This window comes from Paenibacillus provencensis (assembly GCF_042678545.1).
Lineage (GTDB): Bacteria > Bacillota > Bacilli > Paenibacillales > Paenibacillaceae > Paenibacillus > Paenibacillus provencensis.
The window spans coordinates 2882204-2939874 of sequence record NZ_JBHTKX010000001.1; the positions used below are offsets into that span (position 1 = coordinate 2882204).

Consider the following 57671-nt stretch of genomic DNA (forward strand, 5'->3'; position numbering starts at 1 on the left):
CTTCATTTCTGTTTGTCAATGCGTGGAATGAATGGGCAGAGGGGACTTATCTAGAGCCGGACAAAGACCATGGCTTTGCCTATTTGGAGGCTGTCAGAACAGCGCTTCTTAATTACGCGCCATGAATGGCAAGTGTAGGGAGACCGCTGCTGGTATCCACAATGATCATATAATTCAAGCCATCTGTTCCCTTAAGCATGAGTCCAGGCTGCGTCGGTAAGGTGGCCGGATAAAATCGGTGCGAAACAGTGGTTGGCGTTACCGGCGGAACGATTGGTGTTCCCATGGACATGAGCCGGGATCCAGCCACCACATTCTGGCCTGCGCTGATATTTAGACCTGCACCCAGATTTCCTTGGATCGTTGCACTATCATCCACAAAGATGCCGCCGCCCCATACACTCATACTGCCCGCGATATCTAAATTTCCGATGGTTGAATTTCCGTTTACCTGAAGCTGACCAAGAATCGTTTGATTACCGGTCACAAGAACCTGATCAAAAGTCGGCATAATTCTATCACTCCTTCCTTCTTACTATACATTCTATGTAAATGGACGTCTTTTGCTATATAGCAAAAGTACAATTAAATGTACATTTACATAGAATTAGGATTTATGCAAAACTGTCAGAATGATAAATTGTCTAAAATGTCAATCTTGCCTATCAGTTCTCAGGAGAGCAGCATAGCTTCCGCCAGCAATTGATATGAAACCAGTCTCTGCTCGTAACTGGCAGCTCGTGTTGCAATCAGCAGACTGCTGGATTGCGTACGCTCACTCAGCTTGATCAGCTTATCTCTTACCTCCTTCGGGTTCCCAACAATGACCGGAAATTCAGCAGCAGGAAGGCTGCGAGATGACTTCTCCTGATGGACTGAAGCCTCTTCCTTCCAGGAATGGGCTTCTTCCGTCGTAGGGGCACATATGACACTGACTGCGATAAATGCCTGGGGGCTGTTCATGCTTTTTGAAGGAACAAAATTCGCTGTATATCTCTCGATCATCTCTACCCCGTCGTGCTCACTCATAAATTGTCCAAATACATAGCCTGTTCCTATACTTGCTGCATATTCTGCGCTTTTTACATTCGTGCCGAGCATCCAGAGACTGGGACGATTGACCGGGACTGGCTTTGCAGCAATTGCTTCCCCCTCATAGGTATACTCCCCTTGAAGAAGCTGCTGCAGATCCTTGACTCGATCGGGATATTCCACAACCTTCTGCAGAAAATTACCTGCTAGAGCCATGGATAGATGTGCAGATCCGCCGGGAGCACGGCCAATGCCAAGCTCAATGCGCCCAGGGTACAGGGTAGAGAGCATATTATATTTTTCTGCCACTAGGATCGGATGATGATAGGGCAGCAATACCGCTCCTGAACCGAGCTTTATATGACGGGTACGAGCCCCGATATGGGATAGCAGCACTTCCGGACTTGCCGATTCAATCCCTGGCAGATTATGATGCTCAGAAGTCCAGTACCTCGAATATCCGAGACGTTCCCCTTCGATAGCCAGCTGAGCCGATCGGCGGATTGCCTCTTCCGCTGAGCTGTCCATGAGGCTTGGCACAAGATCGAGTATGCCGAGTTCAATTCGCTTCGCTTCCATCATGATGTTATCTCCTTATCTATTTAATCCAGGTCATAAATGGAGCCGACCTTCAATCCATAGAGCTCATTATAAATCTTCTCGGCAAAAGCATCCGTCATCCCAGCAATATAATCGATAATCATATGTTCCCAGGTCCATATGGGATTGGGACGAGCTTGATCCTTCTCATACCGCTGCAGCCAATCTGTTGGAATAATAGCCTTCGAAGTAACCGGATCATTGAAGGCGTGCCAGAGCCTGCGGATAATCCACTCGCTTCTTTTTTGCAGACGCTGTACCCTTAGATCCTTGATCATCGTCACCCATGCAAAGCTCTTCAGCACGCTCACTGTACGAAGCATGTCCAGGTCTTCCTTCCCTTCCTTCATGAAGGTCACCTTCTTCCAGTCCCCTGTATCGATTATTCCGAGAGCGGCTACGAATGCGCTGACCCAATACGCTTTGACCTCCCGCCGAGTTCGTGAGTAGTCATGATCACAGCCAGGAAGCTTCTCATTCCAGATTCTCAAGAATTCGTTCAGCACTTCATCTACTTTGGGTTCTATTTTCTCAGGCATCCACCCCAACCAGAATGGATCATCCAATGTCATAATCTTGTCCACAATAAGCCGTTTGACGTAAGGATCATGCAGGAAGTGTTCATGCACCTCGATCTTCCCAGCTTTGATTCCGTCTTCCAGATCATGCGCGGAATACGCAATGTCATCACATAGATCCATCAGCTGGGCTTCCAAGGTCTTCTGACCTGTCGGGATGCCCCATTCGCTGCGTATTTCCTTGATATAGCTCCATTCATGATGGTACATGCCCTTCTTATTCTCCGTGCCGGGATAAGGATATTTATTGATACCCAGAAGCACCGCATCCGAGAGATTAAGCCCATCAATATTCTCACGCTTCTCCAGGAACATAATCAGCCTGAAGTTATGGGCATTCCCTTCAAAATGCTCGTATTTACGGCGCATCGTCTCTTCTATAGTTCGATACTGATGGGTCGAAGACTTCCCTGTTCCACTGGGATCTACGATCGACAAGACCTTATCCTCGATCAGGTCATTCAAAATACTGTCCAGTACTTCCTCACCTTTATGACCGAACGGGGGATGTCCAAAATCATGGGCGATCGAGGCGCATTCGACGACCTCCGGATCAATGACGAGTCCAGGATTATCGGCACGAAGCTCTTCGACATCAGGGTAGCGTCTTAAGAGACTTTTGGCCGCTTCGCGCGCAATCTGGGCGACCTCAAGTGAATGTGTCAGACGTGTCCGATAATAGTCCCCCGTTCCGGCTCCAAACACCTGAGATTTGCCCTGCAATCTTCGAAAGGTTGGTGAATGGATAAGACGGGAATAGTCGCGTTCATACGTCGCCCGTGATCCTTCTGATTTATTAACTTCAGCATATCGTCTATGTTCTCTCAGCTTCTCCATATTACTCCTCCAATTATTTGAACGTTCCACATGTATGAGGATCATGTCTCTGATCTTATTTATTACCCGAATCATTTTCATAATGCCTTTAGCTGCTGTAATCAAGAATATATATAGATCATAACGGTGTAGTTTGTCTATATAGTTTCAAATTAACCTTTTTAATGAGTTATGAAATGGATTCACCATAACTCCAATTCCAAGAATTCTACAATTGTACAATAATGAATGAAGAGAAGATTTTATTTATAAAATTGTTTCAAGTATAACCCCAATGCGTATAGTTTCACTAGCTCCAGCCACAGCTTCTTCCACTATATTTGATGCTTATAGAAAGAAATAAGCCACTTCTCTATACGAGAGGCGGCTTATTTCAAATTGTATTTTAACTTGTATTTCAGATTACTATTTTCATCTGTTACAGAATTAAGAGCTGTAATCCTTATCTGCGCATCTTCGGATCTAGAACATCCCGCATCCCATCTCCCAATAGATTAAACCCAAGCACCGTCAACATGATGGATACGCCTGGAAAAATCAGAGTCCACGGTGCCGTCTGGATAAATTGTCTCGAATCCGACAGCATCTTCCCCCACTCCGGAGAAGGAGGCTGCGCCCCCATTCCCAGAAATCCAAGTGCAGCAGCTTCCAGAATCCCTGTTCCAATTCCGAGCGTGCCTTGCACGATAATGGGGGTAAGACTATTCGGAAGGACATGACTTATGAGGATGCTCCCATTTTTCATGCCAATCGACTTCGCTGCTGTAATGTACTCTTCTTGCTTCAAAGAAAGCACTCTCGCCCTGACAAGTCTTCCATAGGTCGGAATGTTAACGATGGCGATGGCCACCAGCGCATTAAATAAGGAAGGCCCCAGAATGGCAACGATGGCAATCGCGAGCAGTATGCCTGGAAAAGCAAGCAGGATATCAAACAGACGGGAGATCAGCATATCCAGCCATCTTCCATAATATCCTGCAATAATGCCGAGCATGGTCCCTACGACAATGGAACCGATAACCGAGGCAAAGCCCACCCATAGGGAAATCCGCGCCCCAAACACTACACGGGTAAATACGTCACGGCCCAGATCATCGGTACCAAACCAATGCTCAGCAGATGGAGGTTTAAGCCGGTCAGCCAGCACCTGTTCTTTATAATCATAGGGAGTAAGCAGAGGCGCGAATATCGCGACGCCTATAAAAAACACTAGAATGATGAGCCCTGCCACTGCCATTTTGTGATGAAGAATTCCCCGAAGCGCATCACGCCAAGGACCGGATACTTCTTCAGCTGCCTCAACTCCGGCTTTACCGCTGTCTAAACTGACTTGTCCCATATCCGTCCCTCCTATTTGTACTGGATTCGAGGATCAACCGCCGCATACAAGAGGTCAACGATCAGATTGATCAGAATGTAGATAAAAGCAATGATCAGAATCCCGGATTGGATGACAGGATAATCACGGAAGCTGATCGCATCATAGATGTACCTGCCGACACCCGGCCAGGCAAAGATTGTCTCTGTTAGCACAGCTCCGCCAAGCAGCATTCCCATTTGCAGCCCAATGACCGTTAGCACAGGGATAAAAGCATTCTTCAGCGCATGCTTGTATACGACGAAGAACTGTCTCATGCCCTTCGCTCTCGCTGTTCGGATATAGTCGGAGCTCATGACCTCAAGCATGCTGGAGCGTGTCATTCGGGCAATGACGGCCATCGGAATGGTTCCCAGCGCAATGCTCGGCAAGATCAGATGCTTCACTGCAGTCCATACTTGATCAAAACGTCCGGATATCATCGCATCAATGACATATAGACCGGTCACAGACTCGATGGGATCTCGTACATTCATCCGACCGCTTGAAGGCAGCCACTTCAATTCATTAGCAAATAACCACTGCTCCATAAGACCAAGCCAGAAGATCGGCATGGACACCCCTACTAATGCAATGACCATACAAATGTAGTCAAACCAGGAATTGTGCCGCCAAGCACTGATGATCCCTGCATTCAAGCCAATGACGACTGCAAAGATCATACTTGCCAGAGCAAGCTCCAGCGTTGCCATCAGATAAGGGACAATTTCCTGGGCAATAGGAATTTTGGTACGGATGGACTCCCCAAGATCACCGCGTACAAGTTCACTCAAGTAAGCAAAATATTGCTCTAACCATGGTTTGTCGAGCCCGAGTTGATCGCGCAGCGCCTGCTTGGATTGTTCTGTCGCCTTTTCGCCCAAGATAGTCTCCGCAGGGTCTCCGGGGATCGCGTGAATAATCGAGAATACGATAATCGTCATCCCCAGCAGCACAGGAATAAGGACTAAAAGTCTTTTGACAATATATGTACCGATTTCTCTCACCTGCCTGTAGTCAATTTGGATTGTTATATAAAGAGAGAAGAAGAACAAGCCGCAGTAAACTGCGGCCGTGGGCTATGCTATTTTAGCCTTCATCGCTATTCAAACTTCATCATCCTACCCGAGCGATTGAGCTCCTCATTCGAAATAGATCGATTCATACGATTCACTGCCTGTCGGCGCAAGTACAAGTCCCTTGAGATTGGCTGTGGCTGCAAGCAGCGGTGTCGTATGCACGAGAGGTACCCATGGCGCATCCTCTTTTATAATAACCTGGGCCTGCTTATACAGCTCTTCACGCTTAGTCTGATCTGTCTCTTGCTGTGCTTCGACCAGGATGGTATGCAGCTCATCACTTGAATAGTAGGTGTAGTTATTGCTTGGAATGGCATCCTTGTCCAGAAGCGTGTAGATGAAGTTGTCTGGATCACCATTGTCTCCAGTCCATCCCAGCATGAAGATATCCTCCTTCTCACCTGCCTGCAGATCATCGAGATAAGTCGCCCACTCTGGTGACTCAATATTTACCTTTACGCCGATCTGTTCAAAATCCGCCTGGATTACCTCCGCCACTTTTCTTCCATCCGGCATGTACGGACGCGGCACAGGCATCGCATAGAAGGTATATTCTCCTGGAAGACCGTCAGGATAACCGGCTTCAGCAAGCAGCTGCTTTGCTTTTTCCAGATCGTATTCATAGTCCTGAATCTCGTCATTATAGCCCCACAGTGTCGGCGGCATCGGATTCACGGCCGGTACCGCTTGACCGGAGAAGAAGGCATCGATAATTCCCTGCTTATTAACTGCATGGCTCAGCGCTATTCTCACCTTCGGATCATTAAACGGCTCCTTGTTAAAGTTAAAGCCCAGATAGGCTACGTTAAATGGCGGCCGTTCAATCTTCTGCAGCTCACTGTTGCTCTCAAGCGTTGGCAGGTGATCTGGACTCAAATCTTCCATCAGGTCGATTTCACCGTTCTGCAATGCATTAAATCTGGCCGTGTTATCAGGTATGGAGCGAACAATGACTCTCTCAAGCTTAGGGAAGCCTTCCTTCCAATACTCGGCATTCTTCTCAAGGGTAATTGAATCGTTCCGTTTCCACTCCTTGAAGACGAACGGTCCGGTTCCGACCGGCTCGCTCTTGAAGTTCTCCTTCTTCTCCTGAATCGCTGTCGGGCTCGCAATACCGAAGGAAGGCATCGCAATATTTTGCAGGAATGGAGCTTGTGGATTGTTTAATGTAAATTCAACGGTCAGATGATCTATAGCCTTCACTTCCTTGATGATCCGGCTTCCATCCGGGCCAAACATGGAATCGTAGTAATCATACGAATCCCCTTCAAATTTGAACTCACTGTTCGGATCGTTCCAGCGGGTGAAGTTGAAGACAACGGCCTCTGCATTAAACTCTGTACCGTCATGGAATTTGATGTCTGGTCTCAGGTTGAACACATATTTCAACCCATCAGTGGATACTTCCCAGCTATCGGCCAGCTCTCCTTCAACCTCCGTCGTTCCCGGTTTATACCCGAGAAGGGTATCGAATATCTGCTGTGTAATCTTCAGTGATTCTCCATCCGTAACAATTGACGGATCGAGCGCAACGGAATCGCCCCCTCTTCCCATCACAAGCTCCGTCTGTATTTCTGCAGCAGGTGTTCCTTCAGATGCTTCTGGTTCTGTGGAATTCCCTGGGTCAGTGGTACTTCCTCCCCCTCCACTGCAGCCTGTAATCATGATCATGACCGCAAATACAAACCCTAATACTCGCTGATGCTTACGACTTCTCATCTACCATTTCCCCCTATGTTTATGATTCAATTGATTCTGCATATAAGTGGCAGGCCGTAAAATGTCTGCTGTCCGTCTCAAGTAAAGCCGGTCGTTCTTCCCGGCATACGGGCATTACATAAGGACAACGTGTATGAAAAGCGCAGCCTTGAGGCGCATTCGTCGGACTCGGCACTTCGCCGGTGAGTACAATCCGTTCCTTCTTCAAGAAAGGATCGGGTTCTGGAACAGATGATAAGAGCGCCTTCGTATAGGGATGCTGTGGATTGTCAAACAGCTCCTTCTTATCTGCAAGTTCTACAATCCGCCCCAAGTACATCACAGCCACCTTGTCGCAAATATGCTTCACGACACTAAGATCATGGGCTATAAATATATACGTCAGAGCAAACTGCTCCTGAAGATCCTGCAGTAGGTTGACGACCTGCGATTGAATGGAGACATCAAGTGCGGATACGGGTTCATCCAGCAAAATAAGCTTCGGCTGCAAGGCGAGCGCTCTCGCAATACCAATACGCTGCCGCTGGCCGCCTGAGAATTGATGAGGATAGCGCTGCATATGAGACTTGTTCAGCCCCACGACATCAATGAGCTCACGTACGCGTTCTTCGCGCTCTGCAGCTTGTCCAATGCCGTGCACCTTGAGCGGTTCCTCTAGAATTCGGCCAACCGAATGACGAGGATCAAGTGAAGAATACGGATCTTGAAATACGATCTGCATCTCTCTCCTCTTCCGCCGCATGGCTTCCTCATCCAGCTCCGTAAGCTCGACTCCGTCAAAGCGGATGCTGCCTTCGGTAGGTTCAATGAGTCGAAGCAGCGAGCGGCCGGCCGTAGATTTGCCGCAGCCGCTTTCTCCTACAATACCGAAGGTTTCCCCCCGGTTCACTTTAAAGGACAGGCCATCCACCGCCTTCACTAGCTCCTGATGCTTACTGAATCTTCCGAGCACTCCTCTGCGGATGGGATAGTATTTCTTCAGACTGGTGACATTCAGTAAAGGCTCGGTCATATGGCATCCTCCTGTGGAAGCTCCTCCAGCCAGCATCGGCTGGAATGTCCTGTGCTTCGTTCCACAAGCTCAGGCAGCTGCTCTGTACAAATCTCCATTACATGAGGACAGCGGGAAGAGAAACGACACCCCTTCATCTTGTTGCTCATAACAGGCACTTGTCCCGGGATGGAGTAAAGCCGGTCCCGGGAATCGGCAAGCCGCGGAACAGAGCGAATCAAGCCTTGAGTGTACGGGTGCTGAGGCCGGCTAAAAATGTCCCTTACGCTTCCCTGCTCGACAACCTTGCCTGCATACATGACCGCAACCCGATTACACATCTCAGCCACGACGCCCAAATCGTGAGTAATCATCAGCACGGCTGTACCGTGCTTCTTATTCCTTGCACGAATCAAATCGAGAATTTGGGCCTGAATTGTTACATCAAGCGCTGTTGTCGGTTCATCTGCAATCAACACTTCCGGGTTGCAAGAGATGGCCATCGCGATCATGACCCGCTGTCGCATACCGCCAGATAATTCATGCGGATACTGGCTGATCACCTTATCAGGACGAGAGATTCCGACATCGGCAAGCAGACTGACCGCCTTACTCATGGCCTCCTTACGGCTGATGCGCTCATGAAGACGAAGGGTCTCCATCATCTGCTGCCCAATGGTAAAGAGCGGATTCAAGGATGTCATTGGCTCTTGAAAAATCATAGAGATGGTCTTGCCGCGAATTCGGCACATCTCCTTTTCCTTTAGCGGAACAAGATCACGTCCTTTGAGATAGATGGCTCCTTCCACAATTTTTCCTGGAGGGCTTGGCACAAGTCGGAGGACCGATAAGGAGGTCATGCTCTTACCGCAGCCCGACTCTCCGACAAGACCAACAACCTCACCAGGATAGAGAGCAAGATCAACGCCATCCACAGCAGGCACCTCCCCCTTGCTTGTCATAAAGCTTGTCTTCAAATTCTCAATTCGAAGTACAGGTTCACTCATGATGATCCCCTCTTTTTTGAATGAAAGTATAAGTAAGCAGGTTAGATCTATGTGAGCGGCAAGATGCCGTAATCACCTATGCAAGTGTGAATGCTATGAAGCAAGTGTCACCATTGTATGAATTGAGCTTAGGTCAAATAACAATCTGGCAAATCCATTTCCATACCTCAGTAAAGTGAAGGGAGGGTATAGCGACAATGAATTACAGTGTATGCCCATCAGATTAAAACGAAAACGGGAAACAAAAAGCTTAAGTGAGTGAAGTACCGTCATTAAGAATTGTCTAGAATTAAGTGAGAAGTTCTAGATGTTTAGAATCGAAATCGGAGTATGTCTCTTTGTTTGACATAGTGAGGTTTAAATTTAAGAAATATCTTGCGAGCAGGGTAAAGTGTGATAAGTTGTCCATACTTTACAGCAAATATTGGTAAATTTCAATAGGTTTTCTATCATGATTTTCTATAATTTATTTTTAATGTAATGTATTCTGACTTTGATTTAACCTGAATAAGGCGAATGATCCCTCTTAACAGGAAGATTCGCCTCTGTATGTTATTTTATGTCGCCTGCTTCTTTAATAATCCGATCCTGATCCTTACTTCCTTCTGAATAGGCTTGAGATAGCAAGTAACATGCGGGTCTTTTGGGTCTTAGCTGCCGACGGCTTCTCAAACCATTGATTACGTATTGAAGACTGCGGCTCATGTCCTAGAAATTGAATCTTAAGCTCCTCCATACGCACCATGTTCATCATTATTTCGTCTCTCATCAGCGATCCTCTCCCTATCCCTTTATTTGATCTCATTGTACCTGTAATGCAGCTGCTCATCGTCGGTTCAGGGTCTGAACCACAAGCATGAAATGGACCCCGTCCCCAGACGGAGATTAATCCCATACCTGCTTCGTCGTATGAATGCTGAAACACAGAATAGGAAACTAGCTGCAAAGGGATAATATGGTAGAGGTTATGAAGTGAAATGTAGAAAAACACGTCTGAATCACTCAAGGTATGTTGAAATCGGTTCAACTTATGAGCTATTTTGTAACAATTTGCGAAAAAAGACCCTCGCGTCATATTAGCGGCAGATATTTTACATAAATAATGAAGATTATATTTAATTTCTTTGATAGAATGTGCTTAAGTTAAATTTTTGGGAGGGTTGACCATCTATGTTTAAATGGAAAACAGCATTATCTTCAGCTGCAGCTACTGCACTATTATTTAGTTCTTTAGGATTAGCCAGTGCCGCTTCAGAAACAACCGCGGCTGTCTCTACACCAGACAACAGCGGGACACACATCACACTTGTACATACCAATGATTCACACGCCCGTGCGGTAGAGTCTTCACCGAATATGGGCTATGCCAAAGTGGCAGGGATCTTCGACAAATACCGTGCTGAGAACCCAAACACCCTGTTTCTGGATGCAGGTGACGCAGTACATGGGACGACCTTCGCTACTCTGGTCAATGGAGAGAGCATTATCAAAGTCATGAACGAGATGGGCTATGATGCCTTCGTTCCCGGAAATCATGAATTCAATTATGGCTGGGAACATCTTATAACACTGACTGACAAGCTCAATTTTCCAACGATCAGTGCTAACGTGAGACTCAAAAAAGATGGGACAAGCCTTTACGAGCCATACATTATTAAAGAAGTAGATGGAGTGAAGATCGGTATTATTGGATTGACAACTCCAGAGACCGCCTATAAGACAAATCCTAAGAACGTGGAGGAGATCGATTTTACCGATCCTTCCGATGAAGCACAGAAATATGTAGATGAAATTCGTGATGAAGTGGATGTTGTCGTTATGCTTGCACACATCGGTCAGGATGATTCAGATGTGGACAACACCTTTGACATTCTGGACGAAGTCGACGGCATTGATATCTATATCGACGGGCACAGCCACACGGTGCTTGAGGATGGACTTGTTGCAGATAATGGAACACTGGTTGCGAGCGCTGGCGAATATACGAATTATGTCGGCGTCGTTGATCTATGGGTAGACGAAGGCAAAGTCGTCTCCAAGAAAGCAACCTTGATTGATGAAGCGGAAGCCGCTGGTATTGCTCCTAATGAGGAAGTAGCCGCAATTGTTGCTTCTGTTACAGAAGATCAAGCGCCAATTCTGGATGAAGTCGTTGCCACCATTACCACAGATCTGGAAGGCACACGTGAGAAGGTTCGCGCTGGAGAGACGAATCTTGGCGATCTGATCGCGGATGCACTCCTTGAAGTTTCCGGTGCTGATATTGCTCTTACCAACGGCGGTGGAATTCGTGCTTCTATTGAGAAGGGCGAAGTGACCAAAGGCGAGGTTATTACCGTTCTGCCGTTTGGCAATCAGATCGTTACTTTGAATGTTAAAGGCGAAGACGTCATTGCTGCTCTTGAGAATGGGGTAAAAAGCTACCCTGAAGCCAGCGGCGGTTTCCCACAGATATCCGGTTTCAGCTTCAAGATTGATCCATCCAAAGAACCTGGAAACCGTGTGCACTCCGTAATGGTAGGCAACGAGCCTATCGATCCTGAAGCAACTTATATGCTGGCTACGAATGATTTCACTGCAGTCGGCGGTGATGAATACGAAATGTTTACCAAGTACGCTCAAGCCGGTATGTACGGTTCTCTGGACGAAGCATTAATTACACATTTGCAGAAGCTCGGAAATGCAGCGGTAAATACAGACGGACGAATTGCGGAAGCTGCAGCTCCTACAGTAACTACGCCTGTAGAAGAGACACCTGCACCTGAAGCACCCGTTGAAGAGGAACAACCCGATACAACGACCAAGCCGGCAACACCAGTGAAACCAACAACGCCTTCGGTCGAGAAGCCAAAAGTTTATGTCGTTAAATCCGGTGATACGCTCTACTCGATCTCGAAAAAGCACGGTACAACATGGCAGACGATCCAAAAGCTCAACAAGATTAAAAATGCGCACTGGATATATCCTGGCCAGACATTGAAGCTGCCTTCCGCTTCATAAGAAACTTGTCAGATAGATCAATAGTCATGGATTCTATATTAAATCCTAAAAATTCTATAAAAATTCAAAATAACTATTAATATTCTAAATAAAAGTCCGATATTATAGTTATATAGTAATTATTTAGGAGTGAAACCAGTGTGGCATATGTAATTATTTATGTACCGAATAGGTACTAAGTCACACTAAACATTGTATACTCATCTTAGCAAACCCACGAGATAAGTTAGACGAAGAATATCATACGACATTAGTTTCTTATCTAAGCTTGGAGCCATTCATAAAAGTCAGAAAAGTCCTGAACATAAGTTCAGGACTTTTCTCTGACTCTAGCTATTTAATGCTTAGCAACAAAAATAATAGATTCCCTCTATATCAAGTTTAGGATATATGGCAGGGTCAAACTTTGTAGAATCGAATATATTATATTAACCAATTCGACTATCACAAATTAGATATAATATGCTGCTTCGCCAGATCGATAATTTCCGCTTGAGAAAGGCTGGATTCCAGACTTCCTTCAGGATACGTATCGGTATAGAGTTTGCATTCCGCTCGTCCGTTGGCAGCATCTCTTCCTATGATAATTCTTAGCGGTATCCCGAACAAATCGGCATCCTTGAATTTGACTCCTGGCCGTTCATTGCGATCATCGACCAAGATTTCAAGCCCCAGCTGAGACAAGGCGTTCTCCATTTCATCAGCAAGCTCCATCTGGGCCGAATCCTTACTTGATACAGGAATAATATGCACATGATAGGGGGCAATCGCCGCAGGCCAGTGCATGATCCCGTCCTCAGCATATTGCTCTGCCACTGCTCCTACTAGACGCGATACTCCAATTCCATAACACCCCATAACAGGAACCTGCGGCTTCCCTTCTCGATCCAGGACAGAAGCACCCATTGCATCACTATATTTTGTGCCTAATTTGAATATATGACCGACTTCGATCCCTCGCTCGAAGGAAAGTGCTGCTCCGCATGAGGGACAAGTATCACCGTCTGCCGCATTTCGCACATCATGAACTTCATCCCATGTGAAATCCAGGCCGGGAACGGACTGAACATAATGATAGTCCTTCTCGCCAGCACCTGTCACACTTGTTCTCATCTTCGTGACTGTATGGTCTGCAATGACTTTCATGGAAAGGTCATACGGACCCAGATATCCAACAGGCAGACTAAGCTCTCTGCTCATTTCTTCCGGCATGAGTTCAAGGGGCTGTGCTCCAAGGACCTTCTGCAGTTTAATCTCATTGACCTCATGGTCGCCGTGAATAAGCACTGCGACAGGCCTGCCATCAGCAACATATAGCAAGGTCTTGATTACATCCTGAGGTGTGGTTTGCAAAAACTGTGTAATTTCGCCAATGGTCTTCATACCCGGCGTGTGTACCTTCACCTTAGCCGTAGTTCTATGCTGCTTCTCATCTAGAACTTGATTTCCATCGTGAATCGGAGTTATTCCATACCTCGCCTTCTCCAAATTGGCTGCATATTCGCAATGAGTACAGGAGACAATGGTATCTTCGCCTATGTCTGCAAGTGCCATATATTCATGGGTCTCGCCACTGCCTCCAATCGTCCCGGCATCAGCTTCAACTTGCTTGAATCTCAGACCCAAGCGTGTAAATATACGGGAATAAGCTTGAGCCATTGCCGCATATGTCGTATCCAAATCCTCATAATTCGACGAGAACGAATAGGCATCCTTCATCGTAAACTCCCGGCCGCGGAGTACGCCAAATCGTGGTCTCCTTTCATCCCGATATTTCGTACTGATCTGATAGAGCGTAACGGGCAGCTGGCGGTAACTCTGTACATTATCACGTACAAGTGATGTAATTACTTCTTCATGTGTGGGACCCAGTGCGAAAGGACGTTCATGCCTATCATTTAATCTCATCAGCTCTGGTCCATAATCGGCTGATCTCCCGGATTCATCCCATAGCTCAAGCGGCTGCAAGGAGGGCAGCAAGGTCTCTTGTGCACCAATACCGTCCATTTCTTCTCGAATAATTCGCTCGATCTTAAGAAGTACTCTTCTCCCCAGCGGTAAGAAGCTGTACACTCCGGAAGCCGTTTGTCTTATCATTCCTGATCGAAGCAGCAGTTTATGACTTCTGATCTCCGCTTCTGCAGGCGCTTCTCTTAAAGTTGGGGCGAGCAGCTGACTTTGTTTCATACCTATGATCCTCCTTGTGTGTAATAAACGCAAAAAAGACACTCTCGTCAGGGACGAAAGTGTCGTGGTACCACCCTAATTTTAATCTTGCTCGAATAGACAGGGGCAAGCCCTTCCTTCAAGCGAGATCCTCTACTTCGGCTTAACGTGCCGATCACCCGGCAGATGAATACAACAAGCTATCGTATCCACATGCAGCTCCAAGGTAGGAGTATAAGAAGCTGACCTGGAGATCTTTCAGCACTAACGGATCTCTTCTCTGACAGGAGGCTTAAGCATTATACCATGTCCTTATTCATCGCTGTTCACATTTTAAAGAGCAGAATAATAGATTTACTGATTATTGTCAATCCTTTTCCATATATCGTGCTCACTTCTTGCATTCTAATCACAAAGTGGAAAGAAAATACGCTGACAGGCTTGCATCTAAAAGGTAATATAGTAATGGGTACAGGCCTCATCTTGCAGCAGAAAGGAGTTATTGATCATGTTGAATTATATTATTTATGATTTGGAATTTACCGTTAGTCGAAGCACACGCTACACATCTGAAATTATTGATATCGGTGCAGTTAAGGTAGCTCCCGTGGGTGAAGACGGCACACTGGCTGTAATCGATACATTCCATACGTTTGTAAGACCTTCTAATAAATCGGTGCTCTCTACGGACACCATCCAGTTTACAGGCATTACGCAAAAGGATATCGACGCAGCTCCGCTGTTCCCCGAAGCAGTCAAAGAATTCATTAACTGGCTTCCTGAATCCTACTATCTATGCTCATGGGGCCCGGATGATAAGAGCAAGTTCGTATCCCATTGCCGTACGCATCAATTGAAGGTCGACTGGATCATTAATCATAACGATGTACAAAAACAAATCTCCCGCGCCCTCCGTAAAGAAGGCGGCCCACGCCAGCTTGGTCTTAGTCAAGCCCTTATGTTATGCGGTATCGAATTTGACGGAACTCAGCACCGGGCACTGGATGACGCTCTCAATACAGCCAAAGTATTCATCCATCATTTCAATCAACTAGAACTGGAGCTGAATAATGCAGCCGAAGAGGAAGGAACCAAATCCAAGCTCGTATATTCCAGCGGAGATGAAGACAAGCACAATCCATTTGGAGATCTGGCAAAATTGCTGGGATCGTCCGATTCGTAAGATTAAGCCTCTATGCCACCCTCATTCTCATATAACGCCAGCCAAGTCTTGAGCCTCTCTCGCAACTCATTTCGACACTGCGGGGGCTCGAGAATTTCAGCATCTGATCCATATTGGACAAGCCAGTCCATGAACTCCTTGTGATCATTTAAGATAACCTCTAGAAGCAGGCTTCCTTCTGGCTCTTCTATCAACACAGGTTGTACTAACATTTCACTTCTTCTGACCCGATCTGCAGCATGCGGCTTAAATCGAACCTTGTATGTAGTGTGCTCATGACCTCTATGTACAGACCATGTTTCTTTAAAAAACGATTGCAGTTCCGCCGCTTCGCGCCGGAATGTCAGTGTCATTACTTCTGCCTCTCTGATACAGCTCATCCGCAGCGCTTCAACACGATTCGTATGATGACAATGACCGATTACATAAAAATGATGGTCCTTCGGAAGCAGATAATAGGGATCTATTCTTAATCTGTCTCCCGATCCGGCATCTATATACCCCTCTGTATCTTCCGCTGGCGATGAGTAAGTCACTTCCATCGTATTCTGATATACACAAGCTTGAACGATGGACACGAGCACCTTCTCATCCTGCTCGCTGTCATAACCGGCTCCAAGCTTCATAACCGCTACAAATTGCTCGGCCCATTCTACTCGCTCGTTGTTCTTCTTCAGGCTTGCAGCCATCACCTTCTCATAAGCACTTTCAAAAGCGGAGGGCAGGATCGGTTTAATCTGATCCATCTCCTCCGCGACTTTAGCAAAGGCTGCATTTTCTTCCTCCGTCCAATTCAGCGGATAAAGAGCAAATCGGCTAATAAATTGATATCCCCGGCCATGCCCCATATTTACAACCGGAATATGCATCGCACTAAGAGCATCCATATCTCTATAGATTGTGCGCTCGGTCGTCTCACAGCGTTCAGCAAGCTCTCTGGCCAAGATACCAGGCTTCGCTTGTACCAAGGTAATAATGCGCATTAATCGAATAAGTCGCTCTGTCATGCGATATCCTCCTGCAACGATAAATTTAACATTTTAAAATGAACTCATGTGATAAAACCTTTCCTCCATATAGTCCATTCTATCTAGGTAAATCCTTATCGTCATCCTTTCACATAGTACTTTAGACTTATATCGGTTATTACCCTTTATTTCATTATGTATATCTTCATACGATAATAAACGCTGCAGACAACTGAAGGCATCGTTCTATCATTGTTCGTCTTCGGATCTCATTATTTTGCTTGCTTCTCGATAAAATCTTCATCATCTTCTTCAAGATAATAGGTGCCGGATGAGTCTCTGACCGTGTCTATATTTTCATCATTTAACTTCTCGTATGTCATTTCATAATATTCGCCTAATTGAATCAGAATCTGGGCTTCACGATAATATTCTAAATCTCCGGATCTGACGGCCATAATCAGCAGCTCATCCGTATGCCGCTTAATGATCCCGCAGCCGGCTTCGTTTCTTCCTCTTTCAAAAGCACGCAATGCCTGCTTCATGATTCCTGTCGTTTCACTCAGCTTTACATATTTTTGGACTCTCGGATCAGGCTGCTTGTTCATGAGCCCCAAGTGAGCCGAAATTTGCAGATATATTTGTTCCCTGCGCAAGAGAACACGCTGCTCCTGTTTCAACTTGAAGGCACTCCAGTATGCGGAGCATACTGATTTTTTGCCGGCAGACTGTGAAGACACTGCAAGCTCAAGAAGCAATGTTTTGGTTTTCCCTTTATAAGCGCTTCCCATTTGCAATACCCAGCCTGCATCCGTTTCCTTGGCTCTTGCTCCGTGTATCTCTTTAATAGTGACTCCTTCTTCCGGTTTAAGCAGCAGCTCCACATCACGATATAAGAGCTTCGGCATGATCTTGGATTGTCTCTTTGCAGGAGGACCGCTGCGCCACTCAATTAGCAAATACAGTGAATTTTCTCCAGAGACAGAAATTACTTCACGATTCCAGGTACAAAATACGTCCAATATCGAACTCATCATTTCTCCTCCCCTGTAAGGCTTTTCTTAATACTAACAGGACAAATCGACAACAGATTGTAACGGAACATATGTTCGGTATAAAATATTGCAAAAAAATGTGACTTTACGCTTTCCGGCTTTTTTAATTCGACTTGATACGACAAAAACCACTAATCTCTAAGATTAGCGGTTTATAACATGGTATATGTCACTTGTTCGATTCTATAATATGACTTCGCTTGTCTCGAGGAATTTATTCGTGTTCATTACACCGTCAATATATGATCTTCGGTATTCAATTGCTCGTTATCAATCGGAGCAAATGTATAGCCGTCAAATACATATCCGCTTCCTACCGGTTCTCCGTTTACCGTAATCATAATCGTTTTGTGTGCTTCTTTCTCCATCTGATTGTTCATCATTGTTATCGTTCTCCTTCTATTTTCCTTGTGTCCTCATTTGTTATATATGTTGTTTCGCATAAAATCATAGGCAATCATGGAACAGACTATGATGAGCTGAACGTTCGTATCCTTCCTTCTTCTACTTACCCTCTCATTCACCAGACTAAACAAGAACGTTACAAACTTTTCATTAGCAAACTATGGTGAAATATGAAACAATTAATATAATAATCCCGTATAAAATAACAGATTTTGCTACACTCACAGCGGGTAACAACCACTTGTATGTATTCTGAAATTAAGGTGGTGAATTGTATGAGAAACACAGGAATGAAGCTGTCTCTTCTCACGATGGTCCTATACAGTATCACTCTATTCATATCAGACACCCGAACACATGCCGGGTTTTGGGAGAATCTATATAACGGTTACGAGCAGTACTCTAAGCTCCCTGAGGAAGTCAATCAATTACAGCAAAGCTACGAGCAGACAATGAATGAGCTGAACAGCGCCAAGCAGAACATGGAGGCCTTCCAAGAGAGAAACGAAGACCTGATCAAACAGAACGAGGAGCTCATGAAGCAGAATGACAACCTGAATCAGCTGGTTTCACAGATGCAGCAGGCTGAGGCTGACCGTAAGGCTACGCAGCAAAAAGTCATCAATACGGCTATTGCTGCTGTCCTGCTCATCATCGGGTATTTTATCCTCATCAGAGTCATTCGGTTCCGAATGCGCCGAGCTTCAAGACGCTAGATCCTGGCAGGATCACAGCTAACACAATGACTATCAATCGAATAGAGGAGATTATCTCGTCCAATGCAAATTTCACAAAGTATGGATGCCCCGGGCTTAACCGGACAAGCAGCGACTTTTTCGCTGACGGAACATGACAAGCTTCATATCCTCCATCCTCAGCAGATCGTTGCTTATCGGGGGCCGTCAAGCGGTCGGAACGATCGTTTCACGAACATTCAGGGCATGTACCGCAAACGAAAGCTGATTCGCTCTGAAATGACCGGGCCGTGCCAGTTTGTATGTGCCCTTCCTCCGGGTATTACGATGAAAAGAATCGACCTTGATGAGCACAGCGATCTGCTGTATGATTTTCGGCATTTACTATTCTATAGTGATGGGATTGAAATGCAGACCCGGATTCTCAAGCTGAAGAACATGCTCATTACTCGGGATGCGATCAAGATGAAGTTCTCCGGCAAGGGAACGATCGGTATCCTAACCCAAGGCCAGGTATGTGAACAAGAGCTCCATCCAACCGCTCCATTGTATGTCGATGCAGGCAGCATCATTGCCTATCCGGAGAACGCGAAGCTGGAGCTCACAGTGTACGGCAATCATCTTGCCAGTCAGCATATGAATTACCACTGGAAGATGACGGGACATGGCACCGTTCTGTTTCAGGCTGGCCGGGAGAATCAGAAGCTGGAGGATGATATAAACGACGAGGGCTTCTTCAAGCGGCTGATGCGCGAAATGCTGCCCTTTGGCAATGTATGGATCAAATAGTTTGTAAAATGTTGATAATGAAAAATAACTTCTAATGTTTGTTTTTTCTGCTATAATACTTACTGGAGTACTGCTCAATGGGTACTCTTTCGTTATTATGACAACTGAAAATTGAAATCCATGGATGAGATCCATGGGAGAGGTTCGCGAACTCCCTCTATAAAAAACTATACAGATTGTCAAAGATGAACTTTAAATATACTGTCTGGGCCTATAACACTACTGACGGATTGCTGCGATACACCTTGGTTAGAGTTACCCGGATTGTTTGTTTTCTTATGCCTATCATCTTGAATCGTCAATCTATATAAGAGCCCTGCCAGCAGAGCAGAGGCCTGTTTTTTGTTGAACGAGTTAGGGAACCTTTCTTTTCTTCCTTTGAAGCGTACTGTATTTACGGCACGCAAATTCTAGAAGATGGAGAGGTTTTTTTATGTTTAAAAATGAAAAAGCAATCGTCGTATTCAGCGGCGGTCAAGATAGCACCACCTGCCTGTTCTGGGCGAAGCAGCATTTTGCTGAAGTGGAGGTCGTCACCTTTGACTACGGACAGCGGCACAAGCTGGAGATCGAGGTGGCCGCAGATATCGCCCGCGATCTTGGCGTAGAGCAAACCGTGCTAGATATGAGCCTGTTGAACCAGCTCTCCCCGAATGCGCTCACACGCAGTGACATCGAGATTACGCAGGAAGACGGACAGCTTCCGAGTACTTTTGTAGACGGCAGAAATCATCTGTTCCTAAGCTTCGCGGCAGTAATGGCTAAGCAAAAAGGCGCACGTCATATTATTACAGGTGTGTGCGAAACAGATTTCAGCGGCTATCCAGATTGCCGTGATGTGTTCGTCAAATCGCTGAACGTCACGCTTAATCTGGCTATGGACTATGAATTTGTCATTCATACTCCGCTCATGTGGCTAAATAAAGCCGAAACGTGGGCGCTCTCGGATGAGCTGGGTGCGTTTGACTACGTTCGCGAGCGGACATTAACCTGCTACAACGGCATTAAAGGCGATGGCTGTGGAGAATGCCCTGCATGCAAGCTGCGCAAAGCTGGACTTGATGAATATTTGACTAAACGAGGCGGTGTACAGTGATGAAACCAGAACCCGGCACATTTCGGATTGTAGAACGGCTGCAGCGTATAGGTGAGGACATTCAGCAAGAGCAGCTCCGCTACCACCGGAAGCGGGTCCTTGTCAGCAAGGAGTTTACCTTTGACGCGGCGCATCATCTGCACTGCTATGAGGGAAAATGCAAGAACCTGCATGGCCATACCTATAAGGTCGTCTTCGGCATCAGCGGCATTCCTGGTGAAACCGGGATTACCGTGGATTTCGGTGATGTCAAAGAAATTTGGAAGACTCAAATTGAAGGCCATCTCGATCATCAGTATTTGAATGAAACGCTGCCTGCCATGAACACAACAGCGGAAAATATGGTCGTATGGATCTATGAACAAATGGAGGCTGCTCTGCAGAGCGAGCCATACCAATCGCAAATCGAAGGCGGACGGACCGAATTTGTGAGACTGTTCGAGACACCGACCAGTTATGCGGAAGTCAGACGGGAGTGGATGCTTGATGAGTAGCACAGATTTATCGTCAGCACAAACCGAGCGGAAATCTCCCGTGAGTCGTCCGATCCCCGTGTTAGAAATATTTGGGCCTACAATTCAAGGGGAAGGAATGGTCATCGGCCAGAAAACGATGTTCGTCAGAACCGCCGGCTGTGATTACCGCTGCTCCTGGTGCGACTCGGCGTTTACCTGGGATGGGAGTGCCAAGGATCAGATTCGTCAGCTCAGCAGTGAGGACATCTGGAGTGAGCTAACAACTATTGCTGGTAACCGTTTCTCTCACGTGACCATATCCGGAGGGAATCCGGCATTGCTGCCTCAGATTGGAGAGCTGGTGAAGCTGCTTCAAGCTAGAGGCATTCGAACCGCCGTCGAGACCCAAGGCTCCAGATGGCAGGATTGGCTGCTAGATATTAATGAAGTAACGTTATCACCAAAGCCGCCAAGCTCAGGGATGACAACCGACTGGCAGAAGCTTGATGAGATTGTACAGCGTCTTGCAAATCGTACGAGTGACAAGGCCTACAGTCTCAAAGTCGTCATATTTGATGAGAAGGATCTGGAGTATGCGCGTGAGGTGCATAAACGCTACCCGGAAGTATCCATGTACTTGCAAACAGGTAACCCGGATGTCACCGGTGACGTTGACAATCATGTCTCTTCCCTGCTGCATCGTTATGAATGGCTGATTGACCGAACGATGGAGCTGCCTGATATGAATGAGGTGAGAGTACTCCCGCAGCTGCACACGTTGGTGTGGGGTAATAAGCGCGGGGTGTAGCAACGCAACTTATTTCCAGTACAATGGCTAAGATTGAGTGTCACTCAAAACCAAACACTTTTCCATTGGGCTAGCGAGCGTAATTTCAGTGAGCAACGCCCCTGCATATTTAAAATAAGCTGAAGATATTTGGTCCCAGCGAATCGAGTGCTTTTGAATTTACTGAAGTTTGTGTTATGGAAGCTTTGTGGTTTAAAGCGTAGTGAGGTTTTTGGATGAAGAACGACTTTTGACGTAGTCAACCGGAGTGATTCAGCCAAAAACCGAACGCCTTTGTGCACCTGCAAATCTTTAAGGCAGAATTTCTTGAACTCAACGTTTCAGTAAACTTCCTCGATCAACTTAGCGTAACCAATCAGATTCAGCCACACAAGGAGAATGATACCCATGGCCGGACGCCAATCCGATGAACTGCAGGATATTACCCTGCTTGGCAATCAAGGAACGAAATACAATTTTGAGTATGATCCTGATATTCTGGAGACCTTCGATAACAAGCATCCTTACAGGGATTACTTCGTGAAATTCAACAGCCCGGAGTTCACCAGCCTGTGCCCAATTACAGGCCAGCCTGACTTCGCGACCATCTACATCAGCTACATTCCAGACATTAAAATGGTCGAGAGCAAATCACTGAAGCTGTATCTGTTCAGCTTCCGCAATCACGGAGATTTTCATGAGGATGTAGTCAACATCATTATGAACGACCTCATTAAATTGATGGACCCGCGTTACATTGAAGTATGGGGTAAATTTACACCAAGAGGCGGAATTTCCATCGATCCCTATTGCAACTATGGCCGTCCGGGAACCAAGTATGAAGAGCTTGCCACACAGCGCTTGTTCCAGCACGATATGTACCCGGAAAAAATCGATAACCGCTAAAATCAATTTGAGTTATAAAATTGATTCCGTTAAAGAGAGATTCCAAGCTAACCGGTGTAAGGAGCCGTTTCACTTTGCAGTGAAGCGGCTCCTTTTGCTTTTTACCGTAATTCCGGTATTGCAGGTTAAGTAATTTTTAACATATGATGAGAGAATCTTAGAAGCTTTCGGTTTACATTATCCAGGGGACTCGTAACTTCCTACATAGGCATCCTTTGTTCCCTACACTTCAAAGGAGATCATCACATGTCACTCAACTCGTTAACAAAAAGCGGGTCAGGCACGCGGGTGCTGCCGCGACCCGGCAGTGATCCGCAGGCTACGATTTTCCCCATTCTGATTGCAATTGGCCTTGTGCATCTGCTTAATGATTCGGTACAATCCGTCATCCCCGCCATCTTCCCGGTATTGCAGGATAACATGGGGATCAGCTACAGTCAGATGGGGTGGATTGCGTTCGCCCTGAACATTACCGCTTCGATCATGCAGCCCGTGGTAGGTTATTTCTCGGATAAGAGGCCAACGCCGGCACTACTTCCGATCGGCATGGCTTTTACCTGCTCAGGCATGATCTTTCTCGCCTTTGCCGATAGTTATCTGGCGATCCTGCTTGCAGTTATCATGGTCGGGCTAGGCTCCGCTGCCTTCCATCCCGAAGGCTCCAAGGTGTCCCATATGGCGGCAGGCAATCGCCGCGGTTTGGCTCAATCCATCTTTCAGGTTGGAGGCAACGCCGGCCAGTCGCTTGCACCGCTTCTGACCCGTTGGGTATTCATTCCTTTTGGTCTCATGGGCTCCCTTGGCTTCGCCGCTCTGGCAGCGGTCGGAATTGCCGTTCAGATCTACATCGCGGGATGGTACGGAAGGACACTTCGAAGCGCAGGCTACGCCAAGAAAAAGGCAGCTGCCGGCATCATGAATCCGGCAGTGAAGAACAAGGTTATCTACGCCTTTGTCGTGCTGGTTCTGCTCGTATTTGTACGGTCCTGGTATATTTCATCCATCGGCAGCTATTATGCCTTCTTCCTGAAGGATGCCTTTGCTCTGTCGACCGAAGATGCACAAATTTTTATCTTCCTGTTCCTGGGGGCAGGTGCGGTGGGTACCTTCTTGGGCGGACCACTGGCAGACCGTTTCGGTAAGCGTAATGTCATTCTCGCTTCTATGGCGCTGGCCTCTCCGCTTGCATTGATTCTGCCTTATGCGAATCTGTTCTGGACGGGAGTACTGCTGACCATCATCGGATTTATCATGCTCTCCAGCTTCTCCGTCACCGTCGTCTATGCCCAAATGCTCGTGCCCGGCAAGATCGGAACCGTATCCGGTATGATCACGGGTCTTGCCTTTGGACTCGGGGGACTCGGATCACTGGTCCTTGGCAACTGGATCGACGCAGCAGGAATTAACACGGTTATGTTCGTCTGCAGCTTTATGCCGCTGCTGGGTGTGCTCACCTTCCTATTGCCAACCGACAAACGTCTCGCATCCTGGACGGATCATACGGCATCCTAAGGAAGTAGAAGTCTCATTATTTCCCTTCATAATAATAAAGAACAGCGCTCAGGATAATCTCCGGGCGCTGTTCTTTATAGCTGAGTCTATTTTATATGTGCTATTTCCTGCTTGAATTCTGCTTCTTTACCAGTATAGAAATTAGTAGATGTACAATGATAAAAATAATGCCTATGACTATGAATGGTGAAGGGATTTCTGCCGTTACTATAAAAAAGATGACAACGAGACCTATTGGAATATAGAGATATCCTGCTCCATTACGATTCATCACTCGATGTGCCTCCTGCAATCAAGAGTCTAACTAGTTAGTAATACCCTTATTACGCAGAGTAATATCAAAAGTTGCATCAGCAAGTCACTTTACACTACTTGTGCGATATTGTCCTGGAGCGAGCCCTGTCCACTTTTTGAAAGCATGCTGAAAAGCACTATCCTCCGAAAAATGAAGCAAATAAGCAATGTCAGCAATCGACTGTCCTGGTTCCTTAAGATACCTAAGTGCAAGCTCCTTACGAATATCATTCACTAGCCGTGTGTATGTCGTATTCTCCTGCTGGAGCTTGGCCTGAAGCGTTCTCGTGCTCATATGATAATGCGCTGCAGCATCCGATATGCCCGGGAGCCTGACTCGCAGCTGCTCCATGATCCATCTGGTGAGCTCATCCGTAAAGTGACGGCCGGCCTTCAGCTTAAGAAGTACATCCGAAGCCCGCTCTTCAAACCATCCGGCAAGCCTGGCATCGGCATAAATTACCGGATATTCTAGTACTTCCTGAGGAAAGTAAAGACTCGTATGGTCCTTATTAAACTCTGGCTGTACACCTAACACTTTCCTATATTCCTCTCCACTGTCCGGTGCCGAATGCATGAGCGTTATCTTACTGAATTTGATGGCTCTGCCGCTAAGCCGGGTCATAATATGAACAAGCGAGCTTACCATATCGTCTACACAATGTCTTGATGGTGGATAGGACAGCTCTTCCAGCGATAAGATGAGTTCAGCCTCTGAATCCTGTCGAGAGAGCCGTATATTATATCCGCTGCAGACGGTCGCATAATATCTTTGATAGGCCTTAATACATTCCGCAATGGTCCCTGAGTGCAACATCGTATACCCCAGCACTCCCAGATCCGCCATCTCCATTTGAGGACCCTGATGAAGTCCAAAATACTCATCCTCCAGCAGTTCTGCCGCTGCACCTGCCAGCTTCACATGCTGCTCCGCTCCAATACGTGCTTCCGGCTCCTGGAGCAGTTTTGGGTCCAGACCATTGTCCCGGAAAAAAGTGTCCACATCATAACCGGATAAAGAAACGGTCTTGATCATGGTATATAGCATCGTAATCGATATGCCGTAATCGACGATCTCCTCCACCTCCCAAATATACAGAACAGAACATGAATTCTGCGTTATCGATCATAAGAATAAACCCGTTTTTCCTATATGATGAGAATCAAAGAATATTTATCATTCATGTGACATTAGGAGGAACTCAATAATATGAATAAATCTCAATCACCCGTAATTACAATTATACTGGGCCATCCCGACGGTGACAGCTACTGCACCGCACTCGCTCAAGCCTATATGAAGGGAGCCATGGAGCAAGGGGCGACCGTTCACTTGCTTGAGCTCGGCAAGCTGAGCTTTAACCTCAACCTGAAATACGGATACAGACAACGCACCGAGCTTGAACCTGACCTGCTGTATGCCCAGGAAGTTATCAAGCAATCAGATCACATTGTCCTGATCTACCCCCTGTGGTGGGGCAGCATGCCAGCACTGCTCAAAGGTTTCTTTGATCGGATACTTCTACCCCGTTATGCCTATCTGCAGCGTCCGAATAGTCTTCTCTGGGATAAGCTTCTTACGGGCAAGACAGCCCATCTTATTGTCACGATGGATACTCCATCCTTGTATTACCGGCTTGTAAATGGAAGGGCAGGTCATCGCGTTGTCACACAAGGCATCTTCGGTTATTGCGGGATCAAGACCCGCAAAATTACCGAGATTGGTCCGGTTAAAACATCGACTGATGATAAGAGGCAGCAGTGGCTCCATCGAATCTACAGGCTCGGAGCCAAGCTTGCCTGACATTTACAGAAAAATAAGTTGTGTTAATCATCGAGCAGCGATACGACTAACATCTTGCTTGGTTCACATGGCGTATGCACTTATCTACTGCTTATGCAAGGTTTCTCTAAGACTGAGCGCTATGCTCTACTCAAGCTCTGCCAATCGTTGAAGCAAGCGGCGCTTCTTGTACAGCATCTTCCCTGCTTCGGAAACATCGGACAGCGTTCCCTTGTTGCTGATGGAGCCAAATACAATCCCTGCAATTGGAATCATCTGAAACAGCTGCTTCCAGCCAAGACTGTCCCGATACGTATTGACCACCTCGCGCCAGCCCTGGATCTGGGATATGACCTCGGCATTCGTGTGCTCCTCGTCGAAGGTCGCCAGCTCTGTCAAGATCGCTTTCTTTCCGACGATATCGGCTGAAGCGAACTGAAGACATTTGAGTACAAATACTCGCTCCATGGGATCATTTGGATCGTAGCCGTAACAGATGGCGATCTCTTGGAGTGTCTTGAGTGAATTTCCGAGAACCAACGTCATGTCCGCAGCCATTGTAATAAATCCGCCTACTCCGGTGGCTGCGCCGCTTGCTGCTGCAAACTTTACGCGCTCCGAGATCATGTCATCTGCTACCTGGTCCATCACCAGGACAGGGAGATGTGACACCTGTTCAAGCGAAATGGAATTGGCTTCATCATTGTCAGCGACCTGCTGCTGCCTGCCTTTGCCTGTTACACTTGCAGTGACGCTTGAAGCGGCCGTACTCAGCTGCTTGAACAGCGTCTTCACGCTGCCTTTCTTCACTTCCTTAGCTGAACTTTCCTGTCCTTCCCCTTGCAGTATTTTATCGATCCGGCGAAGCACCGTTTTTTTGTTAACTAGAAATTTGCCGCCATTCTGAATAAAAGTACCCATTTCATTCAAGACGTCTCCCAGCTTGTCGCGAATAATCTTCGGTGTCATCTTATCCAGCATGACAAAGGGCAGACGGCCCAGCTTCTCCCAGAAAAAGATATCCTTCTGCTCCTTCTCCCATTTCTCTATGTCAGCCAGCTGGTTCTTGAGTTCATCGGCATGTTCCATCTTCATTATGATGTCGTTCTCCTTCTTTTTGTTTCTCTTGAATTTTACAACATGTATACGAATTAGAATATTGAATGGATGCATTTCTCTTGATCCCTCAACGAAGGGGATAGTTTTGTCTATAATATCCTAACAAAAAAAGAAGCCCGGAATAAAATCCGCGGCTTCCTCTCTATTCAGGAACCATTCTTATGAAAAAGGTTCGACGAGCGGAGTATATCCGGATGGGATATTCGTTTCCGCTGTACGCTCCGTAATGACCTGAGGATACATCTTGTCCGGGTCTGGCTGGATGATCTGATACTTAATAATCGCTTTGCCGTCCTTCCCAAGCTCTACCTTCTTGATCTCAAGTCCATAGCCCGGATTTGGCAGCTCCATGCTGAGCTTAACCTTAATCGTCTTCTCATCGACGGTTTGGGAAGTCACTTCAGGTACATAGGCTTGCTGCCCGCTCCCCGGAATATCTGTTCCTGGTTGTTCCGCAGAACCCCCGCCGTTACCATAACGATCCACAACTTCGAGTGCGTTAAATACCATTTCCGCAGCCTCCATTCGGGTCAGCTCCTCATCAGGTCTGAATTCATCCTTCTCGTTCAGGCTAACGATATTCATATTCAGCAAGGTTTGAATAGAGCTCTCATAGTTCTTGTTGATCTTGTCACCGTCGGCAATGAAGTTGTACCTGAGAATTGTAGGATATGTTCCTGTCGTATTCAGGCCTTCATACAGCAGCTGGGCAAAGACTTCTCTCGTCAAGCTGTTATTGGCATCAAATTGTTCAGGAATGGACAAGCCGTGTGCTGTGGCGGCAGACACTGCTCCATCATACCAGCTTGCTGCTTCAGCATTCGCTTCTTCATTCGCTTGATCATCCAGATCATAAGCATTTACAATCATTTGAATACCTTGAGCCTCAGTTAATCGCTGGTCTGGATGAAACAACTGGCTCGTTACCCCACTCACAATCCCTTTGCTTCGAAGTGAATCTAACAGACTTAACTGCTCCTTCGAGCTGACATCATCAAAGGCATAAGCGGATGCTCCACCCAATGCCATCGCGATACTCATTGCAGCTACGGATGCTTTGATTGTTCTACGCTTCATTTGTAATCAGCCTCCATCAGTAATCAATTTATATTTTCCATCTCTATTTACACTCTAAACGAGCCCCGGCTCGAAAATGTTTCACTTCCCCCTGCTTCTTTGCTCCATATCCTTAATTAACCTTAATTTGAAGTCTCTCCATCCCTCTCACAAATTATTTCCACTGAAATTTGCATATTTCATGGTTTGACAACGAACGTGTTATGCATAAGAATAAATGTATATTGTTCACCGGTTTGATTAAATTGTCTGTTTTAATGAATTGTGAAATTGCTTCGGTTTATGAATGCGAACAGAACGTTTATGTAGGTAAGGGGCATGCATGCTTTTTTTATAAAAAGGCATCTGCCCTTTTCTTGCCGTGTTTGACGAAAATAATAGCCAAGGAGATGACCTACCCTATGCAAGATCGAAGTATGCTTCGCCATTATGTCGGTTCTCACTGGCCTTCCTACCTCGCTGCCATCCTGCTGATCATCATCTCAAATATTGATCAGGCTCTGCTTCCCCGTGTCGTTGGTAATTTCACAGATGAACTGCAGCTTCAAACGCTTACCATGGAAAAGATTATTTACTACAGCCTGCAGCTACTCCTCATAGCCGTGTCTTATAATGCGCTGTTTGGCTTGGGCCAATTTATGATTATGCGGCTCGGACGCAGATTCGAGTACGTCACTCGCGAGAAGCTGTTCGGCAAATTCTCAGAGCTGAGCGAGAAATATTTTGCCAAGCAAGGTACAGGTAAGCTGCTCAGCTATGTGATGAACGATGTAACCTCTGTACGTGAAGCGATCTCGAATGGGATTAACCAAACAACGAACGCGGTCTTTCTGCTCCTGTCCTGTATCGTTATGATGATGATTGACGGTATTCCGCTAACGTTGATTGCGATCAGCATCGGTCCGCTGCTTGCCATTCCTGTTCTCGTCGTCTACTTCGGACCACGGATCCGCGAAAGATCCAAGCATGTCCAGGAAGCGCTTGCATCCATGACCGAATCCGCTGAAGAGCAGCTGGGCGGGATTCGGGTAACCAAGACCTTTGCCATAGAAGAGACGCAGCAGACCCGATTCGGTGCATTTGTCGATGCGATTCGAGATAAGCAGCTGCGGCTCGTAAGACTGTCCTCCTTGTTTCAAGCCCTTCTGCCACTGCTCGGCGCTGTTTCTCTAGTCACCTCTATTGTTATCGGCGGTTACATGACGATCCAGAATACAATCAGTTTGGGAAGCTTTGTGGCTCTAACCCTGTATCTGCGCATGATTATGGGCCCCCTTCAGCAGATCGGAAATGTGATCAATATGATGCAGCGGTCCAGCGCATCGCTCGACCGGGTGAACAATCTGCTGGCTGAAATCCCGGATGTCAGAGAAGTGCCGGATGCCTTTCCGCTAAGCAAGGTCGAAGATATAACGATTAAGGACTTATCCTTCAAATATCCTGGAAGTAAGGAACACGCGCTGCATAATATCAATCTCGTCCTTCCGGCTGGCAAAACCATCGGCATTGTGGGCCGAACAGGCAGTGGCAAGAGTACACTTGTCAAACTACTGCTGCGCGTCTATGAGCCGCCTGCAAACACCATTTTTATTAGCGGTCTCGATATCAGGCAATTAAAGCTTGAGAGTCTTCGTTCCAAATTGTCTTACGTTCCACAAGATGGCTTCCTGTTCAGCACGACCATTCGGGATAACATTGCCTTCAGCGACCGCAGCGCATCCCAGACTGAAGTAGAAGGGCCGGCGAAGCAGGCGATGATCTTTGATAATATCATTCGGTTTCCGAAACGATTTGATACCCCTCTCGGAGAACGCGGAGTCACCTTATCCGGAGGACAACGTCAGCGCACGAGTCTTGCGAGAGGTCTGATGAAGAAGGCGCCCTTGCTGATTCTGGATGATAGTATGAGTGCTGTCGATGCCGTAACGGAAACAGGCATATTGAACAGCTTGAAGAAGGAACGGAAAAATAAATCCACGCTCATCATTTCTCACCGGATCAGCGCAGTTAAGCATGCCGATCTCATCATTGTTCTGGAGGAAGGACGAATTGTGGAGCAAGGCAGCCATCGGCAGCTCATGTCGCTGAGCGGACAATATGCCTCACTTGCCCGCATTCAGGAGGAGGGGTTAAATCATGGCATCTAAACCGAATCGGAGTGCATTCCGTGAAATATTGAGCTATGGCCGGCCGCACCGTATGAAGTTTGTACTCATCTTCTTCTGTTCACTGCTCGGCATCGCCGCCGAGCTCTCTCAGCCTTACCTGATCAAGATCGCCATTGATGAACATCTCGCGATCGGAAATACCGAGCTTCGTTTTCTCGTATACATTGCCGTACTATACTTGGTTCTGTCCATTATCAGCTTCATCTTCACGTATATACAGAACAATCTGCTCCAATTCACCGGACAGAGCATTGTCGCCTCGCTGCGCAAAGATTTGTTCAAGCATATCACAAGAATGTCAATGTCCTTCTTTGACCGCAGACACAGCGGAAGCCTGGTGACGAATGTATCCAGTGATACCGAGACCATCAGCCAATTCTTCACACAGGTACTGCTTAGTCTGATTCGTGACGGCATGATGCTCATTATGATTATCTTTTTTATGTTCCAGCTGGATGTTACACTTGCCGCCTACTCCTTGGCTGTACTTCCGGTCATCGCTATCGTTGCCGTCCTGTTCCGCAATTATTTGAAGGAGACGTATCAGCAAGCGAGAACCCGGCTGTCCAGACTTGTCGCCTTTATCGCAGAGAACCTGTCTGGGATGTTCCTGATTCAAGCATTTCATCAGGAGAAGGAGCAGCTGAAGCAGTTTAATGAACAGAATGCGAACTACTACTCGGCCAATATCCGCCAAGTTCGCTCCAACGTCATCTTTAACCGGACATTTGATATACTGGGCAACATCGCTCTTGTATTAATGGTTTGGCTGGGCGGGCAGGCTGTGCTCGGCAAATCTATTGAAGTCGGGGTGCTGTATGCCTTTATCAGCTATATCCGTCAGTTTTTTCAGCCGATTAACCAAATCACGATGCAATGGAATACGTTCCAGTCCACGACCGTATCTATGGAACGGATATGGAGCATTCTCAGTACAGAGCCGGAAATTCCAGATCCGAAGGATGACGATACAGTAAGCCTGACACCGGAACAAGTGAGGGGCAAGATCTCATTCAACCATGTATCCTTTGGATATTTAGCTGACCAGCCGATCATCCATCAATTGAATCTTACGATACCACCTGGAGAAATGATTGGTGTCGTAGGAACAACCGGTGCGGGCAAGAGCACCGTCATCTCTCTGTTAAACCGTTTCTACGATGTAACGGAGGGCAGCATTCAAATCGATGATATCGATATCCGGAGGCTGCCACAGCAGACCCTCCACCGGATTGTCGGTCTCATTCAACAGGAGCCCTTCCTCTTCTCGGGATCGATCATTGACAATGTGCGGATGTTCCGTGAGGAGATCAGCCGGGAAGAAGTGATCAAGGCGTGCAGCTATGTAGGTGCAGATCTGATGATCTCAAGATTACCAGAGGGCTATGATACGCATTTGTCAGAGCGAGGAAGCGGACTGTCTGCCGGAGAAAGACAGCTGATCTCCTTCGCCAGAATCGTTGTATTCAAGCCTCGCATCCTTATACTCGATGAAGCGACAGCGAATCTCGACTCTCATACCGAGCAGCTGGTCCAGTCTGCACTCGAATCCGTCTCCGAAGGAAGAACGACGATTGTCATCGCGCACCGGCTGTCCACCGTGATGCATGCAGACCGTATTCTGGTTATGAAGGATGGCTCTATTGTCGAGTCTGGCACCCATCCAGAGCTTATGCGGCATGGCGGCTACTACAGGGAGCTGTACGATCACGCCCTGGAATCCGGCACGACCTCCAAGGAACATACGCATAATGATGTAGGATGAATACACGATTTAACAATTAAGCCGACGGGTAGATTTTCAGCCTGTTCGGCTTTTTGTTCATAATGCAAAAAGATGGACTTTGGTTGCAGTTCCTTGTCACGGGCTTCTTACAAAAGTCCTGTTTTATCCGACTTTCGTTGCCAATTAAACGTTTCTGACATTACAATTAATGGGTATATATACCAAGTTAAAGACTTCTAAGCTTCCATATAAGTAAGAACCAACTATACGAACGAGGTGAACAAGGTGACTAGAATTGTTGTCCCTCCTGAACGGATCCAGGAAATATCACAGCAATTTGCTCAAGCTTCTACGCTCACTAGCAGTATGATCTCTAACCTGAACGGACAGATTCTGTCTTTGCAGAGCAGATGGGCTGGCATTACACAAGAACGTTTTTTTCAAGAATTTCAGGTCGCTCGTGGACAAATGGAGAGTTTTACAACTTCTGTTGCATCCATTGGAACAGAACTTCGCTCCATTGCTGTTAAATTTGCTGAAACAGATCAGACAGCAGGCAACGGAATACATACGGATGGTAGTTCGCAAGGGCAAAAAGCAAAGGAAACCCTATCCAGCCTATTTGATCAAGGAACGGAAACATGGAATACAGCCAACGGAATTCGCGGGAACTTGGCGCTCGCAGGAACCGGCATGTACAGTATACTGGCAAGCACTCTTGTGCTGACCAAGACGGTAGATTTTAAGCGCAGCTCAAAGAACCCTACCCGGGCGGTCGTCCATAACGCCAAGTGGGTAAATGGCAAGAGCTCTAATGCATTTCTGAACAACCTGGCACGCCGAATGGATAAGCAGTTCCGAAATCCCGGTATTGTCATGAAGGGACTTAAAGGCTTCGACAAGCTGGCGGGAACCTTGAAAATGGGTAAGCTTGGGCTCGGCTTCAGTAAAGCGAGCAGCTTCCCTCAGTGGACTCGCAATGTCGTAGCCGGGGTACAAAAAGGGCAGTACGGCATGAAGATATCCGCAATTCCTAAAATGATAGGAAAGAGACTGTTCCCGATTAACGTTGGACTGAATGTCGTGGATGAAGGGATTAAAACCGCTGCAAAAATTAAAGCAGGAACTCTTACCGGTACGGATATCGCCGTATCTGCTTCCAATGTCGTAATTAAATCTGCTGCAGCTGGGGCAGGTGCAGTGCTCGGCGGAGCAGCCGGATCCGTACTTGGACCTGCTGGCGCTGCAGTAGGCGCATATATTGGAGGCACAATCGGTTCGGTTGCGGGGGGACATCTTGCACAGGCTGCCGAGAAAGGAATCAAGTGGGTCAGCGGACTGTTTAAATGATGTTTGGGAAGACATCGATGACGAAAATAACTTATTCCCGCAAGACAGCTATGCTATACATGGTGAAATTAAAATAATTACCCATAATCTGCTTAGAAGCAAGGAAGCTAATGTGCTTAAAGAGCTTCGTTTCAACTGGAATCGAAATAAACACATGAAATAATCTTCAATTCGCGCCAATGGAAGATACAATCGGTTCAATTCCGTGGGACATCTTGCTTAAGCTGTGAAATAAGGAATGAAGTGAGTAAACGGACTAAGCAAATAACCTTTTGGAGGCAGTATACTACCATGACTTCAGTAACCTTTGAACGCAAAACCGCTATCCGCAACACTCTTATCTGCTTCTTATTTATTATTGTAGGCTTATTTCTTACCTGGGAAGTAGTTAATGGAAGGCATAGCACCCTCTTTAGAATCTATTATGCTTCTGGTGCTTTCCTTAGTTTTTGGTTTATGGGCCCTCATTTCTACTGGAGCGCAGTCAGGACAATCGGCAGTAATAGTTTATTTTCCTATAATCATGAAGGCATTGTGTTAAACGATAATCACACCATTCCTTGGAATCGGATCAAGAAGCTTGAGAGCATCGAGGGGAAAATGAATAAATTTTTGCTCCCTGTACCCTCTCACTTTCTTCTTGTACTGAACGATCAGTCCGAACAGAGAATTTATACTTACAGTCTGTTGAAAGACAAGGACATAGAGGTACTAAAAGAGCTGCGCTCCGCCTGGAATCTTAACAAACACAAGAAATAATGTACCACTCCAAAAGTTTGAACCCATTAAAAACTGTCCTATATATTATGGAGGCAGCATTATCATGACAGTGATTACTTATAATCGAAAATTTGCTGTTTTGCACCTAGTCCTTTTGAAATATTTTATTACTCCACAGCAGCAATCCTGTGCTAAACCCTTAAATTAAGAATCAACCAACCACCTAAATTCAATCCATATATTCAGAAGGAGATCTTATGGACAAACCATTAATTACGTTATCAATCGAAGAATTTGGTTTCGCACTCGCTTCCTTGGGCGCAGATGACGTCGCAGCCGGCCTAATGAAACCGATGTATGGTGAACTTAAAGAGAACGAATGGGAGCTTGTGCTGAGAGCAGCATCACACAGCCTTCTATCCAAAGGCCTTATCACTCGTATGGAAGAAAATGAAATTGAATTTGTACCTGAGCTCCTGGATATGCTTGTTCATTTTGCAAAGAGCCGGAGCATGCTGCGCGGATACACGGATTGGGATGGACAGGAGAAAGTACTGACCATTCATAAAGGAACGGAATCCGGTGATCCGTACCTCTATCATCTGTCGATTGATCAGCGTATCCACCTCTTTACCTGGACAGAACCGAGTGAATGGGAAGAAGAGATATATCGCCTTTATGTGGGACAGAATCGCAAGTTTCCATCGGAAAATGCTACAAGCTTCCAGTTGCCTGAATCAGGCTGGAATCAACTGATCGAGAATCCTTCGGAAGAGCAAGTAGAGCGCTTGCTGAAGGAATGGGCGATTCAAGATTCGCAGCATGAAGTGATCCGGTCCTGGTGCTCTGAATTTCAAGCATCCGGTAGGAGTCTGGACAATCTAAGCATCATGAATTACTCAGAGGAAGAACTGCCGGCTGCCGAGAAGATCCTGCTTCTCCTCCATACGAACAACTACTTCTGGAGCATCTACGACACACAGCTGGACAAGGACAAGGAAGCACTCATCACCGTCGAACGTTCGGGAGAGAACAACTTCCGTCATCAGCTGCAGCAGATGATTGAGCAGTTTAATTCCTGAAGGTAACCTCCCTTCAAATGCATGAACAGGTATAAAATTCAGGTCCACTTGAAAAAATACTTGTTGATGCTGATGACGGGAGGAGGTGTGTTACTGATGAGCAAATCAAAGAACCAAGCTACAAAAGCCGAGGTCAACTCCACGAAGCTGAACAAGCTGCCGGTACCTGGAGAGGATGACACTGAATTTTCTGCTGAAGAAGCAGCTCATGTGTTTGAGAAGCAGCCTTCATCCCAAAATAACAATCTGGAGCAAGATCCGAATCTGTAGTTAAATAGAGCTGAACAGAGATCTTCTCTATACAAAATAAAGCTTCTCGGCGTAAATAGTGCCGGGAAGCTTTTTTACACCGTTACCTATCGCAGAGCGCTGGAGCTGACAACCCCGTACCGGGAGAGAAGTTTTCGTCCAATAAGTCCTACGATTCTGTCCGTAATAAATCCCATAAGTCCCAGGCGCAATAGCCCAACAAAGATCCAGTCCGTGCGGAAGAAACAGTGTGCCATCCATCAAGAGCTCGTATCCGCCCTGCAGCGTATAGAGCGGACCAAGCAAAATCTCCGGTTCATAGATGAGAGACAACAGATGCCATACGATGATCAGCTCTACCTTACCGCATCATGCATGCCGAACCCACATTCACCTCGCAGCACCGACGAACAAAAAAAGGCCAGAGCTTCGCATACTTGCGACTCTGGCCCCCACCCACGCCCCCATAAAAGGGGATGCGAAGATGTTTTGAGGTTTGCCTCCAGCGATTAGCGGAGAGATGAATGTGGAGAGAGGAAGCGACAGCGCTCGTTTTTTGTCTGCTGATTCCTTCCTTGCCTGGCGTCTAATCCGGGAATCAGCAGACAACTTACGATCCGAACCCACATTCACCTCGCAGCGATCTTAGCTGGATTACCAGCGCCCATCGCGCTAGCGCCCTCCTCCCTCACTCACTTTCTAAACCTCAACTCTTACTTCGCACTCACCTTCAACCGAATGACATTCCAGCTCGCCTTACCCAGCTGTGCAGATACCGTCGTACCATCTACAACTGCTTTTCCGTTCTTATGCGGAGCAACCCGGTCTGGCTGAGCAGCTGTATTCACTGCCTTCAGATCATCACTTTCGAGCACAATATGCTCGATGATCTGACAATTGCCGAAGCTGCGCAGATCCACTTCCACTGGCAAGGACTCATCGAGATGACGGTTTACAGCAAAGACGGTAACTTCTTCTGCCTCTTCATTGTGGATCGCGAGCGCTTCAAGATAAGGTACATCTGTAATTTCCTTCGTATCGTATTTAGGAGATTGAATCAGCGGTACAAGTGCTTGACCCCGACCGTAAATAGAAGTGTGCAGATAAGGGTAGTAGATCGTCTGCTTCCAAGCAGCCCCGCCATTCTCTGTCATAATTGGAGCAATGACGTTGACAAGCTGAGCGAGACAAGCCATTCTCACACGGTCGGAATGCTTGAGCAAGCTGATCAGCATGCAGCCAACAAGCAGTGCATCCTCATGGTTATATACATCCTCAAGCTGTGGAGGAGCGATCTGCCATGGCTCCATCTTGCTGTCGTTCTCATTAGAGTGGAACCATACGTTCCATTCATCAAAGGAGAGAAGCATTTTCTTCTTGCTGCGCTTCTTCGCTTTAATATAATCACAGGTTGCAGTCACAGTCTCAATAAACTGATCCATTTCAAGAGATCTCGCCAGGAACAACGCAGAATCCTGGTCGCGATTACCGTAATATTGATGCAGGGATAAGTACTCCACATGATCATAAGTATGATCAAGCACAGTCGCTTCCCACTCTGGGAAGGTCTTCATATGAATACTGGAGCTTCCGCAGGCAACAAGTTCAATGGTCGGGTCTACCCACTTCATAACTTTGGCTGCCTCAAGCGCGACTCTTCCGTATTCTTCTGCTGTTTTATGACCAATCTGCCAAGGACCGTCCATCTCGTTACCAAGACACCAAGTCTTCACGTTATGCGGGTCTTTGTAGCCATGCTTGATACGCAGATCACTGTAGTATGAGCCGGAAGGATGATTGCTGTACTCCACAATATTGCGGGCAGCGTCGACTCCACGTGTACCCAGGTTAACTGCCATCATGACCTCGGTATTGGCCTTCTTCGCCCAATCCACAAATTCATTGAAGCCAAACTCATTGGTTTCCACTGTACGCCATGCCAGCTCCAGACGGCGCTTGCGATCTTCCTTCGGACCCACACTGTCTTCCCAATTGTAACCGGATACAAAATTCCCCCCTGGATAACGGACAATCGGAACCTGAAGATCTTGGATAAGTCCCATTACATCCTGACGCAAACCAGCTTCATCTGCAGTCTCATGACCTGGTTCGTAAATGCCTCCATATACAGCACGGCCTAAATGCTCAATAAAAGAGCCATAAATTCTTTTGTCCACTTCTGCAATTCGGAAATCTTTGTCAACGATCATCTTTGCCTTATCTGCCATGAATTATGCCAACTCCTTAAATTAATTTAATCATTAATCCTTCAAGCAAATCATAATTCCCTCTTTTATTAAAATCCAAATAAAACTTAATTGCAATAACATTTTTGAATTTCACAAAATTTCATTGAATTTATTTAATCATTAATCCTATAATAATAGATAAGTATAAATCAACTGATTCAGGAGCGAATAGAACCTATGATAAGAGCAAATGCTGAAGATAAATGGCTTCCTCTGTACGAAGCGTTAGCGAGCGGTGTACGGCTATCCATTATCCGGCTACTGGCAGAGCAGCCTATGAATATTAAAGAGCTTGCTGCCCATCTTGAATTAAGCAGCGCGATAGTAACCAGCCATGTCCGCAAACTGCAAGAGGTGGGCATTGTTGAATCCAAGATGATTCGCAAGGATGGCGGTACGCATAAGATCAATTCCCTGGCTGTCGATTGGATTGAGATTATGATGCCGAAAAAGGTTCAACAGCTTGCCGTCAAGTATAAGGAGACCTCTATTCCTATCGGACATTATACCGAGTTTGAAGTGTATCCGACTTGTGGTTTGTCAACGACAGAGAAAGTCATTGGACAATATGATGATCCGCGTTATTTTCTCGATCCAGAACGTGTGAATGCACACATCCTATGGTTTGGCCGTGGTTATGTAGAATATAAGATTCCCAATTACTTGCTGCAGAACGAGCAAATAACAGAGATTGAAATATCATTTGAGATCGGTTCTGAGGCACCAGGCGTTAATCCCAACTGGCCTTCTGACATTTCCTTCACCCTAAACGGGATACCGCTCGGAATATGGACAAGTCCTGGAGACTCGGGACATGGCAGAGGTATCTTCACACCGGAGTGGTGGCAGGATGAGGTGAATCAATATGGACTCTTGAAGGTCATTCGTATCACGAACAAGGCTACGTTTATTGATGGACAGCGCATGTCAGGTATGACCATCCAGGATATACCGATAGAACGTAATCAATGGACCTTCCGTCTCGCTGTTGAACAGGACGCGCAGCATGTTGGGGGATTAACATTGTACGGTGAAGGCTTCGGTAATTATAATCAGAATATCATTCTGAGGCTTTACCACTGAATTCAAAAAAAAGCCTCTTCCGCTAGGAAGAGGCTTTTCTTAAATAACTTATATTAAAGTGCGCTTCCTCCATACAGGAAGCGGTATTCCCAATGCTTGCCTTCGAAGGTATCCACTTTTACACCGCCGGATTCAGTAGAATACGTATGAAGCATTTTGCCGTTACCCAGGTAAATAGCGACATGCGTAATTCTTGCTGAGCTCTTGTTGATTCCGGAATAAGAAGACTTGCTTGAGCCTTTGTAAGACATGAAGAACATCAGGTCTCCACGTTTCAGAGAAGAAATGCTGGATTTCGCATTACCTTTGTTCTTAACATAAGTTCCTTGTTGACGGGAATCTGCCGGAAGCGTAATCCCAGCGCCATCCATGAATGCTCGTCTTACAAAAGAAGAACAGTCAAACGTCTTCGTGCTGCTGCGTGGTGCGCCGAACTCATAAGGCGTTCCAAGGTACTTCGCACCTGCGTCGATCACTTTTTCCACAGTAGCTGAGCTAGTGCTGTTTGCAGAGACGCTGTCACCGCTAGAGGAGCTGCTTCCGTTAGAGGAGCTGCTTCCGCTTACTGTTTTTGTATATTTAGAAGAAGAAGAAATGTATCCTGTATTTCCTTTTGTATCTTTAACTTTAAGCCAGCTGGATCCAGATGTTCCAAGAACGGACACGGTTTCTCCCTTTTTCAGCATACGAATGACAGATGAAGAAGTTGTTGCTTCCTCTCTGAGGTTAACACCGTAGATAACTTCCTTTGTCGTTGTAGCTGCATAAGCCTGGCTTGAGAATACAGGCATGCTCACTGAGCCGAACATCAATGTGGATGCAATTGCTGCAGTTAGTATCTTTTTTGTAACCTTCATGTTGTAGAACCTCCTGAAGTTTTAGGTTTTGTTAATTCCTCATGGCATCGCCTTGCCATCAACTGTCCCCATTGTAGGACAGGCAAGCAAGCTAAATCATCGGACTTTAGTCCTGATCGATTCACCTTCAATATAGGTCTATATGACCATTGTAGTGAACCAGAAAAATAGACTTTCGAATATCCATTCTATTTTTTTCAAAGCCAAAAACACTTATAAATCAGCATAAAAATATTATAAAACAAGAAAAACAGCCTTTATTTAAATAGGTATATAGACCTATAAAATTAAAGGCTGTTTTATGAATTGGATAAACTTACTAGTATTCACGTTGGATATTATATCCGTCAATAAATTTTGTTTTTATTTTTTAACCTTTTTGTAACCTTTTGAATCGTTTACAGATTAGGCAGATCGCTTGTTCTTGTTGTAAATATCAAACGCTACAGCTAACAACAGTACAAGACCTTTGATCCCTTGCTGCCAGTCGATACCGAGCCCGATCAGTGACATCCCGTTATTCAGTACACCCATAACCAGTCCGCCGATAATGGCGCCAAATACGGTTCCGATTCCCCCTGATGCGGAAGCTCCGCCGATAAAGGCAGCCGCGATAGCATCAAGCTCAAAGTTTGTGCCCGCTCTTGGAATTGCCGCATTCAGTCTTGCGGTAAAGATCAAACCAGAGATGGCTGCAAGTACACCCATGTTAACAAATACCCAGAAGGTAACCTTCTTCGTTTTTACCCCGGACAGGCCTGCTGCCTTCTCATTACCACCAACCGCATAGATATGGCGTCCCATAACCGTCTTATTCATGACAAAGGAATAACCTACGATAAGTACGGCAAGCAGTACCAGGATATTCGGAATACCTGCGTAGCTGGCAAGCGCTACGAAAAATACGTTAACGACGATAGCAATAAGCACCATTTTCATTATAAAGAGCGGTGTAGAACTCGTCTCAAATTTATACTTCTGCTGATTTTTGCGAGCCTTCACTTCATTAATAATGTAAAGTACGGTTACAATAATACCTGCAAGGATCGCTACCAGATTCGTCCCTGCATTCCCGAAGTCCGGAATGAAGCCTGCACTAATCTTCTGGAAGCCTTCCGGGAGAGGAGAAATGGACTGACCTTCCAATACAATCATAGTAAGACCACGGAACAAGAGCATCCCTGCAAGTGTAACGATAAAGGCAGGTATGCGGACGTAAGCAATCCAGAAGCCCTGCCATGCGCCGATCAGCGCTCCGAGTAGAAGCGATAGAATGACCGCTACGACCGGATGCAGATTCATATCTACCATCATAATTGCCGCACAAGCACCAACAAGGGCAGCTACGGAACCTACGGACAAGTCAATATGCCCTGTGATGATGACCAGTACCATACCAATGGCAAGGACGAGAATATAGCTGTTTTGCAAGATGAGGTTCGTAATGTTGATCGGTTCAAATAACAGTCCTCCGCTAAGGACACCGAACAAGATCATAATGAGTATCAATGCTATAATCATGCCGTACTGGCGAATATTATTTCTGAGTAGATGCATTAAGTTATCCATTGTTATGCCCTCCCGATCTGGTCGTTTTCGTCATGTATTTCATCAACAGCTCTTGATTCGCTTCACTCCGATCCACTTCACCTGTGATCCTTCCTGCATTCATAACGAAGATTCGGTCACAGATGCCGAGTATCTCAGGAAGCTCTGAAGAGATAACGATAATGGCCTTCCCTTCATTCGCCAGCTCCTGAATAATCGAATAGATTTCAAATTTAGCCCCTACATCAATTCCTCTTGTAGGCTCATCGAGTATGAGAATATCCGGCTCGGAATAGATCCATTTGCTCAGCACAACCTTCTGCTGATTACCACCGCTAAGGTTCTGAACCTCCTGATGGATGCTGTTCGTTTTAATCTTGAGTCGTTTGCGCATTTGCTCCGCAACGATCACCTCTTCATTCTCATTAATAACAGAAGCCTTCTGCAGCTTGTTAATCCCGGTTAATGAAATGTTTCGCTTAATATCCTGGATCAGTACGAGTCCATAGTCTTTGCGATCCTCAGTTACATAGGCAAATCCATTATCAATCGCCTGATTAATTGTGTTATTGTAAATAACCTTTCCGTCCTTGCGCAGCTCGCCTGAGATTTTCTGTCCATATGCCTTACCAAACATACTCATGGCAAGCTCGGTTCGTCCGGCTCCCATGAGACCGGCAATACCTACAATTTCTCCGCGTCGTACATTTAAGTTGACTCTATCCAGTACTTTGCGATCAGCATGATGCTCGTGATATACTGTCCAGTCCTTGACTTCAAGCATGACTTCACCAATATTTGGCTTGCGTTCCGGATAACGATCTGTTAGATCACGGCCAACCATGCCGCGGATGATTCGGTCCTCGGTCATATCCTTCGATTTCATATCCAGCGTTTCGATCGTCTTGCCATCTCGCAAAATCGTAACGGAATCCGATACCTCGGATACTTCGTTCAGCTTATGTGAAATGAGAATACAAGCGATACCCTGCTTCTTGAACTCCAGCATCAATCTGAGCAGATTTTGACTGTCAGTCTCATTAAGCGCTGCTGTCGGTTCATCCAGAATAAGAAGCTTAACCTTCTTGGACAGCGCCTTCGCAATCTCGACAAGCTGTTGTTTGCCGACACCGATATTCGTAACGAGCGTGTTAGGATTCTCATCCAGCCCCACTTCCTTCAGAAGCTCGGAGGTCTTCGTTATCGTCTCCTGCCAATTGATCACCCCTTTGTTCGCCCGTTCGTTACCCAGAAATATGTTCTCGGCAATGGACAAGTATGGGATAAGCGCGAGCTCCTGATGGATGATGACGATTCCTTTCTCCTCGCTGTCCTTGATCGTTTTGAATTCACATACCTGATCTTCAAATAAGATATCCCCCTCATATGAACCGTGAGGATACACCCCGCTCAAAACCTTCATCAGTGTTGATTTGCCGGCACCATTCTCACCACATAAGGAATGAATCTCGCCTGCCTTCACCTTCAGGTTTACATTCTCCAGTGCTTTGACACCTGGAAATTCCTTTGTAATCCCGCGCATTTCAAGTATATATTCAGCCATGATTTCACCTTCCCGCATCAAAAGTTAACAGTCATTCTATTCGAGCCCAACTTCTTCTTTGGTGTAATATCCGGAATCAATAACCACTTCCTCCAGATTTGTCGCATCCACAGATACCGGCTCTAGCAGGTAGGATGGCACGACGATTTTTCCATTATCGTAGCTCTCCGTATCATTCACTTCTGCTTCCGTTCCAGAGAGAACGCTTTCAACCATTGCGACCGTTCGCTTCGCCAGCTGGCGAGTATCCTTAAATATGGTTTGTGTCTGCTCTCCTCTGACGATAGATTTAATGGAGGACAGCTCTGCATCCTGCCCGGTAATCACAGGCATTGGATTATTCGAGCTTCCGTACCCTACACCTTTCAGGGAAGAAATGATGCCAAGGCTTATCGAATCGGCAGGAGCCAGAATTGCATCAATCCGCTCATTCGAGTAATGCGCACTGATCAAATTATCCATCCGCTTCTGTGCTTCCGCTCCATCCCATCTCAGCGTAGCGATTTGACTCATTGAATTCTGATTGCTTCGTATAACCAGCTGACCGGAGTCAATATACGGCTGCAGGATCGACATGGCGCCGTCAAAGAAGAAGTAAGCATTGTTATCGTCCGGTGATCCGCCAAACAGCTCGATATTAAACGGTCCCTCGCCTTCCTTCAGACCCAGCTTCTCTTCTATATAAGAACCCTGAAGTACACCCACTTGGAAATTATCAAATGTAGCATAATAGGACAGATGCTCCGTATTACGAATTAATCGGTCATAAGCTATGACACGAATGCCTTGGTCATGAGCCTTGCTGATCACATCAGTCAATGTATTCCCGTCAACGGATGCAATTACGATCACATCCACGCCTTTAGTAATCATGTTCTCGATTTGTGCAATCTGATTCTCCACCACATCCTCTGCGTATTGCAGATCGGTCTTGAAGCCTTTCTCTTCAAACAGCTTCACCATGTTATTTCCATCGGCTACCCATCTCTCCGCCGATTTCGTTGGCATTGCTATGCCGACATAGCCCTGACTCTCGCTGCCGCTTGTCGTCTCCGCAAGATTACATGCACTCAAAGAGATAACGAGCACGAAGAGAAGAAGATAGGTTAATGCTTTCTTCATCGGTTCCACCCTTTCGCTTGTACGATTGTGCCTGGATTAAAGCTTCTATAGTGAGCGCTTTCATATCCATTGATCCCTTGTTTCTTCTATAATGATATCTCATCCCTTCTTGAAACGTCTTTGCACATTTCCAACCGTTTTTATAAAAATCAAACCTTTCTTGGCAATATACCGACATGAGTCTCCAGACAGCAAAAAAACGCCTTGCGGCGCTTTTTAAGGATAGGAACTATAATAAATGCGCTAATTATCTTCTAAACAAAGCCCCCACCCTTGCGATATTTATTCGGGGAAATGCCAATGACCTTCTTGAATGCAGTACTGAAGTAATGCTGACTCTCATATCCGATATGATCTGCAATCTCATGTATGGCAAGACTGCTGCTATTCAGCAGTTGTATCGCTTTGTGAATTCGTATCCCTGTCAGTAAGGAAATAAATGAATCTCCGAGCTCCTTCTTCAGCATGCGACTCAAGTACACAGGCGAAACTCCCAGCTCAGAAGCAACCAGCTCCAGTGACAAAGAGTGATTATGATAATGCTCCTGCAAGTATTGCCGGGCTCTTCGCACGAGCGGAGATAGCGAAGCCTCCTGATAAATGCATTCCTTGCACAGGTTATATGCTTGCAGTAGTTCCGTCTCCGCTCCAACCTCTTCGTAAGCCGTGTGAATCGTTACGCCCAGATTCTCCTTTGCCGCCTCCTCGATTTTAATAAGCAGCTCTGGGGTGAACCTGCTCCAGCTGATGCCCACGACCAGATCTGCTGCATTTCTAAACACAAGCGCTTCAGAGGTGCCAATCAGCTCTTCAACAATGTTCTTGACCGCATAGAGATACAGCTGACGATCGCCTTCCTTTAATATTGTATTCGGCATGCTTGCCTCCGGCCAACGGATCACAACACAGCTTGCGGGAGAAGCAGCAGGAAGCGAGAGCAAGCTGAGCTGTATTCTAATTTCGTCTTCATTCAGTCTGCCCTGCACCCATTCCTGTCCCAGCTGCTCTCGCAGCACCTCTCTTCTCTTACGAAGATGCTCCCTGGCAGATTCCTGTTTTTCCTTCTCTAGCTGTTCATCATCCAGTGAGGTCTTGATTCGCTGCAGCACCTTCATAAGCTCTTCAGGTTCAACCGGCTTCAATATATATTCCTCAACACCCAGCCGAATCGCTTGCTGGGCATAACTGAATTCATCATATCCTGTAATGATAATGCATCTGCATTCCTGCTTCTGCTCTCGAAGCGCCTGAATAAATGAGATGCCGTTCATGATCGGCATATTCATATCCACAAGCACAAGATCGGCTCCTCGCTCTAAGGCAAGCTCCAGCGCTTCTGCTCCGTCTTCTGCAAGTCCGATTACTTCCATTCCAAGAGAAGCCCAGTCTACCGACTCGCTGATTCCTTCACGAATGATGGGCTCATCATCCGCAATCAATACTTGATATGGATTGTTCATAGCTCCTCCTCCTGTTCGTGGTCAGCCATGACTTGCGGCTCGGTCAACAATGGATGTCTAATCGTGACCGTCGTTCCTTCTCCCAGCGTGCTGTCCAGCTGCACGCCATAGTCTGTTCCGAATGCGAGCTGAATCCGGGCCTGCACATTTAACAGTCCGTAGCTCTTCTGTGACTCCACATCTTCATGCTGCTTATCTATGGTGATCAAGGGATTTGCAAGCTTCCCTCTCATCTGCTGAAGCCGATCCTCGTCCATGCCCGCACCATTATCTGTGATCGTAATCAGAAGATAATCGGTTTGCTGTTCCACCTGAATTCGAATGATGCCTGCACCGCGCCTAGCCTTAATGCCATGATAGATCGCATTCTCAACGATCGGCTGCATGATCAGCTTGACCACATAGAATCTTCTGGCCTCCTCCTGCAGCTCAATCTGGCAGTTCAGCCGGTCCCGATAGCGGGTCTTCTGGATCTGCAAATAGCTGCTGATATGATCCATCTCTTCCGACACCGGGATCATGCTGCTTCCCTTGCTGAGTCCGATCCGAAATAATCGGGATAACGATTTCACCATTTCGGACACATCCTCCGCTCCCTGCTTACGCGCCATCCAGTGGATGGTATCCAGTGTGTTATACAAAAAGTGCGGCTTGATGTGTGCGGTAAGACTGCGCAGCTCGGCTGCCTGCTTCTGTTTTTCTTTTCTCCGGTTTATCGCCATCAGCTTCTTGATCTCCTGCAGCATACGGTTGAAGCTGACACCGAGCATCCCGACCTCATCCCCCCGGTTCCCGAGATTACGCAGCGTCATATCGCCTTTTTCCGCTTTTTGCATCAGGCTCATCAGGTGATGAATCGGTCTTGAGATCGACTGTGACAGCATGTAGGCTGCCGTTAATCCAAACATGCACACAATAAATAAATAGCAAATCACATAAAAATGAATTTCTCTTACGGCAAATGCCGAATCTCCTGTATTAAATACTCCGATGGTACGCCAGCCTGTGTAAGAAGAGGTCTGGTATTGAAACTGAAAGTTCTGATCTCCGACTTGTTTCGTAAAGGTTCCATACGAAGCATCCTCAAACCAGGAGCTCTCCAGCTGAGTAATGATCGACTGATCCGGTGCGTAAATTTTATTCCCCTCCTGATCCTGGATCATTAAATATCCATCTTTACCAAGAGTGACATCCCTTGCAATGCCAGAGATCGAGAATAGCTTCAGGTCAATCAGAATAACACCTCTATTCTCCCTCGTCTCCGGATCAACCAAAGCTCTGGATACTGAAACTACTTCATCCGGCGTATAGTTCACATGTGTAGTCACTCTCCGCTCTCCAGGATGCCCGATGACCGTAAATATCCCTTTCTGATCCACGGCATCCTGATACCATCTCTCTTCTGTCAGATCTGTATCTTCTACAGCGTACATTTCGTTGCTTATATATTCGCCTTCTTTATTAATAATCATAATACCTGCAATATCGGGATGAAGGGTCGTAAACCCCTGCAAAAAAGCTTGAATACTTCCTGAGCTCTTCACTCGCTCTCTTGCTTCGGGATCACCATCAATAAACTGCTGAACATCCTCATCAAATTCGGTGAGATAGGTGATGTTCTGCAAATTCTCGATGGACTTGTCGAGCGACTGATTCACTTTGCCGATCAGCTGCAGTGTATTATCTTCGACCTGCCTTTCCACAATTCGATCCACTGTCCAATTGACGATCAGTCCGAGACCAAGTGCAGGAACGATACCAATCAGTACAAAAAGAATGGAGAGCTGATAACGCAGAGGCATTTGACTGAATTGAAGCCGGTTCCATAACCGTATAGACCTGCGCTCATTTCGCATAATACTGCTCCACATTTTGTCTGGTAACGACATTGATGCCTGTATCGACCTGGACTGGAACCGGTGACACCTCTTCTGTCGCAGAAGGTGCCGGAATCGTCAGATCATGATGAAGATGAAATAAATATTGTAAGGACCAGTAGCCCATATTCCATGTTCCCTGCGCGATGCTGGCGGCAATGACACCTTCCTTGATCAGATCAAGCGTTGCTTTATTCGTATCAAAGCTCACGATCTGAACCGGGCTCGCATGATGCTGAACCGCCTCAGCGACACCAACACCGCTTGCTGCCTCGCTAACAAATACTCCAGCAAGATCCGGGTACTTCTTAAGCAACGCCTGCGTCTCTAGCTCCGAATCCTCCGCATTCCCTTTTCCATTGACCGTTTCGACAACCTCCATCATCGGATAGGTGCTCTCCAGCGTATCCTTGAAGCCTTGAATCCGCTCCGTATGATTGTGCTGTCCCGGCACAGTCACGATCGCTACCTGTCCCTCTCTTCCCGTCAGCTTCGCCATCTGAGCTGCTGCTGTCGCTCCTGCGTTGTAATTATTCGTTGCCAGGAACGAGTAGGCTTTACTGTTCGGTGCGCCTGAATCAAACAGCACCACCGGGATGTTCTCATCAATCGCGCGGTCGATAGCGCCATCTAGCCCATCCGTATCTATAGCAGAGATGGCAATGCCTGCCGGTTTCTTGGCAATCACCTGGTCCAGCACCATAATCTGCTCCTCAAGGTCGTATTCGGTTGCGCCTCTATATTCAATAGACACATTCAAAGCATCTGCTGCATCCTCAAAGCCCTTAAGCACACTCTTCCAGTACTCAGATCCGGATTGGAAGGTGACCATCACATAACGCTCTGACGTTTCCCCTCGAAGTCCATTACTTTCAAATCCGCTATTGCCGTTGTCCTCAGTCATATATTGAAATATATAAACCAAAAATGCGAATATTAAAAGCGTATAGATCAGCATCATCTTCTTCAATGTAGCTACGCCTCCCCTATCCCTTCCACTGCCAGCATATAAACCGCTTTCAATAATCATTATAAAACGAAGTGTCACTACTGTGAACTTCTTGACAAAAGACCCCCATCGCTGAGGGTCTTTTACTACGAAACATACTCACGAACCTAGTTCAAGAAATGAACCATTTGGTGAAGCGCTTCTCTCTCTGATGAATGCTCATTATAGGGACTGTCCTCGACAGCATAGCCAAGAACGACACCAGAGCGCAGAATCAGATGATCCGGAATCGATAGCTTCTCTCTAAGAATTTGTGGATAAGCAATCGAGTTGAAGGCTGGAACGCTTTGAACCTCATGATGCTCAGCGGCGAGTACAAGATATCCGGCAAAGGTGCCCAGATCCATGGTGGACCAATCCGTAAGCGATCGTTCCTGGCAGATGATGACAAGGGCTGTTCCATCAAAAAACGAAATGTTATTGCGCCGATTCAATTCTCTTGCCTTCTCATCCTCACGATCGATCCCCATGCACTCAAACATATGTATGCTGTTACGGATACTGCGTTCCTGCATATATTCAGGCCATTCCTTCGGTACAGGAACATCTGTATTATATGGCTCAGAACGATCAAATGCAGCTAAATATGCTTCCCTGATCTCTTCCAATGTGCTGCCTGCAGCAACAAATACTTCCCAAGGCTGGGTATTCGACCAGGATGGAGCACGCAGTGCATCCGTTAATATATTCTCAAGCGTCGTTTGCGGAATAGGCTGATTCTTGTCAAATTTGCGGTGAGACTTCCGTCTCTGGAACAGGTTCTTACTCTCTACAGGGTGATTCACTATTGATTCTCCTCCATTCCTATTCTATATATCTGGAATTACGATTCTTCATGAACGATAATATATAGAGACAATAATTACAAGCACACGCAGGCACGAGTTGTAGTATACTTGCTCATGTTGTTCGTCATTTCATCAATTCTTAATGTTGATTTGTTACAATATGACATTATCGCTTGCCCTCTTATCATCGTAAAACAACTATAGGAGGTTATCTACCTTTGAAAAAAACTAGAATCGAGGAGCTGACACCCCTACGGGGACTGGCCTTCCTGGCAATTGTCATGCAGCACAGCCTCGCGGAATATATATACCGGGCAGATATATTGGCACCTGATTCCACCATGCTGATGTTTGTGTATCATTTGACAAGGTTCGGAACGCCGACGTTTGTGTTCCTGTCCGCTGTATTGCTGTTCTATAATTATGAGAAGAAGCTGCAATATCCGAGCTTTATCCGCAAAAGATTCGGAGATATTTATGTGCCGTTCCTGTTATGGACGGTTCTATACTGGCTGAGTGTTAGACTGACGGCTGGTACAAACTGGCTGAGTGCAGACACATGGACAAGCCTTGTAAGTGAATGGTTTGTTCCTCAAGCCGGTTATCAGCTGTGGTTCGTTATCATGGTGTTCCAGTTCTACCTGCTGTTTCCACTATTCCGGAAAGCCGCTCTGTTTCTACAGAGCAAACTGGCGCCTCTTGATCCGAAGAGGCAGAAACGTACGGTTATCACCATTATCGTACTCACTGGCGTCGCCTACGCTTATCTGTTATACCTGTCATATTACGAGATGGGAACCTGGGCGTCAGAAGCAGGCGGACTAACACAAACACTGCTTGGGTACAGATCCTATTCATTTATTATGTATTTCTTTTATTTTATACTGGGTGCTTTGGTTGCCTTCATGCTTGAATCGTTTCGAAGATGGATACTCAAAATCATGCCCTGGACGGCTCTCTTGTCCATCGCATTATTCACCTTGCTGGCATACGATGTGCTTCGAGGTTCATCCGATGTTATGAACTTGAACATATCAACTTATCTGAAGCCCCAGACCTTTGCTCTGATTCTGACGCAGATGTTTCTGCTGTATGGATTCATGCTCGTGATCTCGCCGCAGAGCCGTTTCCGCAAGCTGTTTACGTGGATCGGAAGATATTCATACGGCGGTTATCTCGTCCATGCCATGGTCATCTACGGCATCGCATACTTCACTAGACCGATGGAGCTGTCCGGTTATCATTTGCCGGTAACGATGATTACTTTCCTGCTTACCGTCATCGTCTCGCTGCTCATCAGCTTCGGTTTATCCAAGCTGCCTGGATCAAGATATCTGGTAGGTCTTGCGCGCAGACCAAAGAACAAGACCGCTAAGGACAAGAACAATACGGTCCCGGCAGAAGGTGCTGTACTCTGACGTAAAGATCTTTCATATATAAAAACCCCTTCAAGCTGCAGCTTGTCATAATGGACAAGCTGCTCGAAGGGGATTTTTTAGTATGCACAACGATTGAATTCTCTAAATTCGCAGCTATAGCGGCGACATCGGTCCGCTTCTAGCTCTGATCATGCTTGAGGGCTTCTTTTCCCGGCGCCCCATCGATCTTGATCTTCTGATGGATAAACTTCTCCAAATCAGGTGTTAATTCTTCCTTCAATTTATCCACCAGCTGCTTCTCCGATACGCCTTTTGATTTGGCGATTTCAGCGAGCGACTTACCTTTCCGAAGCTCTTGATTGAGCTGATCCGGCGTCAGTCCGAGGAATTTAGCAATTTCCTCGCGATTTAAGCGGGAATGTCCTTTACCATGATGTGCATGCCGTTTACGAAGCTCACTGAGCGGTGTATTGATGACTTTGGTGAGCCGTGCATGAATATTCGATTTCATAGACGCGCCTTGTTCTTTCGTCAGGCAGCCTTCTTTTACCGCGGCATCCACCCGCTTATCAATTGCAGGAATAAGCTTCTTCTCGAGCTGCTTGTCTGTCATTCCCTTCGACCGGGCAATGCTTGCAATGGTCTTGCCTTGTTCCATTTGGGATGCCAGTTCCTTGAGATCCATATTCAGAATCTTGGCTGTCTCATCCATGAAATAGAGGCGATGACCTTGCCCGCAATTGGCATCTACCTCAAACTCGGTAAATACCGGATCCGGCGTCTTCGTTTCCTGTGCCCCAGCCTGTTCTCCATAGCCCATCATGATCGAAATCAGGAGTGCGGCAGAAGCGATGCGCGAAATATATTTGTTCATGTGTTTGTCCACCTTTCTAGCTGCAATGAATTGTATGCACTTCGTTAGTGTGGACGAACACACCCTTTTTTATCCATTACACTTGAACTTCAAGCTCAAGTACCCGAAGGAAAACGAATAACGGCCTCTGTTCCAATCCCCTTCTCGCTGCTATATTCTATATTTCCATCCATTGCCTCAATAATCCGGAACGTCACCATCATGCCAAGCCCTGTGCCCTTCGTTTTATTGGAGAAATAAGGTTCACCAAGTCTCATCAGCTCCTGCTCATCCATGCCTATTCCGGTATCCTGTACATGAATAAAAATTTCCTTGCCTCTGGAATAAGCCTTGACTCTAACCTCGCCATTGCCTTGAATGGCCTCTATGCTGTTCTTGAGAATATTAATAAACGCTTGCTTAAACTTGGAGGTGTTCCCCCGAACCCATAGGTTCTCAGGAACATCCATCGTAATGACACAGCCCTCTAGATTCGCCATCGGGATCAGCACACCTTCAATGTGATTAAATTCTTCCGCGAGATTAATAAGCCTGATCTGATCAAATTCCGGTTTCGCGAAGGTTAGAAAATCATTGATAATCTCGGATGCCCGATCAAGCTCCTCAATAGCGATACTGACATATCTTCGATTCCTCAAATTCTCCTGCTTGCTCATCAGCTGCAGAAATCCGCGGGTTACCTGAAGGGGATTTCGCACCTCATGTGCGACAGAAGCGGCTAATTCGCTTATTATCTTGATCTTTTCCGAGCGCTGCAGCTCGTTATTGAATACTTCAAGCTCTTTCGTATACAGCTCCACTTGCTCATGCTTGTCCCATAAGGGATTCGTCTTGATGATCACAAGAGAGACCGTGAATGCCAGCATTCCCCACTTGATCATCCAGAAGTCATACCAATTCAAGGTATAATATAGAATCCATTCGACAACGGCAGTGACTGTAAGTATTCCAGACCCGTATGATAGCAAATGGGCTTTACGATTCCCCTTAAGCGCCTCCTGAATTGTAAAATAGGTCAGCAAAATAAGCTCAACAATAAACGCAACGCCAAACACAGGCCGGGTCAGAAATTCATAAAACGGATATATGACATCTCCCGTTAACGCATTGACGACATTAACAAGCATACAAAATACTATGTATATCAGCATGGATTTCCACAGTTTGTTAATTAATCCGCCTGGTCCAGGGCCGATCATCTGTTCAAAACAATAGGCTAGCAGCGGCAGCAGCAGAATTAAGCTGGCTTCGAAGCTAGTGACCAGAATACCGCTATAGTCAGGATACAGCGTGTATAAAGCCGGTGAATACAACAAGATAACCAGCCCGAAGCATATGATGACTCCCGTCATTGAGGACCACTGTCTGGTGTTGACCCGGGTCATAAAGATGCAGGTTACCACAATAATGATCGCAAGCAGGAGCAAGATACTTCCAATTAGGGCAGACGATATACCATCCCTCAGATACATGCCGATTAAATCCTTATAATATCCTGCCCATGCGTCCTCGCTTAATCCTACAGATCGATCGCTGCTGTGTGTCCAGATGTACACGGTCTTGCCTGAATCCTCTTGATCCAGAGGCAGCAGAAGATGATTTCGATCAAACGGATAATGATTGGTTTGTCTTAATACAAGCTCTTCATCGATATAAATATCAATCTGCTGTCCATAAATATATTCAAACAGAATTCCCGAACTCTCATCCAGATCGGCTGGCAGCTTGATTCGGGTCCATGCCGCGTGAGCTATAGATGGATCCTTATCATCGGGTAAATAGCCGTCGTCAATCGCTGTCCACTTATAATCTCCCCCCATCAGCTCCTCATAGCTGACGTTCACACTGTCATTAAACCAGAGCATGTCCCGCGACAATTTCTGTATATCCTTCTCCTCTGCGTGCAAGACTGCTTGCGGCAGGATGAAGAGTACCCCTAGTAAACACAAGATGATAGCAGCCGATACTCTGGGCCCGATCCTCATTAGAACACCTCAAGACTCGATAAAATAAAATTAATACACATCCTTATTTTTCCACACTTTATTGTTATCTACAATACTATTCTCGCGCTCATCCCGAAGTCGCTCCCGCTCTGCTTCATACTGATTCTTGATCATTTCTTGTTCTTTCTGTTCTACTTCCTCCCGATATTCAAGCCAGATCAGACTCTCCTCATCCTCGTAAATGGTCCATATATCTGAGAATAGGTAGTCCTTGATCTCCACAACCCTGCCCTTCCATAAGCCTGAAGACCAATATAGCCCATCAGGTTTACGAATGACTGTCCGTGAGTAACCAGGTGTAGATGCTTTTTGACCGACCTTAATAGATGCGATCATATTCGAGAATGTAAACCATTCCATCACCTGTCTTCCTCCATTCCTACTGACTCTCTATATTTTATAGCGAAAAAGCAGTTTTCGAAACCATATTCCTCTACCCAATTGATTCGAGATCGAAAGCCGGGTTTAAGAAATAGGCAAGTACGATTGACTCCCATCACATTTATGAAGGAGGATATAAAAAATGAATAACTCGCAACGAAATGTGGAAGTCGAGCACAAGGATGTCCAGAAAAAATCCGATTCCAGCTTAGTCGCATCTACATTTATAAAATATGCAGCCTACATCATTCTATTTTTTGGATTCCTATACTTTCTCGTTAAATTTGTATTCCCCATGTTCTAATTGGACACTCTATCTGTAATTATGATCTGCTACGAACTGCTATGAATTACTATAAAGTTATATAAGACTTAAAGGAGAGATAAGGAATGGATAATAAGCCTCATACTAGTGAAGCGGATTTTGCCTATGACCGTTACAGATCCCTGCAGGAGCCGGACCCGCTGAATACCGTACCTGAAGATGATTTAGATTATGTAAACACGTATACAGAACAAACCATAAGCCTTGATGAAGATACGACACCGCTTGATGCCGAAACCGTTCAAAAGGAAACGATGCAGGATGTGCGCAGCTCCTCCTCCATTGAGTTTGCAGCCGATGAGGATTTCATGGACAGGCAGGATGTGATTGTCCGTTCCAGCGAGCCCGACCTCACGTCCGTACCTGATGCAGATGATATCGAAGCAAACAGCCCGGTTGATCCCGCTGCTCCAGACCCTGATGCCATGCATGGCACTGATCTCATTAATGGAGCCGGCGGCGATTCGGAGAAATGAATGTTAAACCAATAGATTAGACTAACAAGTTGTTGCCTTGTCTTATTGCAGCAGCTTGTTTTTTTGTGTACACATTTGAGCCACGTTGAGCTATGACATTTTCGTGTCATTTCGTCTGAATATTTCTAAACGGATAAAAAAAAGGTATGATGAGAGCATATTCAAACTATATCAAGGAGGAAACAGCATGTTGTTCAGATCCAAAGGCTTCAAATTCCTCTTTCTTCTGACTGCGCTTGTCGTAATTCTGACAGGATGTGGAAAGGATACTGCAGAGAATGACGAGCTTGAGTTTGGAGGGATTGGTGTTCCTGACCCTGAGAAGTCTCATCCGGTTGCTACCCTTGAGCTGTCAAATGGCAAGCAGATCGTAATGGAACTCTACCCGGAAATTGCTCCGAATACGGTGAACAATTTCATTTCCCTTGCAAACAGCGGCTTTTACGATGGAACGATCTTTCATCGGGTTATCCCGAACTTTATGATACAGGGCGGCGATCCTGAAGGAACAGGGACCGGTGGTCCGGGTTACAGCATCAAAGGCGAGTTTACAAGCAACGGGGTGAAGAACCATCTGCTGCATGTCCGCGGTGTCGTATCCATGGCCCGGTCGAATGACCTTGATTCCGCTGGATCCCAATTTTTTATTGTACAAGCTGATTCAGAGCATCTGGATAATCTTTATGCCGCTTTCGGTAAAGTGACCGAAGGGCTGGACGTCGTCGATGAAATTGCCAATCTTGAACGAGACCAGAACGACCGGCCGGTAGATCCGCCCGTGATGACTAAGGTTACTGTAGACACGCTGGGTGTCGATTACCCGGAACCGGAGAAGATTGAATAGAAGCAACAGCAAAAGACCGGACTCCTTCGATTGTCCGGTCTTTATTACGTACGCCATTTATTGTGCAAAACAATTACCATATTAATCTAATCCATCCCATTATCGAAATCCAGAGCGGAACACTGAGCAGGATGCCCCACATTAACCCTTTTAATAGCTGCGTGTTTAGTTCCAATAGCAACGACCCCTTCACTGTTTAATTAGTCGTAGTATCGGTGTTCAAAATGAGCTATATACTCTAGTTCGCTTATTTCTTCCTCTACTTTATATTACACCAATTTTTAGAAAGCGCTATCATTAATTTATTCCTATTCAACATTAATGCGACTTATACTTCCAATGGACCATGTTTACCTGTTATAATTTTGCTACGATGAAACGGAGGGATCATCATGGTCAAAAAAAGAAACACACAGTCCAGGCAGTCGTCTAACCGTACTTCGAGCCGTGAAGAATCCGGAGCAGCAACGCTAAAGGACATACTGAGCGATGAAGTGCTCGGTAAGCTCAAGGCACAGGCCAAGGAGATTAAGGCAGCCGATGCTGAACGCCAGGAAGAAGCTCGCCGTATAGCAGAAGAGAAGAAAAAAGCGGAGCAAAAAAAACTCGATAACAATTTTGAATATCTTCTAGAGAACAGCAAACTCGATTGGCACAAATATAAATAAAATGACAGAATCCCCAAGTACTGACCTGTAAAGACACGTCCTGTACTTGGGGATTTTGCATAAAATTGCACTCCCCCTCTTCCCCATGATTCAACCTACCTCTGGCAGGGGTATTTCTACGTTAGAAAGCTTCACGAATAATAGATTATGGATTAGGGAGGAATCGTTATGCCGAATCTTCGATTTGAGAATAAGATTGCCATTGTGACCGGGGGAGGTTCCGGCATAGGGCAAGCAGCTGCAATTCGCTTAGCAGAGGAAGGCGCTCACGTGTTTATGCTGGATCGTACCGTCGAAAGAGCAGAAGAAACCAAGAGCATGATTGAGCAAAACGGCGGAACTGCTGATGTTATTGAATGCGACATCGCGAAGCCCGAGATGGTGGAGCACGCGATTAACACCGTTGCAGAACGAGCAGGACGAGTTGATGTTGTCTTCGCCAACGCCGGTGTAAACGGAAAAATGGCGCCGATTGAAACGATGGAAATTGAAGATTGGGACCAAACGATGTGCATTAACATGAGAGGTACGTTCGCCACGGTAAAATATGCAATACCTCACATGAAGGAGAATGGCGGAAGCATCATTATTAACAGTTCCATCAATGGTAACCGCGTATTCTCTAATATCGGCTTCTCCGCTTATGCATCAACCAAGGCCGGTCAGACTGCATTTATGAAAATGGCCGCACTAGAGCTGGCTAGATATAAAATTCGGGTCAACTCCGTTCACCCGGGGGCTATTGACACGAATATCGATTCCAAGACGGAGCGCTCTGAGGATCTCGATCAGGTTCAAATTCCGGTCGAATTCCCTGAAGGAGATCAGCCGTTGGCCGGCAAGTCAGGCAAGCCTGACCAAGTCGCTTCCCTGGTCTTGTTCCTTGCTTCAGATGAAGCCTCCCACATTTCCGGTACCGAGGTCTATATCGATGGAGCAGAATCTCTGCTTCGCGGATAACAAGGCAAAGCATATGAAAGAACCTCCATGCTCCTCAAGTAGGAACGAATATGGAGGTTCTTGTTTGATATAAGACTTGCATCTTAAGCTTTTGAGTATCTCAAGTACGAACCTTCAATCTCTTTTTAATCTGTGTTGCAACGAGTTCAAGTATGATCGCGAATGCCAGAATTAGATACGTAATAAATCCGACCTCTCTCACATCATAATAGAAGCTGCTGGCCATAAACATGTCGAAGCCAATACCACCAGCCCCAGCGGCTGCGCCCATTGCGACAGCAACAGCAAAATTAATCTCGAAGCGCATAAAGGTCCAAGAGATCAAGTACGACATGGAGGAAGGAATAACCGCCTGAAATACGATCTTCCACCAGCCGGCCCCACTCGCCTTCAGGGCTTCTATTACCCCTTTATCC

General features: G+C 46.3%; 55 protein-coding genes, 1 pseudogene and 1 riboswitch (2 of these 57 running past the window's edge). Of the genes and pseudogenes, 24 read left to right on the top strand and 32 right to left on the bottom strand.

The genetic code is table 11. From position 1 onward, the window contains the following. Positions 1-125, top strand: the final stretch of a protein-coding gene (locus ACFQ3J_RS13955; RefSeq protein ID WP_251582206.1) for a glycosyltransferase WbsX family protein. 931 nt of this gene lie to the left of the window's left edge; only the last 125 of its 1056 coding nucleotides appear in the window; its start codon lies off the left edge, out of view; it ends in the stop codon at positions 123-125. On the opposite strand, the gene ACFQ3J_RS13960 is transcribed toward ACFQ3J_RS13955, so the two are convergent. The 9 genes from ACFQ3J_RS13960 to ACFQ3J_RS14000 form a co-directional block, all read right to left on the bottom strand. Further along, positions 113-511 carry a hypothetical protein gene (locus ACFQ3J_RS13960; protein ID WP_251582208.1) on the bottom strand — a complete coding sequence of 133 codons (399 nt, stop codon included), beginning with the start codon at positions 509-511 and terminating at the stop codon, positions 113-115. The two genes, ACFQ3J_RS13955 and ACFQ3J_RS13960, sit on opposite strands and share 13 nt — an antisense overlap. A gap of 161 nt (positions 512-672) precedes the next feature. Further along, entirely contained in the window at positions 673-1614 is a 942-nt protein-coding gene (locus tag ACFQ3J_RS13965) for an MsnO8 family LLM class oxidoreductase (protein WP_251582210.1), read from the bottom strand. A 20-nt stretch (positions 1615-1634) separates the two neighbouring features. Then, entirely contained in the window at positions 1635-3047 is a 1413-nt protein-coding gene (locus ACFQ3J_RS13970) for a deoxyguanosinetriphosphate triphosphohydrolase family protein (RefSeq protein WP_251582212.1), read from the bottom strand. A 442-nt stretch (positions 3048-3489) separates the two neighbouring features. Continuing rightward, a complete protein-coding gene (nikC, locus tag ACFQ3J_RS13975) occupies positions 3490-4386 on the bottom strand; it encodes a nickel transporter permease (RefSeq protein WP_091153669.1) in 897 nt (298 codons plus the stop codon). A gap of 11 nt (positions 4387-4397) precedes the next feature. Then, on the bottom strand, positions 4398-5402 hold the full coding sequence (locus tag ACFQ3J_RS13980; RefSeq protein WP_251582750.1) for an ABC transporter permease: 1005 nt from the start codon (positions 5400-5402) through the stop codon (positions 4398-4400). Between the two features lie 144 nt (positions 5403-5546). Beyond that, entirely contained in the window at positions 5547-7202 is a 1656-nt protein-coding gene (locus ACFQ3J_RS13985) for an ABC transporter substrate-binding protein (RefSeq protein WP_251582215.1), read from the bottom strand. Positions 7203-7221: 19 nt separating this feature from the next. Beyond that, entirely contained in the window at positions 7222-8214 is a 993-nt protein-coding gene (locus ACFQ3J_RS13990; protein ID WP_251582217.1) for an ABC transporter ATP-binding protein, read from the bottom strand. Further along, complete coding sequence (locus ACFQ3J_RS13995; protein WP_251582219.1) at positions 8211-9200, bottom strand: ABC transporter ATP-binding protein; 990 nt, start codon at positions 9198-9200, stop codon at positions 8211-8213. The genes ACFQ3J_RS13990 and ACFQ3J_RS13995 overlap by 4 nt, the downstream gene beginning before the upstream one ends. Positions 9201-9795: 595 nt before the next feature. Beyond that, positions 9796-9969: a hypothetical protein gene (locus ACFQ3J_RS14000; protein WP_251582221.1), complete on the bottom strand. Its 174-nt coding sequence runs from the start codon at positions 9967-9969 to the stop codon at positions 9796-9798. A 401-nt stretch (positions 9970-10370) separates the two neighbouring features. Here ACFQ3J_RS14000 and ACFQ3J_RS14005 point away from each other — a divergent pair, with 401 nt between their 5' ends. Further along, positions 10371-12200 (top strand): 5'-nucleotidase C-terminal domain-containing protein, encoded by a 1830-nt coding sequence (locus tag ACFQ3J_RS14005; RefSeq protein ID WP_251582223.1) that lies wholly within the window; start codon positions 10371-10373, stop codon positions 12198-12200. Positions 12201-12644: 444 nt separating this feature from the next. On the opposite strand, the gene ACFQ3J_RS14010 is transcribed toward ACFQ3J_RS14005, so the two are convergent. Further along, on the bottom strand, positions 12645-14387 hold the full coding sequence (locus ACFQ3J_RS14010; RefSeq protein ID WP_251582225.1) for a proline--tRNA ligase: 1743 nt from the start codon (positions 14385-14387) through the stop codon (positions 12645-12647). Between the two features lie 490 nt (positions 14388-14877). Here ACFQ3J_RS14010 and ACFQ3J_RS14015 point away from each other — a divergent pair, with 490 nt between their 5' ends. Next, positions 14878-15549 carry a 3'-5' exonuclease gene (locus ACFQ3J_RS14015; protein ID WP_251582751.1) on the top strand — a complete coding sequence of 224 codons (672 nt, stop codon included), beginning with the start codon at positions 14878-14880 and terminating at the stop codon, positions 15547-15549. Between the two features lie 2 nt (positions 15550-15551). Here ACFQ3J_RS14015 and ACFQ3J_RS14020 read toward each other — a convergent pair whose 3' ends face one another. The 3 genes from ACFQ3J_RS14020 to ACFQ3J_RS14030 form a co-directional block, all read right to left on the bottom strand. Further along, positions 15552-16556, bottom strand: coding sequence for a helix-turn-helix transcriptional regulator (locus tag ACFQ3J_RS14020; protein WP_251582227.1), 1005 nt, complete (start codon positions 16554-16556; stop codon positions 15552-15554). Between the two features lie 233 nt (positions 16557-16789). Next, positions 16790-17554, bottom strand: coding sequence for a hypothetical protein (locus ACFQ3J_RS14025; protein ID WP_139236934.1), 765 nt, complete (start codon positions 17552-17554; stop codon positions 16790-16792). Positions 17555-17799: 245 nt separating this feature from the next. Next, positions 17800-17955, bottom strand: coding sequence for a hypothetical protein (locus tag ACFQ3J_RS14030; RefSeq protein ID WP_170862330.1), 156 nt, complete (start codon positions 17953-17955; stop codon positions 17800-17802). Positions 17956-18252: 297 nt separating this feature from the next. On the opposite strand from ACFQ3J_RS14030, the gene ACFQ3J_RS14035 reads away from it, so the two are divergent. From ACFQ3J_RS14035 to ACFQ3J_RS14065, 7 genes are all read left to right on the top strand, one after another. Continuing rightward, positions 18253-18693 carry a hypothetical protein gene (locus tag ACFQ3J_RS14035; protein WP_251582229.1) on the top strand — a complete coding sequence of 147 codons (441 nt, stop codon included), beginning with the start codon at positions 18253-18255 and terminating at the stop codon, positions 18691-18693. A 63-nt stretch (positions 18694-18756) separates the two neighbouring features. Then, positions 18757-19461 (top strand): AIM24 family protein, encoded by a 705-nt coding sequence (locus tag ACFQ3J_RS14040; RefSeq protein WP_091153646.1) that lies wholly within the window; start codon positions 18757-18759, stop codon positions 19459-19461. Between the two features lie 133 nt (positions 19462-19594). Then, a riboswitch (PreQ1 riboswitch) is annotated at positions 19595-19638 on the top strand. A 256-nt stretch (positions 19639-19894) separates the two neighbouring features. Continuing rightward, on the top strand, positions 19895-20557 hold the full coding sequence (gene queC / locus ACFQ3J_RS14045) for a 7-cyano-7-deazaguanine synthase QueC (protein ID WP_091153644.1): 663 nt from the start codon (positions 19895-19897) through the stop codon (positions 20555-20557). Further along, a complete protein-coding gene (gene queD, locus ACFQ3J_RS14050; RefSeq protein ID WP_251582230.1) occupies positions 20557-21051 on the top strand; it encodes a 6-carboxytetrahydropterin synthase QueD in 495 nt (164 codons plus the stop codon). The genes queC and queD overlap by 1 nt, the downstream gene beginning before the upstream one ends. Next, the gene (gene queE, locus ACFQ3J_RS14055; protein WP_251582231.1) at positions 21044-21820 is read left to right on the top strand and encodes a 7-carboxy-7-deazaguanine synthase QueE; all 777 of its coding nucleotides are present in this window, start codon (positions 21044-21046) and stop codon (positions 21818-21820) included. The genes queD and queE overlap by 8 nt, the downstream gene beginning before the upstream one ends. A 387-nt stretch (positions 21821-22207) precedes the next feature. Beyond that, a complete protein-coding gene (gene queF / locus ACFQ3J_RS14060; protein ID WP_090726156.1) occupies positions 22208-22705 on the top strand; it encodes a preQ(1) synthase in 498 nt (165 codons plus the stop codon). 246 nt (positions 22706-22951) lie between these two features. Continuing rightward, positions 22952-24217 carry an MFS transporter gene (locus ACFQ3J_RS14065; RefSeq protein ID WP_251582232.1) on the top strand — a complete coding sequence of 422 codons (1266 nt, stop codon included), beginning with the start codon at positions 22952-22954 and terminating at the stop codon, positions 24215-24217. Between the two features lie 100 nt (positions 24218-24317). Here the strand turns inward: ACFQ3J_RS14065 and ACFQ3J_RS14070 are convergent, their stop codons facing one another. Beyond that, a complete protein-coding gene (locus ACFQ3J_RS14070) occupies positions 24318-24491 on the bottom strand; it encodes a hypothetical protein (RefSeq protein ID WP_170862329.1) in 174 nt (57 codons plus the stop codon). 84 nt (positions 24492-24575) lie between these two features. Further along, positions 24576-25595 (bottom strand): AraC family transcriptional regulator, encoded by a 1020-nt coding sequence (locus tag ACFQ3J_RS14075; protein ID WP_251582233.1) that lies wholly within the window; start codon positions 25593-25595, stop codon positions 24576-24578. Positions 25596-25721: 126 nt separating this feature from the next. Here ACFQ3J_RS14075 and ACFQ3J_RS14080 point away from each other — a divergent pair, with 126 nt between their 5' ends. Beyond that, positions 25722-26315 (top strand): NAD(P)H-dependent oxidoreductase, encoded by a 594-nt coding sequence (locus ACFQ3J_RS14080; protein ID WP_251582234.1) that lies wholly within the window; start codon positions 25722-25724, stop codon positions 26313-26315. Positions 26316-26441: 126 nt separating this feature from the next. Here the strand turns inward: ACFQ3J_RS14080 and ACFQ3J_RS14085 are convergent, their stop codons facing one another. Beyond that, the gene (locus ACFQ3J_RS14085; RefSeq protein WP_251582752.1) at positions 26442-27383 is read right to left on the bottom strand and encodes an EcsC family protein; all 942 of its coding nucleotides are present in this window, start codon (positions 27381-27383) and stop codon (positions 26442-26444) included. Positions 27384-27572: 189 nt separating this feature from the next. Further along, positions 27573-28490, bottom strand: a complete 918-nt coding sequence (locus ACFQ3J_RS14090; RefSeq protein WP_251582235.1) for an S-layer homology domain-containing protein — start codon at positions 28488-28490, stop codon at positions 27573-27575. Between the two features lie 401 nt (positions 28491-28891). On the opposite strand from ACFQ3J_RS14090, the gene ACFQ3J_RS14095 reads away from it, so the two are divergent. The 6 genes from ACFQ3J_RS14095 to ACFQ3J_RS14120 all read left to right on the top strand — a co-directional run bounded on the left by ACFQ3J_RS14095 (position 28892) and on the right by ACFQ3J_RS14120 (position 35806). Further along, positions 28892-30637 carry an ABC transporter ATP-binding protein gene (locus ACFQ3J_RS14095; RefSeq protein WP_091153627.1) on the top strand — a complete coding sequence of 582 codons (1746 nt, stop codon included), beginning with the start codon at positions 28892-28894 and terminating at the stop codon, positions 30635-30637. Continuing rightward, positions 30627-32423, top strand: a complete 1797-nt coding sequence (locus tag ACFQ3J_RS14100) for an ABC transporter ATP-binding protein (RefSeq protein ID WP_251582237.1) — start codon at positions 30627-30629, stop codon at positions 32421-32423. The genes ACFQ3J_RS14095 and ACFQ3J_RS14100 overlap by 11 nt, the downstream gene beginning before the upstream one ends. 246 nt (positions 32424-32669) lie before the next feature. Beyond that, positions 32670-33734 carry a WXG100 family type VII secretion target gene (locus ACFQ3J_RS14105; RefSeq protein ID WP_091153622.1) on the top strand — a complete coding sequence of 355 codons (1065 nt, stop codon included), beginning with the start codon at positions 32670-32672 and terminating at the stop codon, positions 33732-33734. Positions 33735-34025: 291 nt separating this feature from the next. Next, on the top strand, positions 34026-34493 hold the full coding sequence (locus ACFQ3J_RS14110; RefSeq protein ID WP_251582239.1) for a hypothetical protein: 468 nt from the start codon (positions 34026-34028) through the stop codon (positions 34491-34493). 218 nt (positions 34494-34711) lie between these two features. Beyond that, positions 34712-35536 (top strand): hypothetical protein, encoded by an 825-nt coding sequence (locus tag ACFQ3J_RS14115; RefSeq protein ID WP_091153617.1) that lies wholly within the window; start codon positions 34712-34714, stop codon positions 35534-35536. 96 nt (positions 35537-35632) lie between these two features. Further along, positions 35633-35806, top strand: a complete 174-nt coding sequence (locus tag ACFQ3J_RS14120) for a hypothetical protein (protein ID WP_251582243.1) — start codon at positions 35633-35635, stop codon at positions 35804-35806. A gap of 86 nt (positions 35807-35892) precedes the next feature. Here the strand turns inward: ACFQ3J_RS14120 and ACFQ3J_RS14125 are convergent. From ACFQ3J_RS14125 to arfA, 3 genes and pseudogenes are all read right to left on the bottom strand, one after another. Next, positions 35893-36045 (bottom strand): annotated as a pseudogene (locus ACFQ3J_RS14125) (ABC transporter permease); the annotation flags it as partial. Positions 36046-36175: 130 nt separating this feature from the next. Beyond that, positions 36176-36412, bottom strand: coding sequence for a hypothetical protein (locus ACFQ3J_RS14130; RefSeq protein ID WP_251582245.1), 237 nt, complete (start codon positions 36410-36412; stop codon positions 36176-36178). An 86-nt stretch (positions 36413-36498) separates the two neighbouring features. Continuing rightward, positions 36499-38013, bottom strand: coding sequence for an arabinosylfuranosidase ArfA (gene arfA / locus ACFQ3J_RS14135; protein WP_251582247.1), 1515 nt, complete (start codon positions 38011-38013; stop codon positions 36499-36501). Positions 38014-38211: 198 nt separating this feature from the next. On the opposite strand from arfA, the gene ACFQ3J_RS14140 reads away from it, so the two are divergent. Further along, complete coding sequence (locus ACFQ3J_RS14140; protein ID WP_251582249.1) at positions 38212-39117, top strand: ArsR/SmtB family transcription factor; 906 nt, start codon at positions 38212-38214, stop codon at positions 39115-39117. Positions 39118-39170: 53 nt separating this feature from the next. On the opposite strand, the gene ACFQ3J_RS14145 is transcribed toward ACFQ3J_RS14140, so the two are convergent. The 8 genes from ACFQ3J_RS14145 to ACFQ3J_RS14180 all read right to left on the bottom strand — a co-directional run bounded on the left by ACFQ3J_RS14145 (position 39171) and on the right by ACFQ3J_RS14180 (position 49339). Next, entirely contained in the window at positions 39171-39974 is an 804-nt protein-coding gene (locus ACFQ3J_RS14145) for a C40 family peptidase (protein WP_091153612.1), read from the bottom strand. 405 nt (positions 39975-40379) lie between these two features. After that, positions 40380-41543, bottom strand: coding sequence for a multiple monosaccharide ABC transporter permease (gene mmsB / locus ACFQ3J_RS14150; RefSeq protein ID WP_091153609.1), 1164 nt, complete (start codon positions 41541-41543; stop codon positions 40380-40382). Continuing rightward, the gene (gene mmsA, locus ACFQ3J_RS14155; protein WP_251582251.1) at positions 41536-43086 is read right to left on the bottom strand and encodes a multiple monosaccharide ABC transporter ATP-binding protein; all 1551 of its coding nucleotides are present in this window, start codon (positions 43084-43086) and stop codon (positions 41536-41538) included. Before mmsA ends, mmsB begins: the two co-directional genes overlap by 8 nt. Before the next feature lie 36 nt (positions 43087-43122). After that, positions 43123-44208, bottom strand: a complete 1086-nt coding sequence (gene chvE, locus ACFQ3J_RS14160) for a multiple monosaccharide ABC transporter substrate-binding protein (protein WP_091153606.1) — start codon at positions 44206-44208, stop codon at positions 43123-43125. Positions 44209-44462: 254 nt separating this feature from the next. After that, positions 44463-45668: a response regulator transcription factor gene (locus ACFQ3J_RS14165; protein ID WP_251582253.1), complete on the bottom strand. Its 1206-nt coding sequence runs from the start codon at positions 45666-45668 to the stop codon at positions 44463-44465. Further along, positions 45665-47524: a cache domain-containing sensor histidine kinase gene (locus ACFQ3J_RS14170; protein ID WP_251582255.1), complete on the bottom strand. Its 1860-nt coding sequence runs from the start codon at positions 47522-47524 to the stop codon at positions 45665-45667. Before ACFQ3J_RS14170 ends, ACFQ3J_RS14165 begins: the two co-directional genes overlap by 4 nt. Next, on the bottom strand, positions 47514-48515 hold the full coding sequence (locus ACFQ3J_RS14175) for a substrate-binding domain-containing protein (protein ID WP_091153602.1): 1002 nt from the start codon (positions 48513-48515) through the stop codon (positions 47514-47516). The genes ACFQ3J_RS14170 and ACFQ3J_RS14175 overlap by 11 nt, the downstream gene beginning before the upstream one ends. Before the next feature lie 146 nt (positions 48516-48661). Continuing rightward, positions 48662-49339, bottom strand: coding sequence for a nitroreductase (locus ACFQ3J_RS14180; RefSeq protein ID WP_251582257.1), 678 nt, complete (start codon positions 49337-49339; stop codon positions 48662-48664). A gap of 221 nt (positions 49340-49560) precedes the next feature. Here ACFQ3J_RS14180 and ACFQ3J_RS14185 point away from each other — a divergent pair, with 221 nt between their 5' ends. Then, on the top strand, positions 49561-50760 hold the full coding sequence (locus ACFQ3J_RS14185) for an acyltransferase (protein ID WP_091153598.1): 1200 nt from the start codon (positions 49561-49563) through the stop codon (positions 50758-50760). A gap of 139 nt (positions 50761-50899) precedes the next feature. On the opposite strand, the gene ACFQ3J_RS14190 is transcribed toward ACFQ3J_RS14185, so the two are convergent. The 3 genes from ACFQ3J_RS14190 to ACFQ3J_RS14200 form a co-directional block, all read right to left on the bottom strand. Beyond that, positions 50900-51595, bottom strand: a complete 696-nt coding sequence (locus ACFQ3J_RS14190) for a hypothetical protein (RefSeq protein ID WP_251582259.1) — start codon at positions 51593-51595, stop codon at positions 50900-50902. Positions 51596-51690: 95 nt separating this feature from the next. After that, positions 51691-53580, bottom strand: coding sequence for a sensor histidine kinase (locus ACFQ3J_RS14195; RefSeq protein ID WP_251582261.1), 1890 nt, complete (start codon positions 53578-53580; stop codon positions 51691-51693). 30 nt (positions 53581-53610) lie between these two features. After that, complete coding sequence (locus ACFQ3J_RS14200; protein WP_379293046.1) at positions 53611-53961, bottom strand: hypothetical protein; 351 nt, start codon at positions 53959-53961, stop codon at positions 53611-53613. Positions 53962-54124: 163 nt separating this feature from the next. Here ACFQ3J_RS14200 and ACFQ3J_RS14205 point away from each other — a divergent pair, with 163 nt between their 5' ends. The 5 genes from ACFQ3J_RS14205 to ACFQ3J_RS14225 all read left to right on the top strand — a co-directional run bounded on the left by ACFQ3J_RS14205 (position 54125) and on the right by ACFQ3J_RS14225 (position 57255). Further along, entirely contained in the window at positions 54125-54286 is a 162-nt protein-coding gene (locus ACFQ3J_RS14205; protein WP_170862326.1) for a hypothetical protein, read from the top strand. An 86-nt stretch (positions 54287-54372) separates the two neighbouring features. Beyond that, positions 54373-54783 carry a hypothetical protein gene (locus ACFQ3J_RS14210; protein WP_091153591.1) on the top strand — a complete coding sequence of 137 codons (411 nt, stop codon included), beginning with the start codon at positions 54373-54375 and terminating at the stop codon, positions 54781-54783. Positions 54784-54970: 187 nt separating this feature from the next. After that, positions 54971-55627: a peptidylprolyl isomerase gene (locus tag ACFQ3J_RS14215; protein WP_251582266.1), complete on the top strand. Its 657-nt coding sequence runs from the start codon at positions 54971-54973 to the stop codon at positions 55625-55627. A gap of 392 nt (positions 55628-56019) precedes the next feature. After that, a complete protein-coding gene (locus ACFQ3J_RS14220) occupies positions 56020-56295 on the top strand; it encodes a YqkE family protein (protein WP_251582268.1) in 276 nt (91 codons plus the stop codon). 168 nt (positions 56296-56463) lie between these two features. Next, positions 56464-57255, top strand: coding sequence for an SDR family oxidoreductase (locus tag ACFQ3J_RS14225; RefSeq protein WP_251582270.1), 792 nt, complete (start codon positions 56464-56466; stop codon positions 57253-57255). Between the two features lie 100 nt (positions 57256-57355). Here the strand turns inward: ACFQ3J_RS14225 and ACFQ3J_RS14230 are convergent, their stop codons facing one another. Continuing rightward, on the bottom strand, positions 57356-57671 hold the end of the coding sequence (locus ACFQ3J_RS14230) for a PhnE/PtxC family ABC transporter permease (RefSeq protein WP_251582272.1). It continues 539 nt past the right edge of the window; 316 of the gene's 855 nt are visible here — the last part of the coding sequence; the start codon falls outside the window, past its right edge; the stop codon is at positions 57356-57358.

Excerpts from the sequence above, each read along its gene's own strand:
- ACFQ3J_RS13990 (WP_251582217.1), bottom strand. The coding sequence starts at position 8,214 with ATGACCGAGCCTTTACTGAATGTCACCAGTCTGAAGAAATACTATCCC.
- ACFQ3J_RS13960 (WP_251582208.1), bottom strand. The coding sequence starts at position 511 with ATGCCGACTTTTGATCAGGTTCTTGTGACCGGTAATCAAACGATTCTT.
- ACFQ3J_RS14090 (WP_251582235.1), bottom strand. The coding sequence starts at position 28,490 with ATGAAGCGTAGAACAATCAAAGCATCCGTAGCTGCAATGAGTATCGCG.
- ACFQ3J_RS14190 (WP_251582259.1), bottom strand. The coding sequence starts at position 51,595 with ATGAACAAATATATTTCGCGCATCGCTTCTGCCGCACTCCTGATTTCG.
- chvE (WP_091153606.1), bottom strand. The coding sequence starts at position 44,208 with ATGAAGAAAGCATTAACCTATCTTCTTCTCTTCGTGCTCGTTATCTCT.
- queE (WP_251582231.1), top strand. The coding sequence starts at position 21,044 with ATGAGTAGCACAGATTTATCGTCAGCACAAACCGAGCGGAAATCTCCC.
- ACFQ3J_RS14205 (WP_170862326.1), top strand. The coding sequence starts at position 54,125 with ATGAATAACTCGCAACGAAATGTGGAAGTCGAGCACAAGGATGTCCAG.
- queD (WP_251582230.1), top strand. The coding sequence starts at position 20,557 with ATGAAACCAGAACCCGGCACATTTCGGATTGTAGAACGGCTGCAGCGT.
- ACFQ3J_RS14115 (WP_091153617.1), top strand. The coding sequence starts at position 34,712 with ATGGACAAACCATTAATTACGTTATCAATCGAAGAATTTGGTTTCGCA.
- mmsA (WP_251582251.1), bottom strand. The coding sequence starts at position 43,086 with ATGGCTGAATATATACTTGAAATGCGCGGGATTACAAAGGAATTTCCA.
- nikC (WP_091153669.1), bottom strand. The coding sequence starts at position 4,386 with ATGGGACAAGTCAGTTTAGACAGCGGTAAAGCCGGAGTTGAGGCAGCT.
- ACFQ3J_RS14225 (WP_251582270.1), top strand. The coding sequence starts at position 56,464 with ATGCCGAATCTTCGATTTGAGAATAAGATTGCCATTGTGACCGGGGGA.
- ACFQ3J_RS14085 (WP_251582752.1), bottom strand. The coding sequence starts at position 27,383 with ATGGAACATGCCGATGAACTCAAGAACCAGCTGGCTGACATAGAGAAA.
- ACFQ3J_RS14010 (WP_251582225.1), bottom strand. The coding sequence starts at position 14,387 with ATGAAACAAAGTCAGCTGCTCGCCCCAACTTTAAGAGAAGCGCCTGCA.
- ACFQ3J_RS14110 (WP_251582239.1), top strand. The coding sequence starts at position 34,026 with ATGACTTCAGTAACCTTTGAACGCAAAACCGCTATCCGCAACACTCTT.
- arfA (WP_251582247.1), bottom strand. The coding sequence starts at position 38,013 with ATGGCAGATAAGGCAAAGATGATCGTTGACAAAGATTTCCGAATTGCA.
- queC (WP_091153644.1), top strand. The coding sequence starts at position 19,895 with ATGTTTAAAAATGAAAAAGCAATCGTCGTATTCAGCGGCGGTCAAGAT.
- ACFQ3J_RS13970 (WP_251582212.1), bottom strand. The coding sequence starts at position 3,047 with ATGGAGAAGCTGAGAGAACATAGACGATATGCTGAAGTTAATAAATCA.
- ACFQ3J_RS13965 (WP_251582210.1), bottom strand. The coding sequence starts at position 1,614 with ATGATGGAAGCGAAGCGAATTGAACTCGGCATACTCGATCTTGTGCCA.
- ACFQ3J_RS14220 (WP_251582268.1), top strand. The coding sequence starts at position 56,020 with ATGGTCAAAAAAAGAAACACACAGTCCAGGCAGTCGTCTAACCGTACT.
- ACFQ3J_RS14140 (WP_251582249.1), top strand. The coding sequence starts at position 38,212 with ATGATAAGAGCAAATGCTGAAGATAAATGGCTTCCTCTGTACGAAGCG.
- ACFQ3J_RS14080 (WP_251582234.1), top strand. The coding sequence starts at position 25,722 with ATGAATAAATCTCAATCACCCGTAATTACAATTATACTGGGCCATCCC.
- ACFQ3J_RS14200 (WP_379293046.1), bottom strand. The coding sequence starts at position 53,961 with ATGGAATGGTTTACATTCTCGAATATGATCGCATCTATTAAGGTCGGT.
- ACFQ3J_RS14095 (WP_091153627.1), top strand. The coding sequence starts at position 28,892 with ATGCAAGATCGAAGTATGCTTCGCCATTATGTCGGTTCTCACTGGCCT.
- ACFQ3J_RS14215 (WP_251582266.1), top strand. The coding sequence starts at position 54,971 with ATGTTGTTCAGATCCAAAGGCTTCAAATTCCTCTTTCTTCTGACTGCG.
- ACFQ3J_RS14020 (WP_251582227.1), bottom strand. The coding sequence starts at position 16,556 with ATGACAGAGCGACTTATTCGATTAATGCGCATTATTACCTTGGTACAA.
- ACFQ3J_RS14065 (WP_251582232.1), top strand. The coding sequence starts at position 22,952 with ATGTCACTCAACTCGTTAACAAAAAGCGGGTCAGGCACGCGGGTGCTG.
- ACFQ3J_RS13985 (WP_251582215.1), bottom strand. The coding sequence starts at position 7,202 with ATGAGAAGTCGTAAGCATCAGCGAGTATTAGGGTTTGTATTTGCGGTC.
- ACFQ3J_RS13995 (WP_251582219.1), bottom strand. The coding sequence starts at position 9,200 with ATGAGTGAACCTGTACTTCGAATTGAGAATTTGAAGACAAGCTTTATG.
- ACFQ3J_RS14005 (WP_251582223.1), top strand. The coding sequence starts at position 10,371 with ATGTTTAAATGGAAAACAGCATTATCTTCAGCTGCAGCTACTGCACTA.
- ACFQ3J_RS14030 (WP_170862330.1), bottom strand. The coding sequence starts at position 17,955 with ATGATGAACAATCAGATGGAGAAAGAAGCACACAAAACGATTATGATT.
- ACFQ3J_RS14000 (WP_251582221.1), bottom strand. The coding sequence starts at position 9,969 with ATGAGAGACGAAATAATGATGAACATGGTGCGTATGGAGGAGCTTAAG.
- ACFQ3J_RS14120 (WP_251582243.1), top strand. The coding sequence starts at position 35,633 with ATGAGCAAATCAAAGAACCAAGCTACAAAAGCCGAGGTCAACTCCACG.
- mmsB (WP_091153609.1), bottom strand. The coding sequence starts at position 41,543 with ATGGATAACTTAATGCATCTACTCAGAAATAATATTCGCCAGTACGGC.
- ACFQ3J_RS14170 (WP_251582255.1), bottom strand. The coding sequence starts at position 47,524 with ATGCGAAATGAGCGCAGGTCTATACGGTTATGGAACCGGCTTCAATTC.
- ACFQ3J_RS14025 (WP_139236934.1), bottom strand. The coding sequence starts at position 17,554 with ATGATGAGTTCGATATTGGACGTATTTTGTACCTGGAATCGTGAAGTA.
- ACFQ3J_RS14035 (WP_251582229.1), top strand. The coding sequence starts at position 18,253 with ATGAGAAACACAGGAATGAAGCTGTCTCTTCTCACGATGGTCCTATAC.
- queF (WP_090726156.1), top strand. The coding sequence starts at position 22,208 with ATGGCCGGACGCCAATCCGATGAACTGCAGGATATTACCCTGCTTGGC.
- ACFQ3J_RS14040 (WP_091153646.1), top strand. The coding sequence starts at position 18,757 with ATGCAAATTTCACAAAGTATGGATGCCCCGGGCTTAACCGGACAAGCA.
- ACFQ3J_RS14165 (WP_251582253.1), bottom strand. The coding sequence starts at position 45,668 with ATGAACAATCCATATCAAGTATTGATTGCGGATGATGAGCCCATCATT.
- ACFQ3J_RS14195 (WP_251582261.1), bottom strand. The coding sequence starts at position 53,580 with ATGAGGATCGGGCCCAGAGTATCGGCTGCTATCATCTTGTGTTTACTA.
- ACFQ3J_RS14210 (WP_091153591.1), top strand. The coding sequence starts at position 54,373 with ATGGATAATAAGCCTCATACTAGTGAAGCGGATTTTGCCTATGACCGT.
- ACFQ3J_RS14145 (WP_091153612.1), bottom strand. The coding sequence starts at position 39,974 with ATGAAGGTTACAAAAAAGATACTAACTGCAGCAATTGCATCCACATTG.
- ACFQ3J_RS14100 (WP_251582237.1), top strand. The coding sequence starts at position 30,627 with ATGGCATCTAAACCGAATCGGAGTGCATTCCGTGAAATATTGAGCTAT.